Source organism: Sinomonas sp. (genome assembly GCF_036848755.1).
Taxonomy (GTDB): domain Bacteria; phylum Actinomycetota; class Actinomycetes; order Actinomycetales; family Micrococcaceae; genus Sinomonas.
This window is the reverse complement of record NZ_DAIUJO010000003.1, coordinates 1-56,800: the sequence shown is the minus strand read 5'-3', so window position 1 is coordinate 56,800 and position 56,800 is coordinate 1. Positions and strand designations below refer to the sequence as shown.

Annotated in this window: 49 protein-coding genes (1 of these 49 cut by a window edge); 18 read left to right on the top strand and 31 right to left on the bottom strand. The window is 69.2% G+C overall.

Annotated features, from left to right (window positions below):
• Both V7053_RS01010 and V7053_RS01005 read right to left on the bottom strand, forming a co-directional pair.
• A protein-coding gene (locus V7053_RS01010; protein WP_334170397.1) for an MFS transporter crosses the window boundary here: on the bottom strand, positions 1-898 show its 5' portion. 344 nt of this gene lie to the left of the window's left edge; 898 of the gene's 1,242 nt are visible here — the first part of the coding sequence; its start codon is at positions 896-898; its stop codon lies beyond the left edge, outside the window.
• A complete protein-coding gene (locus V7053_RS01005; RefSeq protein ID WP_334170396.1) occupies positions 895-1,581 on the bottom strand; it encodes a sirohydrochlorin chelatase in 687 nt (228 codons plus the stop codon). Before V7053_RS01005 ends, V7053_RS01010 begins: the two co-directional genes overlap by 4 nt.
• Before the next feature lie 58 nt (positions 1,582-1,639).
• On the opposite strand from V7053_RS01005, the gene V7053_RS01000 reads away from it, so the two are divergent.
• Positions 1,640-2,080 carry a hypothetical protein gene (locus V7053_RS01000; RefSeq protein ID WP_334170395.1) on the top strand — a complete coding sequence of 147 codons (441 nt, stop codon included), beginning with the start codon at positions 1,640-1,642 and terminating at the stop codon, positions 2,078-2,080.
• A gap of 317 nt (positions 2,081-2,397) precedes the next feature.
• Here the strand turns inward: V7053_RS01000 and V7053_RS00995 are convergent, their stop codons facing one another.
• From V7053_RS00995 to V7053_RS00980, 4 genes are all read right to left on the bottom strand, one after another.
• Positions 2,398-3,498 carry a polyprenyl synthetase family protein gene (locus V7053_RS00995; protein WP_334170394.1) on the bottom strand — a complete coding sequence of 367 codons (1,101 nt, stop codon included), beginning with the start codon at positions 3,496-3,498 and terminating at the stop codon, positions 2,398-2,400.
• A complete protein-coding gene (locus tag V7053_RS00990) occupies positions 3,485-4,819 on the bottom strand; it encodes a geranylgeranyl reductase family protein (protein WP_334170393.1) in 1,335 nt (444 codons plus the stop codon). Before V7053_RS00990 ends, V7053_RS00995 begins: the two co-directional genes overlap by 14 nt.
• A gap of 7 nt (positions 4,820-4,826) precedes the next feature.
• Positions 4,827-5,591 carry a demethylmenaquinone methyltransferase gene (locus tag V7053_RS00985; protein WP_334170392.1) on the bottom strand — a complete coding sequence of 255 codons (765 nt, stop codon included), beginning with the start codon at positions 5,589-5,591 and terminating at the stop codon, positions 4,827-4,829.
• Between the two features lie 62 nt (positions 5,592-5,653).
• Positions 5,654-6,670 carry an L-idonate 5-dehydrogenase gene (locus tag V7053_RS00980; RefSeq protein WP_334170391.1) on the bottom strand — a complete coding sequence of 339 codons (1,017 nt, stop codon included), beginning with the start codon at positions 6,668-6,670 and terminating at the stop codon, positions 5,654-5,656.
• A gap of 131 nt (positions 6,671-6,801) precedes the next feature.
• Between V7053_RS00980 and V7053_RS00975 the strand changes: the two genes are divergently transcribed.
• The 5 genes from V7053_RS00975 to V7053_RS00955 all read left to right on the top strand — a co-directional run bounded on the left by V7053_RS00975 (position 6,802) and on the right by V7053_RS00955 (position 11,870).
• The gene (locus V7053_RS00975) at positions 6,802-7,560 is read left to right on the top strand and encodes a GntR family transcriptional regulator (RefSeq protein WP_334170390.1); all 759 of its coding nucleotides are present in this window, start codon (positions 6,802-6,804) and stop codon (positions 7,558-7,560) included.
• The gene (locus V7053_RS00970) at positions 7,557-8,879 is read left to right on the top strand and encodes an isochorismate synthase (RefSeq protein WP_334170389.1); all 1,323 of its coding nucleotides are present in this window, start codon (positions 7,557-7,559) and stop codon (positions 8,877-8,879) included. The genes V7053_RS00975 and V7053_RS00970 overlap by 4 nt, the downstream gene beginning before the upstream one ends.
• 212 nt (positions 8,880-9,091) lie before the next feature.
• Positions 9,092-10,033 carry an ABC transporter substrate-binding protein gene (locus tag V7053_RS00965; protein WP_334170388.1) on the top strand — a complete coding sequence of 314 codons (942 nt, stop codon included), beginning with the start codon at positions 9,092-9,094 and terminating at the stop codon, positions 10,031-10,033.
• Between the two features lie 5 nt (positions 10,034-10,038).
• Entirely contained in the window at positions 10,039-11,046 is a 1,008-nt protein-coding gene (locus tag V7053_RS00960) for an amino acid ABC transporter permease (protein ID WP_334170387.1), read from the top strand.
• Complete coding sequence (locus V7053_RS00955; RefSeq protein ID WP_334170386.1) at positions 11,043-11,870, top strand: amino acid ABC transporter ATP-binding protein; 828 nt, start codon at positions 11,043-11,045, stop codon at positions 11,868-11,870. The genes V7053_RS00960 and V7053_RS00955 overlap by 4 nt, the downstream gene beginning before the upstream one ends.
• Positions 11,871-12,037: 167 nt before the next feature.
• On the opposite strand, the gene menD is transcribed toward V7053_RS00955, so the two are convergent.
• Positions 12,038-13,819: a 2-succinyl-5-enolpyruvyl-6-hydroxy-3-cyclohexene-1-carboxylic-acid synthase gene (gene menD / locus V7053_RS00950; RefSeq protein ID WP_443022477.1), complete on the bottom strand. Its 1,782-nt coding sequence runs from the start codon at positions 13,817-13,819 to the stop codon at positions 12,038-12,040.
• Between menD and V7053_RS00945 the strand changes: the two genes are divergently transcribed.
• Positions 13,818-16,535 (top strand): MGH1-like glycoside hydrolase domain-containing protein, encoded by a 2,718-nt coding sequence (locus V7053_RS00945; RefSeq protein ID WP_334170384.1) that lies wholly within the window; start codon positions 13,818-13,820, stop codon positions 16,533-16,535. The two genes, menD and V7053_RS00945, sit on opposite strands and share 2 nt — an antisense overlap.
• Here V7053_RS00945 and V7053_RS00940 read toward each other — a convergent pair.
• Positions 16,511-17,530: an o-succinylbenzoate synthase gene (locus V7053_RS00940; RefSeq protein ID WP_334170383.1), complete on the bottom strand. Its 1,020-nt coding sequence runs from the start codon at positions 17,528-17,530 to the stop codon at positions 16,511-16,513. The two genes, V7053_RS00945 and V7053_RS00940, sit on opposite strands and share 25 nt — an antisense overlap.
• Positions 17,527-18,243: a M50 family metallopeptidase gene (locus V7053_RS00935; protein ID WP_334170382.1), complete on the bottom strand. Its 717-nt coding sequence runs from the start codon at positions 18,241-18,243 to the stop codon at positions 17,527-17,529. The genes V7053_RS00940 and V7053_RS00935 overlap by 4 nt, the downstream gene beginning before the upstream one ends.
• A gap of 85 nt (positions 18,244-18,328) precedes the next feature.
• Between V7053_RS00935 and V7053_RS00930 the strand changes: the two genes are divergently transcribed.
• Entirely contained in the window at positions 18,329-19,252 is a 924-nt protein-coding gene (locus V7053_RS00930) for a phosphatase PAP2 family protein (protein WP_334170381.1), read from the top strand.
• A gap of 235 nt (positions 19,253-19,487) precedes the next feature.
• On the opposite strand, the gene V7053_RS00925 is transcribed toward V7053_RS00930, so the two are convergent.
• From V7053_RS00925 to pdhA, 5 genes are all read right to left on the bottom strand, one after another.
• Entirely contained in the window at positions 19,488-20,837 is a 1,350-nt protein-coding gene (locus V7053_RS00925; RefSeq protein WP_334170380.1) for a MinD/ParA family ATP-binding protein, read from the bottom strand.
• Between the two features lie 33 nt (positions 20,838-20,870).
• Complete coding sequence (locus V7053_RS00920; RefSeq protein ID WP_334170379.1) at positions 20,871-21,701, bottom strand: MBL fold metallo-hydrolase; 831 nt, start codon at positions 21,699-21,701, stop codon at positions 20,871-20,873.
• Between the two features lie 82 nt (positions 21,702-21,783).
• Complete coding sequence (locus V7053_RS00915; protein ID WP_334170378.1) at positions 21,784-23,160, bottom strand: dihydrolipoamide acetyltransferase family protein; 1,377 nt, start codon at positions 23,158-23,160, stop codon at positions 21,784-21,786.
• A complete protein-coding gene (locus tag V7053_RS00910) occupies positions 23,160-24,227 on the bottom strand; it encodes an alpha-ketoacid dehydrogenase subunit beta (protein ID WP_334170377.1) in 1,068 nt (355 codons plus the stop codon). The genes V7053_RS00915 and V7053_RS00910 overlap by 1 nt, the downstream gene beginning before the upstream one ends.
• Positions 24,224-25,396, bottom strand: a complete 1,173-nt coding sequence (gene pdhA, locus V7053_RS00905) for a pyruvate dehydrogenase (acetyl-transferring) E1 component subunit alpha (protein ID WP_334170376.1) — start codon at positions 25,394-25,396, stop codon at positions 24,224-24,226. Before pdhA ends, V7053_RS00910 begins: the two co-directional genes overlap by 4 nt.
• A gap of 161 nt (positions 25,397-25,557) precedes the next feature.
• On the opposite strand from pdhA, the gene V7053_RS00900 reads away from it, so the two are divergent.
• On the top strand, positions 25,558-26,010 hold the full coding sequence (locus V7053_RS00900) for an Lrp/AsnC family transcriptional regulator (protein WP_443022476.1): 453 nt from the start codon (positions 25,558-25,560) through the stop codon (positions 26,008-26,010).
• A gap of 9 nt (positions 26,011-26,019) precedes the next feature.
• Here the strand turns inward: V7053_RS00900 and V7053_RS00895 are convergent, their stop codons facing one another.
• The 8 genes from V7053_RS00895 to paaA all read right to left on the bottom strand — a co-directional run bounded on the left by V7053_RS00895 (position 26,020) and on the right by paaA (position 33,934).
• Complete coding sequence (locus V7053_RS00895) at positions 26,020-27,636, bottom strand: HNH endonuclease (RefSeq protein WP_334170374.1); 1,617 nt, start codon at positions 27,634-27,636, stop codon at positions 26,020-26,022.
• A gap of 167 nt (positions 27,637-27,803) precedes the next feature.
• Complete coding sequence (locus V7053_RS00890; RefSeq protein ID WP_334170373.1) at positions 27,804-29,222, bottom strand: glutamate decarboxylase; 1,419 nt, start codon at positions 29,220-29,222, stop codon at positions 27,804-27,806.
• A gap of 25 nt (positions 29,223-29,247) precedes the next feature.
• Positions 29,248-30,030 carry an enoyl-CoA hydratase/isomerase family protein gene (locus V7053_RS00885; protein ID WP_334170372.1) on the bottom strand — a complete coding sequence of 261 codons (783 nt, stop codon included), beginning with the start codon at positions 30,028-30,030 and terminating at the stop codon, positions 29,248-29,250.
• 19 nt (positions 30,031-30,049) lie between these two features.
• Positions 30,050-31,246 (bottom strand): 1,2-phenylacetyl-CoA epoxidase subunit PaaE, encoded by a 1,197-nt coding sequence (gene paaE, locus V7053_RS00880; RefSeq protein WP_334170371.1) that lies wholly within the window; start codon positions 31,244-31,246, stop codon positions 30,050-30,052.
• Between the two features lie 20 nt (positions 31,247-31,266).
• Positions 31,267-31,758 carry a 1,2-phenylacetyl-CoA epoxidase subunit PaaD gene (paaD, locus tag V7053_RS00875; RefSeq protein WP_334170370.1) on the bottom strand — a complete coding sequence of 164 codons (492 nt, stop codon included), beginning with the start codon at positions 31,756-31,758 and terminating at the stop codon, positions 31,267-31,269.
• A gap of 8 nt (positions 31,759-31,766) precedes the next feature.
• Positions 31,767-32,633, bottom strand: coding sequence for a 1,2-phenylacetyl-CoA epoxidase subunit PaaC (paaC, locus tag V7053_RS00870; protein WP_334170369.1), 867 nt, complete (start codon positions 32,631-32,633; stop codon positions 31,767-31,769).
• On the bottom strand, positions 32,630-32,938 hold the full coding sequence (gene paaB, locus V7053_RS00865; RefSeq protein WP_334170368.1) for a 1,2-phenylacetyl-CoA epoxidase subunit PaaB: 309 nt from the start codon (positions 32,936-32,938) through the stop codon (positions 32,630-32,632). The genes paaC and paaB overlap by 4 nt, the downstream gene beginning before the upstream one ends.
• On the bottom strand, positions 32,939-33,934 hold the full coding sequence (gene paaA / locus V7053_RS00860; RefSeq protein ID WP_334170367.1) for a 1,2-phenylacetyl-CoA epoxidase subunit PaaA: 996 nt from the start codon (positions 33,932-33,934) through the stop codon (positions 32,939-32,941).
• A gap of 137 nt (positions 33,935-34,071) precedes the next feature.
• Between paaA and lepB the strand changes: the two genes are divergently transcribed.
• Both lepB and V7053_RS00850 read left to right on the top strand, forming a co-directional pair.
• Positions 34,072-34,803: a signal peptidase I gene (lepB, locus tag V7053_RS00855; protein ID WP_334170366.1), complete on the top strand. Its 732-nt coding sequence runs from the start codon at positions 34,072-34,074 to the stop codon at positions 34,801-34,803.
• Positions 34,804-34,807: 4 nt separating this feature from the next.
• Positions 34,808-35,503, top strand: coding sequence for an arsenate reductase/protein-tyrosine-phosphatase family protein (locus V7053_RS00850; RefSeq protein WP_334170365.1), 696 nt, complete (start codon positions 34,808-34,810; stop codon positions 35,501-35,503).
• On the opposite strand, the gene V7053_RS00845 is transcribed toward V7053_RS00850, so the two are convergent.
• The 3 genes from V7053_RS00845 to V7053_RS00835 all read right to left on the bottom strand — a co-directional run bounded on the left by V7053_RS00845 (position 35,443) and on the right by V7053_RS00835 (position 38,637).
• Entirely contained in the window at positions 35,443-37,014 is a 1,572-nt protein-coding gene (locus tag V7053_RS00845) for a polysaccharide biosynthesis tyrosine autokinase (protein ID WP_334170364.1), read from the bottom strand. The two genes, V7053_RS00850 and V7053_RS00845, sit on opposite strands and share 61 nt — an antisense overlap.
• 115 nt (positions 37,015-37,129) lie before the next feature.
• Complete coding sequence (locus tag V7053_RS00840; RefSeq protein WP_334170363.1) at positions 37,130-38,347, bottom strand: ATP-binding protein; 1,218 nt, start codon at positions 38,345-38,347, stop codon at positions 37,130-37,132.
• On the bottom strand, positions 38,344-38,637 hold the full coding sequence (locus V7053_RS00835) for a PqqD family protein (protein WP_334170362.1): 294 nt from the start codon (positions 38,635-38,637) through the stop codon (positions 38,344-38,346). Before V7053_RS00835 ends, V7053_RS00840 begins: the two co-directional genes overlap by 4 nt.
• 90 nt (positions 38,638-38,727) lie before the next feature.
• On the opposite strand from V7053_RS00835, the gene V7053_RS00830 reads away from it, so the two are divergent.
• Positions 38,728-39,831 (top strand): LCP family protein, encoded by a 1,104-nt coding sequence (locus V7053_RS00830; protein WP_334170361.1) that lies wholly within the window; start codon positions 38,728-38,730, stop codon positions 39,829-39,831.
• Between the two features lie 100 nt (positions 39,832-39,931).
• Positions 39,932-42,106, top strand: a complete 2,175-nt coding sequence (locus V7053_RS00825; protein WP_334170360.1) for a S9 family peptidase — start codon at positions 39,932-39,934, stop codon at positions 42,104-42,106.
• Positions 42,107-42,109: 3 nt separating this feature from the next.
• Here the strand turns inward: V7053_RS00825 and V7053_RS00820 are convergent, their stop codons facing one another.
• Genes V7053_RS00820 through V7053_RS00810 form a run of 3 tightly spaced genes read right to left on the bottom strand, consistent with a single transcriptional unit; the run spans position 42,110 to position 46,000 of the window.
• Positions 42,110-43,276, bottom strand: coding sequence for an acetate/propionate family kinase (locus V7053_RS00820; protein ID WP_334170359.1), 1,167 nt, complete (start codon positions 43,274-43,276; stop codon positions 42,110-42,112).
• Between the two features lie 23 nt (positions 43,277-43,299).
• Positions 43,300-45,378 (bottom strand): phosphate acetyltransferase, encoded by a 2,079-nt coding sequence (gene pta / locus V7053_RS00815; protein WP_334170358.1) that lies wholly within the window; start codon positions 45,376-45,378, stop codon positions 43,300-43,302.
• Between the two features lie 49 nt (positions 45,379-45,427).
• Complete coding sequence (locus V7053_RS00810) at positions 45,428-46,000, bottom strand: TetR/AcrR family transcriptional regulator (protein ID WP_334170357.1); 573 nt, start codon at positions 45,998-46,000, stop codon at positions 45,428-45,430.
• 105 nt (positions 46,001-46,105) lie between these two features.
• On the opposite strand from V7053_RS00810, the gene V7053_RS00805 reads away from it, so the two are divergent.
• From V7053_RS00805 to V7053_RS00785, 5 genes are all read left to right on the top strand, one after another.
• Entirely contained in the window at positions 46,106-47,512 is a 1,407-nt protein-coding gene (locus V7053_RS00805; protein ID WP_334170356.1) for an MFS transporter, read from the top strand.
• Between the two features lie 122 nt (positions 47,513-47,634).
• The gene (locus V7053_RS00800) at positions 47,635-48,171 is read left to right on the top strand and encodes a hotdog fold thioesterase (RefSeq protein WP_334170355.1); all 537 of its coding nucleotides are present in this window, start codon (positions 47,635-47,637) and stop codon (positions 48,169-48,171) included.
• Between the two features lie 103 nt (positions 48,172-48,274).
• Positions 48,275-49,615 carry a phenylacetate--CoA ligase PaaK gene (gene paaK, locus V7053_RS00795; RefSeq protein ID WP_443022474.1) on the top strand — a complete coding sequence of 447 codons (1,341 nt, stop codon included), beginning with the start codon at positions 48,275-48,277 and terminating at the stop codon, positions 49,613-49,615.
• Positions 49,616-49,637: 22 nt separating this feature from the next.
• Positions 49,638-50,297: a TetR/AcrR family transcriptional regulator gene (locus tag V7053_RS00790; RefSeq protein WP_334170354.1), complete on the top strand. Its 660-nt coding sequence runs from the start codon at positions 49,638-49,640 to the stop codon at positions 50,295-50,297.
• 102 nt (positions 50,298-50,399) lie between these two features.
• Complete coding sequence (locus tag V7053_RS00785; protein ID WP_334170353.1) at positions 50,400-52,097, top strand: phospholipase C; 1,698 nt, start codon at positions 50,400-50,402, stop codon at positions 52,095-52,097.
• A gap of 338 nt (positions 52,098-52,435) precedes the next feature.
• Here the strand turns inward: V7053_RS00785 and V7053_RS00780 are convergent, their stop codons facing one another.
• Genes V7053_RS00780 through V7053_RS00770 form a run of 3 tightly spaced genes read right to left on the bottom strand, consistent with a single transcriptional unit; the run spans position 52,436 to position 56,564 of the window.
• Positions 52,436-53,647 (bottom strand): mannitol-1-phosphate 5-dehydrogenase, encoded by a 1,212-nt coding sequence (locus tag V7053_RS00780; RefSeq protein WP_334170352.1) that lies wholly within the window; start codon positions 53,645-53,647, stop codon positions 52,436-52,438.
• Positions 53,644-55,686, bottom strand: a complete 2,043-nt coding sequence (locus V7053_RS00775; protein ID WP_334170351.1) for a PTS mannitol transporter subunit IICBA — start codon at positions 55,684-55,686, stop codon at positions 53,644-53,646. Before V7053_RS00775 ends, V7053_RS00780 begins: the two co-directional genes overlap by 4 nt.
• Before the next feature lie 17 nt (positions 55,687-55,703).
• Entirely contained in the window at positions 55,704-56,564 is an 861-nt protein-coding gene (locus V7053_RS00770; protein ID WP_334170350.1) for a TetR/AcrR family transcriptional regulator, read from the bottom strand.
• Positions 56,565-56,800 lie beyond the last annotated feature (236 nt).

Sequence of the window (56,800 nt, the reverse complement as noted above, 5' to 3'; positions counted from 1 at the left end):
CGACGCCGAGGACGGCGCCGGCCGCGAGCGCGATGAGGATCCCCGACGGGCGCCGCCCCTGCGCCATCTGGCGCCCCCAGATCACGCGGCTTGTGACACCGACGACGCCCGAGACCCCGGCCGCGGCCCCGGCGAGGACGAGCGGGAAGTCGAGGGCGCGCACGGCGTAGAGCGGGAGGTAGACGTTCGTGGCCTGCATCCCCAGCCCCGAGAAGAACGCGAACGCGGCAAAGAGCCATACCGGAAGGGGCAGCGGCTCCTTGTCGCTCGCGGAGCGGGCTGCCTTCGCGAGCGGTCGAGGTGCCTCGCGGGGGAGCTTGCGCAGGCCATACCAGAGGAGGCCCGCCGCGACGACCGCGGCGAGCGCGAACGCGCCGTGCCACCCGAGCCACAGCGAGACAGCCGGGATGAAGAGGCCTGCGAAGAGCTGGCTCGCCTGAACGCCCGACTGCTTGATGCCTATCCAGCCGGAGCGCTGCGCCTGGGGGACCGCTGTCACGATGAGCCTGTTGGTCGTGGGGTTCGAGATGGCCTGCGCCGGTCCCGCGAGGATGACGGCAACCAGCAGCACCCAGAAGTTCTGCGCGAGCGCGGCGATCACGAGGGCGACGACGGTCCCCGCGAAGATGAGGACGATCTGCTGCCGGCTCGTCGCGCGGTCGCTGAACCGCCCGAGCCACGCGCTGCTGACGGCGGCGCTCGCGAAGACGGCACCGGCCACGAGGCCGAACTGGGATTGGCTGATCCCGAGGTCGCGCAACACGAGGGGGCTCGCCGCGCTCAGCCCGTAGTTGAGCAGGGGGCCGACGCCCATGGCGCAGACGAGGACGAAGAGCAGCGAGGCTGGCGCACGATGCGGAAGCCTTGCGGTGCCCGCCTCTCCGGGTGCTGTGCTCACAGCGCGGCGAGGGCCGCGTCGAAGCGGTCGAGGGCGATCCGAGCGACCTCGGGCGCAGGCAGCAGGGGCGGCGCAACGGCATCGGCGCCCGCCTTCGCGAGCTGGTCATGGAAGTAGCCCGGCGCGAGGAGGTAGCTCGCGACGACGATCCGGCCGACTTCCTCGGCCCGGAGCTCCGCGACGGCATCCGGCACGCTCGGCTCGGCGCTTGCGCCGTAGGCAGGCAGGATCCGGTTCGGGATCAGGTGCCGGAGCATGTCGGCGAGACGCTCGACGTCGTCGGCTGCGGCCGGGTTCGACGAGCCTGCCGCGGCGAGTACGACGGCGTCGTCCGGCCCCAGGTCGGCGTCGGCGAGCCGCGCGGCGAGCACCTCCGCAAGGCGCGGGTCGGGACCGAGGGGCGCGGCCGCCGTCGTCCGTTCGCGCGACCTGACCGCGCGCCCGATGTCCACCTTGACGTGGTAGCCGACGCTGAGGAGGAGCGGCACGACGACGGCGGGCGGCTCCGCGGGGAGGCCTGCGACGACGGCGGGCAGCTCGGGGCCGTGAACGTCGACGTAGGCGTCGAGCACTGTGACGTCCGGTCGGGCCGCGCGGAGTTCCTCGACGACCCCGAGGATCGCCGCTTTCCCGTCGGGATTGCTGGTTCCGTGGGCGCAGGCGACAAGGATCGGCTGGGTCATAGGGGGAGCCTACCGGGGGCAAAGGTCCGAGGTTGGGCCGACTGACTAGGATGAAGACATGAGCGACATGTTCTTGGATAGGTTCCGCGCGCTTGTCCCCAAGTACCTCGGCGATCCGTGGAAGCAGGGCGACGGGATCTCCGAGGACGAACTCGACGAGGCCCTCGAGGAGCACGCCTTCACAATCCCGCTGGCGCTGCGCGAGTTCTACCTCGCCCTCGGCAGCTCCGAGCTCATGGAGGCATACCACTACTTCTGGGATCCGGAGGAACTCGAGATCGACGAAGAGGGCTTCCTTATGTTCCTGGAGGACGAGGACGAGCAGTTCACGTGGGGCTTCCGCTCGGGCGACCTGCGAGTCCCCGACCCCATCGTCTACCGGAAGAACAATGCCCGTGGCGAGTGGGTGTCCGAGGACGGCACCTTCTCCGAGTTCACGTTCGACATGTTCGAGTGGGTCTTCTCGGCCGCCGAGGACGACGAAGAGGAACACGTCTGAGGGGTTGTTCCTGAAGACCTGAAAAAAATTGACGGTCTGGGACTAGACATATGACAGATCTGTCATAAGCTTGTTACTGGATCCACTTCAGCCTCCAGTGGATTCGGGTGCGAACGGAAACGGGCCCTGGGAAGCGGCATCGCCGCCACCCAGGGCCCAACCGTTTAAGGTCGCCTTGAGGCGAGAACGTACTTTCGGCACGAAGGCGCACGTTTGCGCGCGCTCAAACGTACGCCGCCGTGCCAAACGTACGCCGCCGTGCCAAACGTACGCCGCCGTGCCAAACGTACGCCGTCGGGATTGACCCGTGGGGGCCTCTAGGCGTCGCGGTCCACGACCGCGTCCGCGAACGCCGAGAGCGACTGCTTGACGACCCCCTCGGGCAGCGGCGCGAGCGCAGCCTTCGCCGCGTCCGCCCACTCGCGCGCCGCAGCCCACGAGTCGGCGGTCACTGGATGCGCACTGAGCGCCGCCACTGCCTCGGCGAGGGCCTCGTCGCTCGTCAGGTCGCCGTCGATGAGCCGCAGGACGTCGCGGGCGGACTCGTCACCGCCGTCGGCCGCACGCCGGAGGAGGAGCACCGGCAGCGTGGGCACGCCTTCCCTGAGGTCCGTGCCGGCGGACTTGCCGGACGTGACCTTCCCCCCCGTCACGTCGATCACGTCGTCGGCGAGCTGGAAGGCGACGCCCACGTTCTCGCCGTACTTGACCAGCACGTCCTCGTACTCGTCCGGGGCGCCCGCGAAGATCGCGCCCATCTGACCCGAGGCCGCGATGAGCGATCCGGTCTTGTCCGCGAGTACCGAGAGGTAGTGGTCCACGGGATCCTGGTCCTCGCGCGGCCCCACTGTCTCGTGCAACTGCCCGAGGCACAGCCGCTCGAAGGTCCGGGCCTGAATCGACAGGGCCCGGCCGCCGAGCTCCGAGACGAGGATCGAGGCGCGCGCGAAGATGAGGTCGCCGGTGAGGATCGCGACGGTGTTGCCCCACACCTCGTGGGCGGTCGGGGCGCCGCGCCGGTAGGGCGCCGAGTCCATCACGTCGTCGTGATAGAGCGTCGCGAGGTGCGTGAGCTCGACGACGGCAGCGGCCTGCAGGACCTCCGGCCGCGTCCAGTCGCCGAGGTGCGAGCACAGGAGCGTGAGCAGGGGCCGAATCCGCTTTCCTCCGGCTTCGACGAGGTGGCGGCTCGTTGCGTCCGCGAGCGGGTCCGAATTCGCGATGGCCTCGCGCAGCCGCTTCTCGACCCGAGCCATGCTCGTTGTGATAGCGGGGCCGAGGTCAGGGTCGCTCGCTATCGCGGCGAATCCCGCAGGCAGCTGGATCCCGGCGGCGATGGCCGTCGTGGTCGGGGCGGGCTCGGCGCTCTCCTGAGTGCCGTGGCCCGCGTGGGTCCAACTGTGTTCAGAGTTCGTCACGGGTCAAGCCTAACTTCGGGCCGGGCAGATGCAGGTTCGATGTCGCGGGCGTGAGCGTCTCGAGGAGCCGGATGGCGCGGTCCTCAAGGCCTCCCCCTCGCGGTTCGGTGAGGTTCGCGAGGAGACGGACGACGACGCGCATGAGCGCCGGGACCGGCATTCCGGTGCGCAGGGCGAGGCGCATGACGGCGGGCCGGCCGATGAGCGCCGCGAACGTCCGGCCGAGCGTGAAGTGGCTCCCCCACTGGTTGCGCACGTAGTCGGCGTAGGCGCGGAGGCGACGGTCGACGTCGTCCGCCGCCGGCCGCCCCAGACCCGCCGAGCGCTGGGCTGCCGCTGCATCCACGAGGAATTGCGCCGCGTAGCGCCCGGACTCCATGGCGTAGCTGATGCCCTCTCCGTTGAACGGGCTCACCATGCCGCCCGCGTCGCCGAGGAGCGCCATGCCCGGCACCACGTGAGGCGTCCGGTTGAAGCCCATGGGAAGGGCCGCGCCCCGGACCGGGGCCGCCTGGTTCGCCTCGGTGAACCCCCATTCCGGGGGCATCGAAGCGGTCCAGTCGCGGAGCACCTGCCGGTAGTCGAGCCTGCCGAACTCCTTGGACGAGTTGAGGATGCCCAAGCCCACGTTGGACGTGCCGTCGCCGACCCCGAACACCCAACCGTAGCCGGGGAGCGGCTTGCCGTCGCGGCCGGGAAGCTCGAGCCAGCCCTCCATCCAGTCGTCCTCGTGGCGCGGGCTGCGGAAGTAGGTGCGGTAGGCGACGCCGAGCGGCCGGTCGTCGCGCTTGGCGAGACCCCGCGACACGGCGGCCCGGGTGGAATTGCCGTCGGCTGCGAGCACGACGTCGGCCCGGAAGTCCCGAGTCTCCCCCGTCTTCCTGCCGTCCTCGTCGAGGAGCTGCACGCGCGCGCCCACGACCCGCCCGCCGTCGTCCGTCAAGACTTCGGTGACGCTGTGCCCCTCGAGGATCCTGGCGCCGGCCGCCTCGGCGTGGCGTGCAAGGGCCTCGTCGAACCCGAGCCGAGTGCGGATGAGGCCGTAGTCGGGAAACTCGCCGCCCCCGGGCCACGGCAACTCGATCGTTCGTCCGCCGGCAACGAGACGGAGGCCACGGTTGCGCCGCCACCCGTCCTCGGCGGCATGGGGCAGCCCGAGGAGCTGGATTTCGCGGACGGCCCGAGGGGTGAGTCCGTCGCCGCACACCTTCTCGCGGGGGAAACGGGTCTTCTCGAGCACCGTCACCTCGACGCCGGAGCGCGCGAGATAGTGGGCCGCAGTCGAGCCGGCCGGGCCGGCACCGACGATCAGGACCTCCATGCGCCCCTCAGCCCGCCGCGCGCCGCGCGCGCCGGATCTTCTCCACGGGCCCCGACTGCGCCGCGGCCGGCAGCGGCTTAGTGGCGCGATGCACCGCGACGATTCCGCCGGAGAGGTTCCGGTACTCGACGTTCTCCCAGCCGTCCTCCATGATCCAGTCCGCGAGGTGGTCCTGGTCGGGCCACGCGCGGATCGATTCCGCGAGGTAGACGTAGGCGTCCGGGTTCGAGGACGCCTTGCGCGCGATCGGCGGAAGGGCTCGCATGAGGTACTCGAGGTACATGGTGCGCCACAGCGGGTTCACGGGCGAGGAGAACTCGGCGACCACGAGCTTGCCGCCCGGCTTGGTGACGCGCAGCATCTCCTGGAGCGCCCGGTGCGGCTCGCTCACGTTGCGCAGGCCGAACGAGATGGTGACGGCGTCGAACGAATTGTCGGCGAACGGCAGGCGCGTCGCGTCGCCCGCGATGAAGTCGATGTCCGGACGGCGGCGCTTGCCCACGCGCAGCATGCCGAGCGAGAAGTCGCATGCGACGACCTCGATGCCCGCGTCGGCGTACGGCTCCGCGGACGTGCCTGTACCAGCCGCCAGGTCGAGCACGCGCTGACCGGGCTTCGCGCCGACGGCGTCGAAGACGACCTTGCGCCACCTGCGCGTCTGGCCCAGCGAGAGCAGGTCGTTGACGACGTCGTAGCGAGGCGCCACGTCGTCGAACATGCTCGCAACGTCGCCGGGAACCTTCTGAAGCGATGCCCTCTTGCCTGTGCTCACCCGGCCCATTCTGCCAAACTTCCGCCGACCCTCCGGACGCGGCCGCTCAGGACCCCCACCTCTCAGAAGCGAAGGAGCACCTTCGAGGAACCCGTGCCGCGATCCCCCGCGACGCGGAACGCCTCGACGGCCTCCTCCACCGGGTATTCGTGAGTGAGCATGGGCTCGAGGTCGAGGCCGTCGGCGAGGTACTCGAGTGCGGTCGAGATCTCGTCCACGAAACGGAACGACCCGCGGTAGTCGATCTCGCGGAAGACGACTTCGGCGAGCGAGACCTCGAGGAGGCCCGCAGGAAGGTTCCCGACCTGCACCACGATCCCGCCACGCTTCACGGCTCGGAGGACGCTCGTGACGGCGGCGGGCGCGCCCGAGGCCTCGAACACCACATCGGTCTCCGGCAGCGTGCCGCCCTCGGCGAGGTTGACGACGTCGTCCGCTCCCATGCGCCGCGCAATGGCGAGGGAGCCCGCAGCCAGGTCGCTCGCGACGACGCGGGCGGCGCCCGCCTTGCGCGCGGCGGCGACGACGAGGGCGCCGATGGGCCCTGCGCCGTTGACGAGGACGGTCTTGCCTTCGATCGAGCCGGCGCGGCGCACGGCGTGGATGGCGACGCCGAGCGGTTCGGCGACCGCAGCGAGGCGGGTGCTCACGCCATCGGGCACGGCACGAAGCTGGCTCGCGGGAACCACGGTCAGCGCCGAGAAGGCGCCCTCCGTGTGGGGGTAATAGGCGGCCGAGCCGAGGTGGTGCACGTTGCCGCACAGGTTCGGCCGCCCCGAGGTGCAGAACTCGCACTCGCCGCACACGATGGCAGGGTGGACGGCCACCGCCTGGCCTACCTCGAAGCCGGTCACCTCGGAGCCGAGGGCGGCAACGCGGCCCGCCACCTCGTGGCCGAGGACCATCGGGTCCTTGAGGATGCTCAGGCCCGCCGCGCCGTGCTTGACGTAGTGCAGGTCGCTTCCGCAGATCCCGCCGTACTCGATGGCAACCAGAGCCTCGAGGGGTCCCGGCTCGCGGGGCTCGACGGGGTCGAGGCGCAGATCACCGGCTGCATGGACGACGACGGCCAAGCTCATGGGGTTCCTCCTGGGGGATGGGGGCGGCTTCCCCCATTCAATCACTGCCATACCAGATTTGTCGACCGCCCCGCCTGAAGTCGGCTGCGCCCGGGCCTCATCCGCGCCTCGCGCCGCCTAATGTTGGACGCATGGCCCCGTCCCTCCCGGGCGCGCCGCCGTCGTCGGCCGCCCGTCCGCCGTCGAACCGCGAGCTCGCGTACGAGCACATCCGCGAACTTATCGTCCGCGGAGACGAACCGCCCGGCGCGCTGCTCAGCGAGAATGACCTCGCCCTCCGGCTCGACCTCAGCCGCACCCCGGTGCGCGAGGCACTCCTGCTCCTTGCGCAAGAGGGGCTCGTGGACATCCGACCCCAGCGCGGCAGCTACGTCTCGCTCATCGACCCCGACATGGTCCGTCAGGCCCAGTTCGTCCGCGAGGCCATCGAGGTCGCCTCGCTCGAGGCGTGCATCGAGCACTGGACGCCCGAGCAGGGTGCGGAAGTCGAGGAGATCCTCGCCGCGCAGGACGCGTGCACGCGACCGGAGGACTTCTATCCCCTCGACGAGCAGTTCCACCGGACGCTCCTCGCGATCGCCGGCCACGAGTCGGCGTGGACAGCCGTGCAGAGCGCGAAGGGCCACCTCGACCGCGCGCGCTACCTCGGCCTGAGCGGCTACCGGTCCATCGGCGAGTACGTCGCGGACCACCGACGCGTGCACGAGGCCGTCGCCGAGGGCAACCTGGAGCGGGCGCGGGACGAACTGCGCGCCCACCTGCGCTTCGTCCTCGACGACCTCGAGCAGATCCAGGCCGCGCGGCCCGAGCTCTTCCGGCGTCCGGCCGGTCCCGAGCGGCGCCCGGCGCGGCCGGCCCGGAGGCCAGCGCGTACGCTTGACGCATCATGAGCTCCCCTTTGCGCGCCCTCACCATCGATCTGGGCGCTGTCGACCAGCGCGGGGTCGACGCACGTGGCGGCTTCCCCTTCGACGACCTCGCGAGCGCGCTCAACCGGCCCGAGGCCCTCTGCTGGGTCCGGCGCGGCGAGGGCCACCTGGGGTTCGGCGAAGCCGTCCGCTTCACCGCGACGGGCGCCGACCGCTTCATCGAGGCAGAGGCGTGGTGGAAGCAGCTCACCCTCGACGCCGAGGTCGACGACGCGCTCCAGCATCCCGGGACGGGCCCGCTCGCGTTCGGCTCGTTCGCGTTCTCCCAGACGTCCGAGTACGCGTCACGGCTCGTTGTGCCCGAGATCGTCGTCGGGATCAGGGAGGGCCGCGCGTGGGCCACCCAGCTCACCGCGGACGGCAGGCGCCCGTCCGAACGGGACCTGCGGGCCGGCGTCGAACGTTGGACCTCGACCGCCGCGACGGCGGCGTCGAACGGCGCCCACCTCAGGGTGCGGCCGGGACGGCTCGGCGAGCAGCGCTGGATGGGCGCGGTCGCGTCCGGGGTACGGCACATCCGCGCGGGCGAGCTCGAGAAGCTCGTGCTCGCCCGGGACGTGCTGGTAGAGGACGACGGCGGGATCCCCCGCGAGCGCGTCCTCCGGCGGCTTGCGTCGGCCTACCGGGACTGCTGGGTATACGGCGTCGACGGGCTCGTCGGCGCGACACCCGAGATGCTGATCCAGGTCGAGGGCCGCACGGCGCAGGCGCGCGTGCTCGCCGGGACGCTCGACCGTCGCGACGCCGACGGCGCGGGGCCGGGCTACGCGGAACGGGTCCTCGCGGGATCGCCCAAGCAGCGCCACGAACACCAGATCGCCATCGAGTCGCTCACGACCGCTCTCGAACCGTTCTCGGAGGCCCTCAACGCCCACGACGAGCCGTTCATCCTCGAGCTGCCCAACGTGTTCCACTTGGCCTCGGATGTCAAGGCCGAGCTCGCCGAGATCGAGGGGCACGTCCCGACGCCCCTCGCACTCGTCAACGCCCTGCATCCGACCGCTGCCGTCTGCGGGACGCCGACCAAGGTCGCAGGCGACCTGATCCTGGAGCTCGAAGAGCTCGACCGGGGGCCGTACGCGGGCCCGGTCGGATGGCTCGACGGCGCGGGCAACGGCGAGTTCGGCATCGCGCTGCGCGGAGGCGTCTTAGAGGGCACGACGGCGGCCCGGCTCTACGCGGGCTGCGGCATCGTGGAGGGCTCGCTGCCGGAAGCTGAGCTCGCCGAGACGTGGGCGAAGTTCCGCCCGATGCTCGAGGCACTCGGCGTCGAACGCTGACGCCGCCTGGCCGAGTCCGTCCGGGATGGCGGACACCTGCGTCCGGGGTTCCAGAATCTTCCCCCTGAATCGGGCTTGCGCTGGATCGCGTTTCGTTGTCCAATGGGGAAACGAAAGTTGCATGTGACGAACATCTCAATGCTCTCAGGAGCCGGTAGGATGGATGTCGCTCTAGCACCTGTTTGCCAGTACCTCCAAGTAAGGGACGACTTATGACTTTCTCCACGAAGCTTGCCGCCAAGGGCGCCGTGGTCCTTGCGGTCAGCGCGCTCGCACTGACCGCCTGCACCAACGCGTCCGAGACGGGCGGCGGCACGCAGCCCAGCAGCTCGGGTTCGGCCGCTGCCAGCTTCGATCCCAGCACGGTGCAGAAGGACGATTCGCTGGCGTCGCAGGTGCCCGCTGCCATCAAGTCCAAGGGCACCCTCGTCGTCGGTTCCGACACGACCTACGCGCCGGCCGAATTCCTCGGCGGCTCGGACAACCACACGCCGATGGGCTACGACGTCGACTTCGCGAAGGCGATCGCGGCGACGCTCGGGCTCAAGGCGGACGTCCAGACGGCCGACTTCACGGGCATCCTCCCCGCCCTCGGCCCGAAGTACGATCTCGGGATCAGCTCGTTCACGATCACCAACGAGCGCCTCAAGGCGGTCAACTTCGTGAGCTACTTCAACGCGGGCGTCGCATGGGCCGTCCAGAAGGGCAACCCGAAGAACTTCTCGACGAGCGACGTCTGCGGCAAGACCGTCGGCGTCCAGACTGGTACCACCGAGGCTGACGAGGTCAAGGCGCTCAGCGACAAGTGCACCTCGTCGGGCAAGAAGGCGATCGACATCGTCTCCCTCGCCGCGCAGACCGACCTCAACACGCGGCTCGTCAGCGGCGCGCTCGACGCCATGTCCGCAGACTCGCCCGTCATCAGCTACGCGATCCAGCAGACCAACGGCGCGCTCGAGAAGGTCGGCGACACGACCGAGATGGCGCCGGAGGGCATCGCGGTTGCCAAGAGCGACACGGCCCTCGCCGATCTCGTCCAGAAGGTGATGACGAAGCTCATCTCCGATGGCACCTACAAGAAGATCCTCGACACGTGGAACAACGCCGACGGCGCCGTCTCCAAGGCCGAGGTCAACCCGTCCGTCTCCTCGTGACCGTCATGACTGCTCGCCAGGCGGACACCGCCGAGGCCACTCGGGGTGGCGCACCGGAACTGATCAAGGCAGTTCCGGTGCGCCACCCGGGCCGGTGGATCGCAGCCGCCATCATCCTCATCCTCGCCGCGCTGGCCGTCCAGAGCCTCGCCACCAACCCCCGCTTCGCGTGGGGTACTGTCGCTGCCTACATCCGAGACGTCAACGTCGTCCAGGGCGTGGGCTGGACCCTGCTCCTGACCGTCCTGTCGATGCTCCTCGCCATCATCCTGGCAATTGTCCTCGCGTTCATGCGGCAGTCGGACAACCCGATCCTGCGCTGGTCGTCATGGTTCTGGGTCTGGTTCTTCCGCGGCACTCCGGTCTACACCCAGCTGATCTTCTGGGGTCTGGTCACGGTGCTGTACCCCACGATCTCGCTCGGCATCCCGTTCGGACCTGCACTGGCCACCTACATCCTCAGCGACCCGTCGAAGGGCTTCATCCCCGCCGTCCTGGGCCTCGGCCTCAACGAATCCGCATACCTCGCCGAGATCTTCCGAGCGGGCCTGAAGTCCGTAGACAGGGGTCAGATGGAAGCCGCCGAGGCCCTCGGAATGCGTGGGACGAAGGTCATGTGGCGGATCATCCTGCCCCAGGCAATGCGGGTCATCGTGCCGCCGACAGGCAACGAGACGATCGGCATGCTCAAGACGACCTCCCTCGTCCTCGCGGTCCCGTTCACCTATGACCTGACTTTTGTCACGAACGCGTTGGCGAACCGCACCTACCAGCCAATCCCGCTGCTGATCGTGGCGGCCGCCTGGTACCTGCTGGTCACGAGCATCCTCATGGTCGGCCAGCACTACATCGAGAAGTACTACGGCAGGGGCGTGGACAACCTCGTCGCCGCTGCCGCCGTGAACCCGGCTGCGGCCAAGGCCGCGGCCGCACGTACGGATTCGGTCCCGGGCGACGCCATCCCCGGGGGTCCGACCGCGGCCGGCCCCACGATCGAGGAGAGCGGACGATGAGCGCCTCAGCCCAGACGAGCCCGAACAGCCAGCCTCTTTCCGCCCCCTCATCCCTGCAGGGCGCAAAGGATCTGGTCCGGATCGAGAGCGTCCACAAGTACTTCGGGGAGCACCACGTCCTGCGCGGGATCGACATGACCGTCAAGCAGGGCGAGGTCTCGGTGCTCATCGGGCCGTCCGGGTCCGGCAAGTCCACCCTCCTGCGCTGCGTCAACCACCTCGAGACCATCAGTGCGGGGCGGATCTGGGTCAAGGACGAGCTCATCGGCTACCGCGAAAAGGGCGGCAAGCTCCACGAGCTGCACGTGAAGGAGATCGCCGCCCAGCGCCGCAACATCGGCATGGTGTTCCAGCGCTTCAACCTCTTCGGCCACAAGACGGCCCTCGAGAACATCATGGAGGCCCCCGTCCAGGTCAAGGGCCAGGACAAGGCCGTGGCCAGAAGGCGCGCCCTCGAGCTCCTCGACCGCGTCGGCCTCTCCGACCGGGCCAAGCACTACCCGGCCCAGCTCTCCGGCGGCCAGCAGCAGCGCGTCGCGATCGCCCGGGCTCTGGCCATGGATCCAGAGCTGATGCTCTTCGACGAGCCCACCTCCGCCCTCGACCCCGAGCTCGTCGGAGATGTCCTCAACGTCATGAAGGACCTCGCCAAGTCCGGCATGACCATGGTCGTCGTCACCCATGAGATCGGCTTCGCCCGCGAGGTCGGGGACACCCTGACCTTCATGGACGGCGGCGTCGTCGTCGAATCGGGCAACCCCCGCGACGTCATCGCCAACCCGCGGCAGGAGCGAACGAGGAGCTTCCTCAGCAAGGTCCTCTGACCGCCCGACGCATTCCCACGACGCCTTTTCGCGGGGAAGACGCTCTCAGCGCGCCTTCCCCGCGACAAGGCGTCTTCCTGTGAGGGAGCCCGCACTACCCCGCGGGTATTCGTACCCGCAACGCTTCAGGAGCCGGGTATCCGTACCCGCAACGCTTCACACAGCGATTATCTGTACCCGTAACGGTGCTGGGGGGAGACGGATTCGGTGACCGCCGAACGCAGCCGTTCGTGCAGCCCCCGCAGTCCGGAACGGTCCACCCGTGCCTCGATGATCTCCCGGCCGCCCGTGCGCGGCGCGGCAAGCGCGGAAGCGGCCTCCGCCGTCGTCCGCACCGCCGTGTGCCGGATGCCATAGGCCGCCGCGAGCGCTCGCAGGTCCGCCTTGTGCGGCGTGCCGAAGAGGCGTTCGACGGCGGCGGCGGCGCCGGGGCGTGCCTCGTCGCCGCCCACGCGCCCGTGCTCGAGGAGCCCGAAGATTGCCCCGCCGGCATCGTTGAGCACGACGATCCGAAGCGAGGGCTCAGCCTCGCCCACGCCGAGCAGCAGGCCCCCGGCGTCGTGGAGGAACGTGAGATCCCCGAGGAAGAGCGTGGTCTCGAGTCGGTTTCCGAGCCACAGCCCGGTCGCGCTCGAGATGGTTCCGTCGATCCCTGAGAGCCCGCGGTTGGCGAACACTCGGGCGCCGGGCTCGGCGGGCGGGGGCGCCGCGAGATCCACGTCCCGGATGCCGTTCGAGGAGCCGAGCATGAGCTGGCCGCGGGCGTGCTGCCACACGAGCTGCGCAAGCTTCGGACCGGAGAGCGGCGAGCCCGCGAGGAGCCGGTCGATGGCCTCCTGGGCGCTCGCGCCCGCGAGCAGCCACGTGTCCAGCCAGCCTTCCGCGCCGCGACCGGCGAAGTGGGAGAGTTCGTCGAGGTCCTCGACGAGCCGCTCGCGCCGCCGTCCCTCCTCGAACCACGCCGCCGGCCGAGGGTGGTACAGCGCCGTCTCGACGCCCTCCCGGGCCAGCAACGCCGTCACGGGGCGGCTGAGCGTGGGCCGGCCGAACAGCACGACGCGCTCTATCCCGTCGCCGGGGTGCCCATCCAGCAGCACACGGTAGGGCCCGACGGCGTGCGAGCCGAACCTGGCGTTCGACGACGGCTCAGCGAGCAGCGGGAGCCCGTGGGCGGCCGCGAACGCCTCGGCGAGCGGCCCGGCCGCGTGCCCGGCGAGGACCACCGTCCGGCGGGGCGGGAGCCCCCCGAGCGCGGCGACGGCAGGGCGCCGGTACGCGAAGCCCTCGGTCGGCGGCTGCTGCCAGCCCGCCGTCGCCGGCTCCCACTCCCCGGCGGGGACGAGCGGCTCCCGGAAGCACACATTGACCTGGACGGGGCCCGAGGGGACCCCCGGCAGCAGCCCCGACGCGGCACTGAGCGCGGTACGCACGGCCGACGACGGCGACTCCCCCGCCGCGATGGACGTCGCGAAGCGCACGTGCTCGCCGAAGAGGTCGAGCTGCTCGGTCGTCTGGTTCGCCCCCGTGCCATGGAGTTCGGCCGGGCGGTCGGCCGAGAGCACGACGAGCGGGACCTCCGCGTGGTTCGCCTCCATCACCGCGGGCAACAGGTTCCCCACGGCCGTCCCGCTCGTGGTGAGAACCGCCGTCGGACGCCCCGACGAGAGTGCGGCACCGAGCGCAGTGAAGCCGCCCGCCCGCTCGTCGATGCGGATGACAAGCTCGAGCAGTCCCCGGCCCTCGGCCTCGGCGAGCGCGTAGGCGAGGGGGGCGCTGCGGGACCCAGGGCACACGACCACGCGACGGACGCCGCCCGCGAGCAGTCCGGAGACCACTTCGCGGGCGGCCTCGAGAGAGCCGAGAGAAGTCACATGTCCATCGTAGGCTTGCTGCGGTGCTTCGGGTCGGCACCCGAAGACTGTCAGACGCCCGTGGCAGACTGACGCCATGCCGGACACCGCCGAACACCGCCGCCTTTCCGAGTCGCCCGAGGATTCCGATCCTTGGCGACTGTGGGGGCCCTACCTCGCTGGCCGCCAGTGGGGGACGGTCCGCGAGGACTACTCCGCCGATGGCGACGCGTGGGACTTCTTCCCGTTCGACCACGCCCACCGGCGCGCCTACCGCTGGGGCGAGGACGGCATCGCCGGGCTCTGCGACCGCTTCGGGTTCCTCAACCTCGGCATCGCGCTGTGGAACGGGCAGGACGACCGTCTCAAAGAGCGCTACTTCGGGCTCACGAACGGCCAGGGCAACCACGGAGAGGACGTCAAGGAGCACTGGTGGCACCTCGACGCGACACCGACGCATTCCTGGGCGAAGACGCTCTACCGCTACCCGCAGGCCGCGTACCCCTACGACGAGCTCGTGCGCGTCAACGCCTCGCGCTCCCGGGCGGAGCCGGAATACGAGCTCGCGGATACCGGCATCCTCGCCGAGAACCGGTTCTTCGACATCGAGACGGTGCATGCGAAGGCCTCGCCGGACGATATGTGCATCACCGTCACGGCCACCAACCACGGCCCGGATGCCGCGCCGCTCGACCTCGTTGCGCAGCTCTGGTTCCGGAACACGTGGGCCTGGGGGCGGGACAGCCGGCGCCCCCAGATCCGCCGCCTGCGCGCGCCCGAGCTCTCCCCCGGCGGCGTGGTGGCCGTCGAGGCGACGCATGGATTCCTGGGAAGGTATGTGCTCGCCGCCGAGGCGGCCGACAGCACTCCCGGCGTCTCAGCTCCCGAGGTGCTGTTCTGCGACAACGAAAGCAACGACGTCGACCTCTTCGCGGCGCCGTCCAACCCTTCGCCCCACCCGAAGAACGCCATCGACGCCGCGATAGTCCGCGGCGACCGATCGCTGCTCAACCCTGCCGAGGAGGGCACGAAGACGGGCATCCGCTGGCATTTTCCGGCCGTGGCCCCGGGAGCGAGCGTCACGGTGCGGCTGCGCCTCACCGGCGAGGGCCTTCCCCTCGAACCCTTCGGCGTCGGCTTCGACGACGTGCTCGAGGACCGCGAGCGCGAGGCGGACGAGTTCTACGCGTCGGTCATCGGCGAGGGTCGCGGATCCTCGTCGTCGGAGGACGCGCTCGTGGCCCGTCGCGCCTTCGCTGGACTCCTGTGGGGCAAACAGCACTACCGCTACTCGGTCCGCGAGTGGCTTGAGGGCGACCCGGCGTTCCCTGCACCTCCATCGGACCGGCAGTCAGGGTGGGGGCGCAACAGCGGCTGGCGGCAGCTTGCGCTCGCGGACGTCATCTCGATGCCGGACGAGTGGGAATATCCGTGGTTCGCTTCGTGGGACCTCGCATTCCACTGCGTGGCGCTCGCCCATGTTGACCCGGACTTCGCCAAGAACCAGCTCGTCCTGCTGTGCCGCGAATGGGCGATGCACCCCGACGGGCAGCTCCCGGCGTACGAGTGGGCCTTCGGCGACGTCAACCCTCCCGTCCACGCATGGGCCGCCTGGCAGGTCTACTGCATCGACGGCTCGCGGGACAAGCACTTCCTCACGCGGGTGTTCGCAAAGCTGCTCCTGAATTTCTCGTGGTGGGTCAACCGGAAGGACGCCGACGGCTCGAATCTCTTCGAGGGCGGGTTCCTCGGCATGGACAACATCGGGGCCTTCGACCGGTCGAAGGGCCTGCCGCCCGGTCACCGTCTGGAGCAGTCGGACGCGACAAGCTGGATGGGGTTCTACTGCCTCACCATGATGCGCATCGCCCTCGAACTGGCGCGCGATGACCGCGTCTGGGACGACCTCGCCACCAAATTCCTTGAGCATTTCCTCGCCATCGCCCAGGCAATGGACACGTTCGGAAGCGGCGGGGTCTCCCTGTGGGACGAACAGGACGGCTTCTTCTACGACGTCCTGTTGGGCGAGGACGGCCGTCAGGAGCGGCTGCCGATCCGCAGCATGGTCGGACTCCTTCCGCTCCTCGCGGTTGCGGTGACGCCCGAGTGGGCGGTCAAGCTGCTCCCGGACTTCGCCCAGAACCTGCATTGGCTCCAGCGCCACCGCCCGGACCAGACGGGGGCCCTTGTGAAGGCGAGCAACGGCGACGCCCCGGAGGGCGCGGATCCGACGCATCTCACGCTCGCCGTCCTGCACGACGACCGGCTCGAACGGGTGCTAGCCCGGCTCCTCGACGAGGGCGAGTTCCTCTCGCCGTACGGCCTTCGCTCGCTGTCGGCGGCCTATCGCGAGCCCTTCACCGTCGACGTCGCCGGGCAGCCCATGAGCATCACGTATCTCCCTGGCGAGTCCGATTCCGGCCTGTTCGGCGGCAATTCCAATTGGCGCGGACCGGTGTGGTTCCCGGTCAACGTCCTCGTGGCCGATGCCCTCGCGGTCTACGCTGAGGGCGCCGGAGCCGAGCTCGCGGTCGAGTTTCCGAGCGGCTCGGGCGCGAAGCTCCCCCTCTCAGAGGTCGCCCACGAGCTCGAGGAACGGCTTGTGCGGCTCTTCCGGCCAGACGGAAGCGGGCGCCGCCCCAGCACCCCCAGGCATCACCCGTCGGGCCCCCTCTGGGACGCGCACCCCACGTTCAGCGAGTACTTCCACGGAGACACGGGCGCAGGGATCGGGGCGTCGCATCAGACGGGCTGGACCGCCCTCGTGGCGCACCTCATCTGCCAGCGGGCTCAGCTTCCGGCCAGCACCGCGTAGCAGCGGCGCAGGCGGTCGAGCCACCACGCGCGGCGGTCGGCTGCCGCGGCGTGCTCCCTGAGCAGCTCAGGGTCAGGTGTCGCTGCGCCGGTGAACACCGCGCGGACTGGCAGGACGCCGTCGCGGGGCACCAAGGGCGAGCGCACGACGTCATGCGCGAACAGCGCCCCTGTGCCGAGGCCGCACGCGTGCGGGAGCCCGGGGAGCGCCGCGGCCAGCGCGACGCCCGCGGCGAGGCCCACCGATGTGTCGAGCGCCGAGCTCACGACGGCGGGCAGACCGGCCTCGCGCACGATCTCAAGCGCCCGGCGCACGCCACCGAGCGGGGCGACCTTCACGATGATGAGGTCCGCGGCACCGGCACGGGCCACGCGGAGCGGGTCCTCCACTTTGCGGACGCTTTCGTCGGCCGCGATCGGGAGCCGGAGGCCGGACGCGGCGAGGCGGGACCGGACTGCGGCGAGTCCCTCGATCCCGGCTGCCGGCTGCTCGGCGTATTCGAGCCCGAACGGGGCGAGGGCCGTGAGCGCCTCGACGGCCTCGTCGACGGTCCAGGCGGCGTTCGCGTCAACCCGCACGGCGGCATCGGGCAGTGCCTCCCGGACCGCTGCGACGCGGGCGACGTCGTCCTCGAGGGACTGCCCGCGTTCGGCGACCTTGACCTTGACCGCCTGCACCGCGCCGTACTTGGCGAGGATCTCGGGAACGCGTTCGGCACCGACAGCGGGCACCGTCGCGTTGACCGGCACGGTGTCCCGGAGAGGCTCGGGGAAGCCTTCCCAGGCCGCCTCGATGGCCGAGGCGAGCCAGCGGGAGGATTCGACGTCGTCGTACTCGAGGAACGGGGAGAACTCCCCCCAGCCTGCGGGGCCGCGGAGCAGGAGGGCCTCCCGCTCGAGGACGCCGCGGAACTTGACGGTCAGCGGAAGACGGACGACGGCGGCGGTCGCCTCGAGCTCGCCGAGCGGCGGCAGCGGAGAGCGGGCGGCCGTCATGCCGCCACCCTCAGCACAAGCCAGGCCGCCGCGCCGCTCAAGCCGATGACGACGGCGAAGGAGAGCAGCCAGACCGCGGCGGGAACCCCCGTCTTCCGCGAGAGGATGAACGCGTCCGAGCTTGCGAGCTCGCGGCGCCGGCTCGTGTGGACCGAGACGAGGTTCCACCAGTCGCGCACGGCCCCCAGCACGAGGGCGACGCCGGCCCCGAGCGCGAGCTGGCCCTGGAGGTCCGGCGGGACGGCGACGACGAGCGCCCCGACGACGACGATGGCCCCGAGCAGGATGAGCGCGCCCTGCACGTTGCGGATGAAGAGGAACGTGAGCACGAGCACGACGAGGGCGGCCGAGAGCGCCGCCCTCCCCCAGCCCTGCGACGAGGCCCACACCAGGGCGGCGCCGACGACTGCGGGTGCGGGGTAGCCCCAGAATCCGAACCACACGGCCCGGCCCCGCCCCATTCCCTGCGTCGTCCCGCCCTGGTCCATGCGGAGGGTGATCCCGGTGACGCGCATGCCCGTGGCGAGACCGGCAAAGGCGTGTCCGAGCTCGTGCACGATCGTCACGAAGCGACCGAAGAACCTCCAGAGCACGGGCACGACGCACAGCGCGGCCGCCCCGACGAGCAGCCACACGAGCTCGTAGCCGGGCACCGTGAGCGGCGCGGTGCGCGTGAAGCCGTCGACGAAGTCCGTCCACCATTCCTGAACCACCACTCGACCCTATCCGAGCTGCCTGAGAGCTCGGGGCCGAGCGGGCATCAGGCCGTCCACAGGGGCGTGTGCGAGGCTAGGTGGCATGGTTTCCACCCGCGAGAACGCCGGCACGCCCGCTTCCGCACGGCTCACGGCTCCATGCCGCGAGGTCGTCGCAGGCCCGGGGCTCTTCCTCGTGGCGACCATTGCCTCGGTGATGGGCGTCGTGGGAACCTACTGGTTCTTCGTGCGGACGACTACGGGCCAGTACATCGACGAATCCGCCCTCGACGAAGCCGTCGCCGTGTACGGCAAGGCGACCAAGGCGGCCCTCGGCTTTCTCGACGCCCTGCCGACCCTCGCCGTCGTCGTCGGGTTGGGCGGCCTGCTCTACGCGGCGATCGTCAAGCGGCGGTGGCAGGGCGCGCTCATCGCGTTGGCCGGGGCGGGAGCCGCGAACGTCCTGACTCACGTGCTCAAGGCGTACGTCTTCACGCGCCCGTTCCGTGGCATCCAGACGATCATGGAGAATTCGCTTCCCTCTGGCCACACGACGGCGGCGGCCTCCGCCGCGGCTGCCGTCTTCCTCGTATGCTCACCTGCCAAGCGACCCTTCGTCGCCTTCGCCGGCACGACGTTCGCCGTCGCAGCGGGGGGCGCAACCCTCGTCAACCAGTGGCATCGTCCAGCGGACGTCGTCGCTGCGTTCCTCGTCGTCGGGGCGTGCATGGCCCCGGCGGGCTGGCTCGTGCTGAGGACCGGTGGACGGTGGAACACCTGGGACGGATTCGGCAGCACGTGGGCATCGTCGCGGGTATGGCTCACGGTGCCCCTGCTGATGGGGCTCGCCGCGACGGCACTCGGTGTCGTGATGCTTGTCCGCATCGCTCCGGGCTCCGGCGTCGTCAGTACAACGCACTACTTCTGGGCGGGACTCTCGCTCATCGTGATCAGCGGGTACCTCCTCGGCATTGCGGCAACGTGGCTGTTCGCGGTAGCGGTGCCACGCAATCGGCCCCAGTCCTGAGACAATCGGACGCAGTCCTAAAACAATCAGGCCCAGTCCTAAAACAATCAGGCGCAGTTCTCAAACACCCGTTGCACATGGCCGATTGGGCCGCTAGCCTTCTCATATCCAGTCATTGGATAAAACCTTGATCGGATCATCGATCGGATCACCACCGGAGCAACACGGCTGCTATTGGGGGCAGCCGTGCTGTTCCGTGTCTGAGCGGACGACCCTTTTCGAGCCGGGTGGGGCGTCAGCGGTAGCCGTCGACGATTGCGGCGGCGATCTCCTTGTAGGCCCGCCGCGTCTCGGGGCGAACGGCCTCGAGGGACACGAGGTCGCCGTCGGCCACGGCCTTGTCGTGGGGGACGCTGATGAGCATGCGGCACATCCCGGCCAGCGCGGCCTCGATGGCAGCCTTGTCGACGCGGGCCGAGACATCGTCCTTGTCGGTCACGACGACGATCGCCTCCTTCGCCAGATGGTCGAAGCCATGGGCGGAGAGCCAGAGGAGGGTGTCCCGCGCCCGCTTGGCCCCGCTCACTGCGAAGCCGGCGGCAACGACGATGTTGTCTGCGTGTTCGAGGATCCCGCGCATGGCAGGCCGGCTCACGCCTGTGCCGCAATCCGTGAGCGTCACGCCGTAGTGGCGCGACACAAGCGAGTAGACCCGTTCGTAGTCCTCGGCCCGGAGGGAGTCGGAGAGGTCGGGGTCCTGCTCGCCTGCCAGCAGGCGCAGGCTCCGCACCTCGTGCAGATAGGCGTCGAGCGCGACGCGTGAATCGTTGTCGCCGAGCTCGCGGAGGAGCCTCGTGATCGTGAGCTGGCGCTCCGACTCGTAGGCACCCTCGCCGAGGGCACGCTCTATGAGGTCGCCGGCGTCTGGATTCGCGTCGATCGCGCACACGCTGCCCGAGCGGATGCTCGCCAGCGTGAGGCCGACGCCGACCGTCGTCGAGGTCTTGCCGACGCCGCCTTTCATCGAGAGCAGCGCGGTGTTGCGACTGCCGTCAAGGCGACGGCGGATGCGGCGGTTGAGCTGTGCATCCTCGCGCTCGGCGGGCGACGGACCGAGGTTGAGCGTGCCGCCGGTGAGCCGGTATAGCCAACCACGGAAGCCCCCGCGCGGCGGGGCAGCCTGGGAGGGCTTGATGAACCCTGCTGGCTGCTCGGTCGGGGCCAGGGAGGAGGCCGTGGGCAGGGAGTCAGACTCAGCCTGCGCGGGCTCAAGGGGCGCAGGCCCGACGGGCGCAGGCTCAGCCGGCCCGGGCTCGACGGGCGCAGGCTCAGGCTCAGGCTCAGGCTCAACCTGCCCTCGCTCCACCGGCGCAGGCTCGAACGGCACAGGCTCAAACGGCACAGGCTCGAGCGGCGCAGGCTCGAACGGCACAGGCTCGAACGGCGCAGGCTCGAACGGCGCAGACTCGGCCACGGGCGCTCCTGTCCGGGCAAGCAGCGGTTCCGGAGGAGCCTGCTCCGTCCGCGCGGCCTCCTCGGCTTCGCGCAGGCGGCGCAGCTCTCGTCGCGTCAGGGGCACGGGCGGCGCTGAGGTGGCGGAAGCACCGCCGTCGCCTGTGCGCTGCTGTGTTCCGTCGTCGACCATCCCGCCCCTTTCGTACCTGCCCCGCAGGCCACTCTAGTGCAGGCTGCTGGCCGCCCTGAGGCGGCTGATGAACAGTCTGGACTGCTCGGGGCCGTACGGGAGGATCGGGATGGCCTTGGTCGCGTCGTTGGGCGATTCGCGTGTGGCCTGCCGCGCCGAGCGAACGGCGGTGGCCATCGTCTCGGCCATCGTGCGCACGGCAACGTCCGTGCAGAGCCCCCCGTGGCCCGGAACGAGGTGCTCGTAGCGGTGGCGCAGCGCCGAGATGTGCCGCAGCACGTCAGCCCACTCCTCGGGGTAGGCGTCGCCGAACTCGGGATAGGAGCCCTCTTCGACGAGGTCCCCGGTGAAGAGCGTCGTGGAGGTCCCAACGAGAAGGTCGCCATCGGTGTGGCCGCGCCCGAGGTAGAAGAGCGTGACCGACTGGCCGCCGAGGTCCACGAGCACGGGCTGATCGTGCACGATCGCCTGGGGCACGACGATTTCCGTGTGATCGGCGTTCCCCTCCGCCATCTCCGGCTCTCGGCCAGCTACTTCGGCCCTCGCGATTTCGGCCCGGGCCTCCTCGCCGCGGGTCGCCATAGTGAGCGCCGCGTTCTCGTGCGCCCAGAACTCCGTGACCCCCGCGGCCGCGAACACGGCGTTGCCGAAGTAGTGGTCGTAGTGGGCATGCGTATTGACGACGACGAGCGGCAGCCCGGTCTTCTCGCGCACCGCCTCGAAAATCAGCCGTGCTTGCCGCGGCCCCTCCCCCGTGTCCACCACGAGGGCCCGCTCGGTCCCGATGACGAGGCCGATGTTGAGTCGAAGCGGCTCGAGGCTCAGCGAGTACGTCTCGCCGCCGAGGTCGCGCCATGAAGACACTGGAGGCCTTTCATCCATACGCCGTACGTCCTTACTTCTACGCTGGTCTGTCAGGTCGTGCGTCCGATTCTGCCATGGGCGCTCAGAGGTCGGCGAGAATGCCGCCCGGATGTTCGACGGCGTCAGCGACGAACCGCAGGAAGCCTCCGGCCGTTCCGCCATCGCAGACCCGGTGGTCGAAGACGAGCGTCAACTGCACGACTTTCCGCACTTCAAGGCGGCCTTCCACGGCCCAAGGACGGTCGAGAATCCGTCCCACCCCGAGGATCGCGGCCTCGGGATAGTTGATGATGGCGGCGCTCCCGTCGACACCGAAGACGCCGTAGTTGTTGAGTGTGAAGGTACTTCCCGTGAGGTCAGCCGGGGCGGCCTTCCCGTCGCGGGCGAGGGCCGTGAGCCGGCGGAGCTCGGCGTCGAGGTTCCGGGCGCTCATGCGATGCGCCCCGCGGATGCTCGGCACCACGAGTCCGCGCTCGGTCTGGGCGGCGAATCCGAGGTTCACGCCGTCGAACGCGACGATCTCCTGGCTCCCGTCCTCCTTCGTCTCGACCCGGGTATTGAGCTCGGGGTGCCTCTCGAGTCCGGCGAGGGCGAAACGGGCGATGAACGCGAGGAGACTGGGCGCGCGCTCGGGCTCTCGGCGCTTGAGTCCTTCGCGAAGGGCCACGAGCTCGGTGGCATCGACGTCGACCCACACGGTCGCCTCGGGAATCTCGGTGCGGCTGCGCGACATCGCCTGCGCAACCGCCTTCCGCACGCCGCGGACAGGGGTGCGCGACGCGATCCCGAGTCCCGTGACCGAGTCCGTGGCGGCCGGTTGCAGGTCCGGCACGGTTGCCGGCGCGGCCGGGTGCCGCGACTGGGCGGCCAGGTCCACGTCACGACGCAGTATGAGCCCGTCCTGGCCCGAGCCCTTGACCGAGTGGAGGTCGACGCCGAGGTCCCGGGCCAACCGCCGCACGAGCGGCGACCCGACCCGGATAGCTTCCTTCGGCGCATGCGTCGGGGTGCCGTTCAGGGCGGTCAGGATCGGGGCTGGAGCACCCTTTCGGCGCCGCTTCCTCCCGCTCGCCGCCGCCTCCGACGTTCCGTAGCCGATGAGGACGTTCCCGGACCCCGCCCCAGAAGCCCCCGCCCGTTCTTCCGTGCGGTACGCCTCAGCTGCCCGGGCAGTGGCCGCCCGTGCATCAGCCTGAGCAGTGGCCGCCCGTGCATCAGCCTCATCGATGCTGATCAGGGGTCGCCCGACGTCGACGGTCTCCCCCGGCTCCCCATGCAGGACGGCGACGACGCCGGCGTAGGGCGAGGGCACCTCGACCACGGCCTTCGCCGTCTCGACCTCGACGACGGGCTGGTCGACGGCGACCGAGTCTCCTACTGCCACGAGCCAGCGGACGAGCTCGGCCTCGGTCAGCCCTTCCCCCAGGTCGGGAAGCAGGAATTCACGGGTCACGGTCATCAGTCCTCCCACTGGAGATCGTCGAGGGCGTCGAGGATGCGGTCGACGCTCGGCAGGTACCAATGCTCGAGCTTCGGCGGCGGGAACGGGATGTCGAAGCCGGCCACCCGGCGGACCGGCGCGGCGAGCGAGTGAAAGCAGCGCTCCTGGACGCGCGCGACGATCTCGGATGCGACCGAGGCGAAGCTCTGCGCCTCGGCCACAACGACCACGCGCCCGGTCTTGCGGACAGATGCCGCGATCGTCTCATCGTCGAACGGGACGATGGTGCGCAGGTCGAGGACCTCGACCGAGCGGCCCTCGACGGCCGCGGCCTCGGCCGCCGCGAGCGCGGGGGGAAGCGCGGGGCCGTACGCGATGAGGGTCGCGTCCGTGCCGGCGCGGGCGACGACGGCCCGCCCCTCGGCGCGCTGTGTCGCTCCGCCGTCGAACTCCGCTCGCAGGGCCGCGAGGTCGACGGCCTCCTTCGACCAGTAGAGCTTCTTGGGTTCCATGAACACGACCGGATCGTCGCTCGCGATAGCCTCGCGCAGCAGACGGTAGGCGTCCGCGACCGTCGCCGGCGTGAAGACCTTGAGGCCCGGTGTGTGGGCGTAATAGGCCTCGGAGGAGTCGCAGTGGTGCTCGACTCCGCCGATGCCCCCCGCGTACGGCACCCGGATCACCATGGGCAGGCGCACGCGGCCCCGCGTCCGGTTGTGCATCTTCGCGACGTGGCTCGCGATCTGCTCGAAAGCCGGGTACGCGAAAGCATCGAACTGCATCTCGACGATGGGCCGCATGCCGTTCATCGCCATGCCCAGAGCCATGCCGACAATCCCCGATTCTGCGAGGGGCGTGTCAAAGCACCGCTTCTCTCCGAATTCGGACATGAGACCGTCGGTGATCCGGAAGACACCACCCAGCTTGGCGACGTCCTCGCCGAAGACGACGACGGCGTCGTCCTCGCGCATGGCGTCCGCCATCGCCGTGGTGAGCGCCTTCGCGAAGGTCACAGGCTCGGGGCCGTCTTTCCTCTCGGCGTCTGCGGCCGCGCGCGCTGCGGCGGCCTCGGCGACCGTGCTCATCGGAGTTCCTTTCCTGACTGCTCGTCGCGCGTGAGTTCGTCGGCCAGGAAGGCGGCCTGCTCGCGCAGCTGGGGTGTGGGTTCCGTGAAGACGTGGCGGAACAGCTCTTGGGGGTCGAGCTCGGGGTCCGCGCTGAGACCCTCGCGGAGCTGCTGGGCGACATCTTCAGCGTCGCCGGCAAAGGCGGACTCGACGTCGTCGGTCAGCAGACCCGTCGAGCGGAGGTAATGCCGCATGCGGTTGAGGGGGTCCTTGGCAGCCCACGCCTGAACCTCGGCTTCGTTGCGATAGCGCGTCGCGTCGTCGGCATTGGTGTGGGCCTGCATGCGATAGGTGTTGGCTTCGACGAGAAGTGGGCCCGAGCCCGCACGGGCGAGGGTCACAGCGCGGTCGAGGACCGCGAGCAGAGCGACGACGTCGTTTCCGTCGACCCTCTCCCCGGCCATCCCGTACCCCACGGCCTTGTGGGCGAGTGACGGCGCAACGGTCTGGTGAGCGAGCGGCACCGAGATCGCGTATTGGTTGTTCTGCACGAAGAAGACGACTGGGAGACGGAACACGGCCGCAAAGTTGAGGGCCTCGTGGAAGTCCCCTTCGCTCGTCGCCCCGTCGCCGCACATCGCGAGGACCACGGTCTCCTCTCCACGGAGCTTGGCCGCGTGGGCCACGCCGACTGCGTGGAGGAGCTGAGTCGTAAGGGGAGTGCTCTGGATGCCGACGTTCCGCTCGTGCGGGTCATAGCCGCCGTGCCAGTCTCCGCGGAAGAGGGTCATGGCTTCTACGGGGTCGACACCCCGGGTCATGACCGCGACCGCATCCCGGTACGTCGGGAACATCCAATCGCCATCGCGGAGGCACAGAGCCGCCGCGACCTGGCAGGCCTCCTGCCCATGGCTCGACGGGTACACGGCCAGCCGGCCCTGGCGCACGAGCGCCGAGTTCTGGTCGTTGACCCTGCGTCCGACGACGAGGCGACGATACGCCTCGAGCAGCTCGGTATCGCTCGGGACCGGGTATTGGTGGCCGGGACTCGAGCCACGCTCGTCCTCGGGGCGCATCGTCCCGTCCTCCGAGAGAATCTGGATCTGACCGTGCACCGGGAGCATATAGTCCTCGATGCTGATCCCGAAGCGCTTGACGGCCTCTTGGGCCTCCGCGGGAATCGTCATGATGCCTCCTCGCAGCATGTCCTGTCCTGAGCCAGACGTCCTGTTCTGAGCCAAGCTTTGTTGCCACAAGTATCCGCCGAACGGCTTTTCGTATCCACGAGTGTGCGAAATCTTGGAAAGTTGGAGCCAGAATCGGCTAATCTGTAGACGAAACCGGGAGAATGATCCAGATCACAGGAGGTCACGTGGACGATGTGGATCGTGCGATCCTCGCCCAACTCACCGAGGACGCCCGACGTTCGGTCACCACCATCGCCGAGAACGTCCACATCTCGCGGGCCCACGCCTACAACCGAATCGCAAAGCTCCAAGAGCAAGGAATCATCACGAAGTACACGGCACTCGTGGACCCGCTCAAGGCGGGGCTGCGGTCGAGCGCCTACGTGACCCTCAAAGTCCGACAGCACTCATGGCGCGAGCTTCGCGAGCAGCTCAAGGCGATCCCAGAGATCCACCACATCGCCCTCGTAGGCGGCGACTTCGACGTCATCCTCCTCGTGCGCGCCGTCGACAACACGGACCTCCGCCGCGTCGTCTTCGACCAACTCCAGAACATGCCGGGCGTCCTGGACACGCAGACGTTCCTCGTGTTCGAAGACCTCGACACGAGGTGAAGCAAAGGGTCAGCTGACCCGCCACTCCCGGGGCGGCCTCCCTTCCAGGGGCAGCCTCCCTTCCCGCGGCAGGGTCCGTGGGAGCGCACCCGGCAAGGTCGGCGGCGGCGAGAAGTATTCATGACCGGTAGGCGTGACCGTCAGGATGTCACCCCGGGTTCCGTCCGGTTCTTCACTCCCCACCACCGCGTGCTCCCAGCCGAGGGATTCTTTCGCGTGATTGCAGGCCTCGCACAGCCCTTGGCCGTTCTCGACGCTCGTCTCCCCGCCTGACGCGACGGGCACCACGTGGTCGATGTGCCGGATTGGAGCCTCACAGTAGGGACGACGGCAGACTTGGTCCCTGGTCTCGATGAACTGCGCAAGTGCACGGGGGAAGCGGCGGGACTTGGAGTCCATGGCGGCGAGCTCACCGGTTGACGGATCAAGATAGAGCCGACGAAGCCAGACCCCGGCGAGGGAAGCGGCGCTGGGCACGGCGCTCACCGAAGGACGAGCACCCGACTCGACAGCTCTGGGCACGGCGCTCACCGAAGGACGAGCGGCCGATGCAACAGCGCCGATCGACGGCGAAGTGCTCCCACCACCCGACGACGCCGCGACCATCGCGCGAGCCTGGCCGGCCGCAACTGTCCCATAGCCCTGGAGCAACGCCGGCTCTCGGCCACCCTCGAACAGAGAAGAACTCGTCATGACGAGGCCGACACGAAGCGGCACAGCATCGGCGTGGGACTGGCCAGTCACACGCTCGACCAGGGTATCGGCTGCGATCTGCCCCATGGTCCGCCCATCCCCCGCCGCCCGCGCGGCCCCACCTTCCGCCCTGAGGGCCCCTCCGACCGCGATGGCCTGCGCAACCGGGAGGATCGCCGTGAGCTGGGCCATAGCATCTGGAAGGCGTCTGACCGTGACCCTTCGCTCCTGCTCGGCCTTGCGCACACGGGCGAGGCCCGCGCCGTCGTCAATGGCATCCACCGCGGCGCGTACAGCATTCTGGACTCCGCGATCCCCCAAGCCTTCGAATCGCCGCGGATCGCCGGCCAGATCCTCGTCCACGGCAGAGCGCGCGCCAGCCGAGAGGACTTCGACCCCCTCGGCGACGAAAAGCGCCCGCTCCTCGGTGAGGCGACCTGCTGCCAAGGCCTGAAAGGTGTGGGGCATCTCGCCGACGAGCCGCTTCGACATCGCCAGAAGCCTTGCCCCACGGGACGGCGACACCTTCCGCGCGAGTGCTATCTGAGCCGCGGCCGATCGTTCGCGAGTCCTCGCGGCGCTTCGGCCCGTCGCACTCTCGAGGGCAGCGGCGCGCGGATCGATGCCCGCCTCGCACAGCTCGGCGAACGCGACTTGGACTCGCGCCTGCTCCCCCGAGGCGGCCGCCTTCAATCTCTCGAGCGCATCAAGCCGATCGATGAGCTCCGGACCCGGGAGATCCTTCAGGCCGCCACAGAGAGCGAGCCGGGCAAGGAAGGAATTGATCTCATCTGTCGACGGGCCCTCGCGTCGGCCCAGCAGACCATTGAACGCGTCGCGCCAATCCTCGCCGTGAGAACCGCCACGCCCGTCCACCACCGCACCTGTCGCCGCGGCAACCCTCCCCCTCGCAACTGTCCGCGCCCCCATCATGGAACGAGTGTATCGAAGTTGCATTCGAAAGACAAACGAACGATCAAATAAACATTCGAGTGCCCTTGGCTGCTGCCCTCCGGGCTCAGCAACCGCCAGGGCAGCAACCGCCCGAGCAGGAACCGCCCGCCATGGAACGCCAGGGCAGGAGCGCCGGGAATCGAAGGCTAGTGATGGAACGCCGAGGCGTGGCCCGGGTCAGGGAACGGAGCGTCCGCCGAGTCGAGGAACTCGACCGCGTTGCGCAGATCCTCGAGGAAGCTCGCAGCAAGATCCCGCGTGAAGCCGTTGCGTACCACGATGCGCTGCACGGTGAGGCCCTCGAGGCCGGCCGGCATGGGATAGGCAGGGACGAGCCACCCCTCCATCCGAAGGCGGTCGGAGAGGTGGTGCAGGTTCCACTTGTCCGTGTGGCCCTCGCGCAGGCTCCAGGCGAAGACCGGGATGTCGGACCCGTCATTCCACAGCTCGAAGGGTTCCATCGCGCCGATCTCCCGGGCCAGGTATTCGGCGACCTCCCGGCACGCCGCGTGGACGGCGCGGTAGCCCTCGATGCCGAGGCGCAGGAACAGGTAGTACTGCAGGAGCACCTGCGCCCCGGGCCGGGAGAAGTTCAGGGCAAAGGTTGGCATGTCGCCGCCGAGGTAGCTCACGTGGAACACGAGATCCTCGGGCAAGGCTTCGGTATTCCGCCACACAACCCATCCGAGCCCTGGATACACGAGACCGTACTTGTGCCCAGACGTATTGATCGAGACGACCCGGGGCAAGCGGAAGTCCCACGTGAGTTCTGGCTGCAGGAACGGGGCAATCATCGCACCGGACGCGCCGTCCACGTGGATCGGGACGTCGAACCCCTTGGAGGCCTGGATCTCGTCCAGCGCCTCGGAGATCTGCTGCACGGGCTCGTACATGCCCGTGTAGGTCACGCCCATGATCGCGACGACGCCAATGGTGTTCTCGTCGACGTACTGCTCGAGCCCGTGGCCGTCGAGCACCCGGTGCTCCTCCGATATCGGCACGTAGCGCGCCTCGACTTCGAAGTAGTTGCAGAACTTCTCCCAGCACACCTGAACCGCTGAGCTCATGACGAGGTTCGGCCGCTCCGTGGGCTTGTCCGCATCGCGCCGCCCGTGCTGCCAGCGGCGTTTGAGGGCGAGGCCCGCGAGCATGCACGCCTCAGAGGAACCCACCGTCGACGTGCCGATGGTGTCGGTGGGATCCGGCGCGTTCCACAGGTCTGCGAGCATCCGCCAGCAGCGGTGCTCGATCTCCGCCGTCTTGGGGTACTCGTCCCGATCGATCATGTTCTTGTCGACCGTCTCGGCGTAGAGCTTTCCGGCCTCGGGCTCCATCCAGGTGCCCACGAAGGTCGCGAGGTTGAGCCGAGCGTTGCCGTCGAGCATCGCGTCGTCGTGGACGATCTGATAAGCGGTCGAGGGCAGCGATTCGCCCTCGGGGACGGTGAAGCGCGGGAAGACGGACGCCTCGCCAGGCCGGCTGAACAGAGGGTTCAGCTCGACGTTGACCGAGGTCTCGTGGCTGGAGTTGGGGGTATGGTGAGAAGCTCTTCGAGAGGCGGTCACCGGGCCAGACTACCGGCCGGTCCGGCTACCGCCCCGAGAACTCCGGCTTCCGCTTCTCTTGGAAGGCCTTGAAGCCCTCGCGGTAGTCCGCCGACTCGCACAGCGCGGCCTGCGCCTTGTTCTCCGCGTCCATCGAGTCCCACAGCCCCAGACGCCGGTCCCGGATCTGGGCGACGAGCTCCTTCGACGCGATGAACGCGCTCGTGGCGCCCTGCGCGACCCGGTGGACGGTCTGCCGGGTGCGCTCGAGCAGCTCGTCGGCGGGGAAGGCCCGGCTGAACAGGCCTGCGCGCACGGCCTCGGCACCGGTCAGAAGGTCCGCCGTGTAGATGAGGTCGAGGGTGCGGTGCATGCCGAGCCGCTCGGTGAAGTACCAGTGGCCGCCCGAGTCGAGGGTCGCTCCGAGGTTGGCGAACGGCGAGCCGAGCTTCGCGTCTTCGGCGACATAGACGACGTCGGTCGCCAGCAGGAGGCCGAGGCCCACCCCGAGCGTGGCCCCCTGGGCGGCGGCGAAGGTCGGGGCGGGGAACGCTGCCATCTTCTGCATGAGCGGCGTCACGGTACCGCCCAGATATCCGAGCACGTCATCCTCGGCGGGGTCGACGCCGGAGATGTCCCGGCCCGCACAGAACGCGCGCCCCTCCCCGCGGAGGAGCAGGGCCCGCACCTCGCCGCGGGAGGCGGCGGCAGCGGCGTCGTCGTACGCCTCGGAAAGCTCGGCGAGCGCCGCAGGGTCGACGGCGTTGAGCTTCTGGGGAGCGTCGAGGACCACCTCGGCGACGCCGTCAGCAATGGCGAGTGAAATCACGGTCTCCTCAGTTCCTGGATCAGGCGTCGAAGTCCACGGACACGGCGTCGGACGTCGGGCGCGACTGGCAGGTCAGGACGTACCCTCGCTCGAGCTCGTCTGGCTCGAGCGCGTAGTTCTCCGCCATGTCTACCGTGCCCTTGACGAGCTTCGCCCGGCACGTGCCGCACACGCCGCCCGCGCACGCGAACGGGACGTCCGGGCGCACGCGCAGGGCCGCGTTGAGGATCGTCTCGTTCGCCGCGGCAGGGCTCTTGACGACGCCGGAGAGTCCGTCGAGGCGGAACTCGATGTCGAAGTTCCTGCCCGAGTCATCCTCCACGATGGGCCTGCCGATGTTCCCCTCGAGATGGGTCGGAGTGCCCGTCGTGAAGAGTTCGAAGCGGACCTTCTCGGGCTCGACGCCGCGCGCCGACAGCGTGTCCCGCACCAGCTGGACGAGCTCGAAAGGCCCGCAGAGGAACCACTCGTCGACGTCGTCGGCGTGGATCACGGTGTTGAGCAGCGTGGTGAGCTTCTCCGCATCGACCCGGCCGGAGAGCAGGGGCGAGATGCGCTGCTCTCGCGAGAGGACGTGGTGGAGGGCGAAGCGGGCCGGGTACTTGTCCTTGAGGTCGGCGAGCTCCTCGACGAACATGACGTCCATCGCGGCCTTGTTCGCGTAGACCAGGTCGAAACGGACGTTCTCGTTCGCGGCGAGGACGGTCTTCGCGATCGCGATGACCGGCGTGATGCCGGACCCGGCAGCGACCGCGACGAACGTGTGCTCGCGGTCCGTATCGATGCTCGACGGGTCATTGAGGCCCGTCATCCGGTGCTTCGAGATGAAGGCCCCCGCCGGACTCATGACGTCGAGCGTGTCGCCGGCCGCGAGGTGTTCGTTGGCCCACGTCGAGAAGACGCCGCCAAGGTCCTTCTTGATGGCCACCCGGATCTCGCTGCTGCCGTCCTCGAAGCGCTCGGGCGTGGCACAGATCGAGTAGCTCCGGCGGACCTCCTTGGGTTCGCCCTCCGGACCGCCCTCGGGCAGCTGGGCGCGGAGCGCGACGTACTGACCCGGAATGTAGTCGTACTCGTCGGCGAGCGCGGCGGGGACGGCGAACGTCACCTCGATCGCATCGTTCGTCAGACGGCGGACCTGGCTCACCTCGAGCGGGTGGAAGGACGCACGACGGCGGCCGGTCGCCTCGGCGTCCTCGGTCAACTGGTCGGTCATAGGGAACACCTCGAAGTCATCTACAGCACCTTGAAGTAGTCGAAGGGCTCGCGGCAGTCCTGGCACACGTAGAGCGCCTTGCAGGACGTCGAACCGAAGCGGGAGAGCTCGCGCGTGTTGAGCGAGTGGCAGCGCGGACATTTGACGGCGAGCCCAAGGCGAACCGGTCCGGCGTGGACGCTGGCCGCCCCCGTGGGCGGGGCGATGCCGTACTCCTCGAGCTTGGCCTTGCCCTCCGGGGTCATCCAGTCGGTGGTCCACGCCGGGGAGAGGACGAGGTTCACGCGGACCCGCTCGTACCCCGCCTCGTGGAAGACACGCTGCAGGTCGTCGCGGATCGCGTCCATGGCGGGACAGCCCGAGTAGGTCGGGGTGATGGTGAGGCGCACCGTGCCGTCGGCCTCGAGGCGCCCGTCCCGGAGGATCCCGAGGTCCCGGATGCTCAGCACCGGGATCTCGGGGTCATTCACGGTCGCCGCGAGGGCGACGACGTCGTCGTCGGTCGTGATCACGGCAGCCCCTACCAGGTCGCGCCCGGATGCTTGCGCGCGAGCACCTGCATCTCGGCGAGCAGGTAGCCGAGGTGCTCGGTGTGCTCGCCTCGGCGACCCCCGCCGCGGGCGCGGGGCACGGCGGGCAGGCTCAGCGTGGCCTCGTCGAGGACCGCCGCGAGCTCGGCATCGAACTCGGCGCGGAGCGTCGAGGGACGAACCCCGGCCGCGCCGACGCGCTCGACGAGCTCATCGTCGTCGAACAGCTCGTCTACATAGGGCCACATGAGCTCGACCGCGGCCTGCATGCGCCGGTGCGACTCGTCCGTTCCGTCGCCGAGGCGGAGCGTCCACTGAATCGCGTGGTCACGGTGGTAGTCGACCTCCTTGAGCGCCTTCGCCGCGATGGCGGCGATCGTCCGGTCGGTCGACTCGACGAGCCGCGCGTAGAGGAGGCGCTGGTAGACGGCGACGACCAGCTGGCGCGCGATCGTCACCCCGAAGTCGCCGTTGGGCTGCTCGAAGATCCACGCGGAACGGAACTCTTCCTCCTCGCGCCAGTACGCGAGGTCGTCCTCAGTCTTGCCCCACGCGTGGCCTGCGTAGGTGAGGAACGAGCGGGCGTGGCCGAGGAGGTCGAGGGCGATGTTGCCGAGCGCTATGTCCTCCTCGATCTCGGGGCCGCGGGAGATCCAGTGGCCCAGCCGCTGGGCCAGGACGAGCGAGTCGTCTCCGAGGCGCAGCGCGTACCGGGCGGCGTCCTCGCTGGGCCGCTCCGTCTGGAGCGCGATGTCCTCGGGGCGCAGAGCGTTGCCCGGGGTGACCCGCGTGGCCGACGCCGCGGCGTCGCCGAAGCTGTCGAGGGAGTGGTCTGGGGCGGCGTGGGTGGGGGTCACAGGTGCTTCACGCCTTCGCTCTTGGTGTAGTAGGTGGCGTGGCGGTAGTCCTTGCCCTGAGCGGACTCGAAGAAGGAGCCCTTCGCGTCGGGATCGGATGCCGTGATCGCGTCGGAGGGCACGACCCAGATCGAGACGCCCTCGTTCCGCCGCGTATAGAGGTCACGGGCGTTCCGCAGCGCCATCTCAGCGTCGGGCGCGTGCAGGGAACCGGCGTGGACGTGCGAGAGTCCGCGGCTCGAGCGCACGAAGACCTCCCAGAGGGGCCAGATGTTGGCGTGCTGGTTCATCGGCTGCTGGTTCATCTACGCGGCACCCGCCTTCTGCATCTTCTTCATGGCGTAGGCCTTGGCAGCTTCGCGCACCCACGTCCCGTCTTCGTGCGCCTCACGGCGGCGTGCCATGCGCTGGGCATTGCATGGCCCGCGCCCAGCGATGACGTCCTTGAATTCCTGCCAGTCGAGCTCCATGTGGATCCACTTGCCCGTCTCCTCGTCGAAGCGGAGCTCCGGGTCGGGGAGCGTGAGCCCGAGGACCTTGACCTGCTCGGCGATCATGCCGACGAACCGCTGGCGCAGCTCGTCGTTCGAGAACCGCTTGATGTTCCAGGCCATGGACTGCTTCGAGTTGGGCGAGTCGTCGTCCGGCGGCCCGAACATCATGAGGGCCGGCGCGTAGAAGCGGTTGACGGCGTCCTGCGCCATCTTCTTCTGCTCCGGAGTGCCGCGGGAGAGCTCGAGGAGAATCTCGAAGCCCTGCCGCTGGTGGAACGACTCCTCCTTGCAGATCCGCACCATCGCGCGTCCGTAGGGACCGTAGCTCGCCCGGCACAGGGGGACCTGGTTCGCGATCGCGGCGCCGTCGACGAGCCAGCCGATTGCTCCCATATCCGCCCAGCTGCGAGCCGGATAGTTGAAGATCGACGAGTACTTCGCCTTGCCGTCCAGCAGCTGCTGGTTGAGGACGTCCCGCGGCGTGCCGAGCGTCTCGGCAGCCGAGTAGAGGTAGAGACCGTGGCCGGCCTCGTCCTGGACCTTGGCCATCAGGATCGCCTTGCGCTTGAGGCTCGGCGCGCGCGTGATCCAGTTGGCCTCCGGCTGCATCCCGATGATCTCCGAGTGCGCGTGCTGCGAGATCTGCCGGGTGAGCGTCCTGCGGTATGCCTCCGGCATCCAGTCCGTCGGCTCGATGCGGGAGTCCTCGCCGATGATGCGGTCAAAAGATGCCTGGCCCTCGCGGTCCTCTGGGGACATTGCGGCGGACGCCGCCGCGGGCACGGGCTGCAGGGGCGCAGCTGCCATAGCTCCTCCTCAAATAATTACCGACCGTTCGTTCAGAATATGTGGACAGGCCAACGGGCGTCAAGCCGCCCGTGGAGGCCACCGAGACAGCACGCCGTGCCGTCCTCCGTGGCGGGCGTCGCTGCTAATTTCGGCGAATGACTCCCCGCCCGCAGCGCAGAAGCGTGCCCGCTTGGCTGCACTTCGCCGCCCACGCCCTCGTGGCCCTCCTCGTCGTTTCGCTCGTTCAGGCCTACCTCGTGAAGCTGTATCGCGTCCCCACCGCCTCCATGGAACCGACTCTCCTCGGCAGCCCAAGCGGTGGGGACTGGATCCTGGCAGATCGCCTGTCGACGCTGCTCGGCAACTCGCCCCACGTGGGCGACGTCGTCGTCGTGGCCCGGCCTCCCGGATGGGACGGCGGAAAGGCAGACGACGACGTGGGCGGTCGCCGCGACGGTGCGCTTCCGGCTCTGGCCAGGGGTTTCGGCGACCTCACCGGCATCGGCCCATCGAATCAGAGCTATCTCGTCAAGCGGATCGCTGCGCAGGGCGGGCAGACCATAGCGTGCTGCGACGCCGAGGGGCGCCTCGAGCGCAATGGCCATGGGATCGACGAGCCCTACGTCACGCTCAACCTCCCCTTCGTGCCCGGACGGCTCGACTGCACGACGACGCCGCGCTCCGCCCGCTGCTTCAGCGCCTTCACCGTTCCATCGGGCGAACTCGTGCTCCTCGGGGACCATCGCTCGGCGTCCGCCGACTCGACGTTGGCCTGCCGGAGCCAGTCCCCGCCCGAGCCCTGCATGCGGACCGTCCCCGCTTCCGCGGTGGTCGGGCGTGTGACACTCAAGGTCTGGCCAGTCTGGCGGGTAGGGGTGCTAGCGTGATGCGATGAGCGACGGAACCCCCTTCCGCATCCTCGCCGTCTGCACCGGGAACATCTGCCGGTCGCCGCTGGCCGAGCGCCTGCTCCAGTCCGGCCTCGACGAGGCCGCCCCAGGGGTGTTTGCCGTCACGAGCGCGGGCGTCAGAGCGCTTGCGGGCCAGCCGGCCCATCCCAGATCGGCCGAGATCGCCCTCCGGCTCGGCTCGAGCCTCGACGCCTTCGAAGCCCGGCAGCTCACGCAGGGGCACATCACGGAGGCGGACCTCGTGCTGATCCTCGCCGAAGATCACCGCAGCCCAGTCCTCGCCCTCTCCCCCTCCGCCCTCAAACGCACGTTCACCCTGCGCGAGTTCGCTCGCATCGTCGAGATCCTGCCAGGGCCCTCGACCCGCGAAACCGTGCCGGATGCGTGGCGGCGGTACGTGGCCGACGGCAACAGGATCCGCCACGAAGTCCGCCTCGACGATCCTTCCCTCAATGACGTCGCCGATCCGTTCGGGCTGGATGCCCCGGCATACGAGCGCATGGTCGAGGAGCTCCTCCCGCCGGTCAGCGCCCTGATTCGGGCCGCTCTCCCCCGCCGGCGCCGCCGCGGCGCCCCGGGCGAGAGCCGAGCGATGCTGAGGGAGGCGGAACGGCGTCAGCTCGCCGAACGCCTTCCCCTGAATGCCGGGACAGGCTCAGGCGCAGGCGAGACCTGAGCCCCGCCCTCTGAGCCGCTGTTGGCGCTCGTACGCGCACCGTTCCGGCCCCTCCGCCGCTCGGGCCTGCTCGAGTACGCGCCGTAGTAGCCGTAGCTGTACGTGTCCGGTCCCTTGGTGGCGACGCAGTTCAGGATGACCCCGAGGACCCGTCCTCGCACGCGCGCCAAGTTCCCGAGCGCGCGCTGGAGGCCGTCCGTCGTCGTCTTCCGCGCGCGGGCGACGACGAGCGTCCCGTCCGCCGCGCGAGAGAGGACCGCGGCGTCGGTGACCGGCAGGAGCGGCGGAGTGTCGATGAGCACGACGGCCCGTTGGGATAGCTCCTTGAGGAGGTGCTGCATCGCGCGCGAGCCGAGCAGCTCCGACGGGTTCGGCGGGATGCGACCTGCCGCGAGCACCTTGAGCTGCGGCATCGGGCCCCAGTCCTGCAGGACCTCGTCGATCGTGGCTCGGCCCGTGAGGACGTCCGTCACGCCCACGTCCCCCGTCACTCCGAAGACCTGGTGCGCCGTCGGCCGGCGCAGGTCTGCGTCGACGACGATGACGCCCTCACCCGCGGCAGCGATGGTTGCGGCAAGATTGCCAATGACGGTGGACTTGCCTTCGGATGGCAGCGAACTCGTCACGAGGAGCACCCGCGGCGGACTGTCGACGTCGATGAAGTGCAGATTCGTCCGCAGTTCTCGCAGCGCCTCGCCCATCGCGTGCCCGGCACCCGTGCCGTGGACGTCCAGGATGCGGGTCTCGCTGACAAGGCGCCTGTCCCGTGGGAGCGTGCCGATGACCGGCACGCGGAAGCGCCGCTCGATCTCTGCAGCAGCCCTGATCCTGCGGTCCAGCAGATTGCGCACGAGGGCGTAGCCGAGTCCGAGCGCCAGGCCGCCCGCCGCCCCCGCACCGAGGGCGAGCCGGAGGTTCGGCGAGACCGGCGCAGTCGGGACCGTTGCCTTCGCAAGCGGCACCACCTTCGTGGCGGGCTCCGCTCCCGCGCTCGACATCGATTTCTCGATCTCGTAGACCTGCGCTGCGAGCGCCGAGACCCACGCATCCGCGACTTCCTTGGCCTGCTCGGGGTCCGACGAAGTCGCCGTCACCTGCAGCTCCGCAGAATCGACCGGGACCACGACCTTGACGGTGCCCGCGACCGCTTGGGGGGACGCACTGATGCCGAGTGCCTTGACCACGCGCTCGGCGACGAGGAGCGACTCGGCGAGCGAGCGGTAGCTCTTCGCCTTGGACTTCGAGAGGTTGTCCCCCGCGAGGGAGAGGTTCAGGTTATCCGAGCCGCCGGTGACGACCATCCCGTTCGACTGGGCCTCGTAGACCCGAGGCTGCACGAGGTACCAGCCGAACGCCCCCGACGTGGCGACGGCGACGAAGAGCAGGATCCCGAGCCAATACCTGCGGGCGACCAAGAGGTAGTCCGCGAGGGCCATGCCCCGCCCGTCCGCGGCGGGGTCGAACGCGGCTGGGTCGAACACGGCGGTGCCTGACACGGCGGTGCCTGACACGGCGGTGCCTGACACAGCGGGGTCGGACACAGCGGGGTCGGACACAGCCTTGTCTGGCGCGGTCTTGTCGACTGGGAGTGAATTTTGCACAAGGTTCATCTAAACCCCGCCGATCTCAGCTCCGTAGGAGCACCCCGTAGTTACTGAGTTCCTCGACTGCGTGGGAGAGCGCCCCGGCGTAACCGGGCGGGAGGCCGACCTCCGGCGCAATCCGCTCCGCGAGGGCTTCGATCCGGGCCGGCGCGCGCAGCGCACGCCAGATCGCCGGGGCGATGCCGCCGAGCCGGACGACCTGCTGGCCCACCATGACGAGCAGGTCGCTCCCACCATCGGGGATCGCGATCTCGACGGCGTCGACGACGTCGCCCCGCCGCAGGTACCCGCGCGGCAGGATCGCTGGCGGCTGATCCACTGGCGCGAGGGCGCCGTCGTCCGCCCTTCGGTCGGGGACGACGGCGGGTTCCCACCCGCCCGCGACGGCGGCCCGGGCGAGGAGGCCTGGGATGAGGCCCGCGAGCTCGTCGGCCTCGCTGTAGACCGCCCGGACGGCCCCGCCGCACGCGTCGAGCATCCGGCAGAGCTGCTGGAGTGGGGCGCGCAGCTTTCCGATCGACGAGGTGTGCGGCGCGAGGCCCACGATCGCCTCCGCGTGGCCGAGCCGTCGCACCTCCGCCCGCCCCCCAGGTCGGCTTGCGCGTCGCTCGAGCAGGACGACGGCGCCGAGCCTCCCCTCCGAGGGCGCCCTGCGGAGACCGAGCTCGTCCGGGCCGAGCTGGCGTTTGGGTGCGGGCGGCTCCTCGACGATGAGTGAGAGCGGCTTGGCGTACGGGACGACCGCGCCCGACGGCTCGACGCCGACCGTCTCGTCGCTCACGTAGCCCAGCTCGTTGGCGAGTGCCCGGGTCGCGGTCGTCTTGCCCACTCCGGAGGGCCCCACGAGCGCAACGGTGCGGCCCGTGCCCGGATCTGCAAGGCCCGAAGCGTGCAGCATGAGCAGTTCGCCGCTGCGCCGCTCGATCGCTGCGAAGGTCAGGGCGCTCGTGAGCTCCGCGGCAAAGCGCGCAAACGTTCCCCCCGCGACCGGGACGACGCCGGAACCGGTCAGGATGCGCGCACGGAACGGAACAGCGCCGCCGATGCCGTCGCCGCCGATGCCGTCGCCGCCGGGGCTGTCGCCGCCGGTGCAGTCGCCGTCGCCCCTCTCAGCAGACGCTGTGCCCTCGCCGTCCTCGAGGCACCGCGACCAGGCTCGGCGCAGCAAGGCCCGCTGGGCAGGGCTCACGCGGCCCTCGAAGACGACCGTGAGGGAGGCGCCGAGGATCCTGAGCCTCATGGCGCTGACTCCGGCACTGGCGGCTCGACGAGCCCGAGCTCGGCGAGCTGGCAGAGGAACGCAGCGAGCTGCACCTCGAGATCTGGCGGGGCCTCGGTCCCATACTCTTCACGCAGCGCGGCGAGTATGTCCCTGTCACAGCGCACCCCGTCGATGAGCGACCAGATGACCGCCGCCGAACCCCTCAGGACGACGGGCCGATTCGCGCGCAGATTGAGCAGCGCGACCCGTTCGCCTTGCTCGCCGAGGACCTCGGCGACGAGCTCATTCCTGTGCCAGATCGGCATCATTTCCCTTCCATGCGAACCGTCCAACGGCTCCCAGCCAGCCCTCAGGGCAGACTGATCGTATCCACCGCCCGGGCCACAGAAGGAGGCACCGTGACCACCGACGACAGTGAGCCCGCCGTCCAAGCGCCCGATGCTTCCCGCACGTCAGCCTCGGCGGCGAGTCGGTCCCGGCCGCGGAGGAAGAGGAAGCGCACGGCGGCGGCCGTCCTGCTGGGTGCGCTGCTCGTCGTCGTGCTCGCGGCAGTCGCCGCCATCGTGTACCTCGGGAGTCTCTCCCAGAGCTTCGATACGAACACCAAGAAGATCCCCAACGCGTTCCCTGAGGAATCGTCCCGTCCTTCCGAACCCCGTCCGGGGACGGACGGCAAGACCCCAGTGAACATCCTGCTCGTCGGATCCGACAGCCGCGGGGCAACGGGCGCGACCGCAGAGTCCGGTGCCCCGTCCGACCAGCGCTCCGACACGATGATGCTCGTGCACATCCCGGCGGACCGGCAGCAGGTCTACGTCATCTCGATCATGCGCGACCTCTGGGTCCCCATCCCCGGTCACGGCTCCGCCAAGATCAACGCCGGACTCGCGTTCGGGGGCGTGCCGCTCATGGTGCAGACCGTCGAATCCCTGCTCGGGCAGCGCCTCGACCACGTGGTCTTCGTGGACTTCGCGGGGTTCAAGGGGCTCACCGACGCCGTCGGCGGCGTGACCGTGAACGTCCCGAAGGCGTTCACAGCCGGCCAGACCTCCACCATCCACTTCAACGCCGGGCCGCAGACGATGAACGGCGAGCAGGCGCTCGCGTTCGTGCGCGAACGCTACGCGTTCGCCGACGGCGACTACCAGCGGGTGCGGGACCAGCAGACCTTCATGAAGGCCCTCGCCTCGAAGATCGCCACTCCGCAGACGCTCGCGAATCCGGTCACGCTCGCCAACGTGGTCAACGAGTTCTCGCCGTATCTGACGGTTGATTCGGGCTTCACTGCGTCGGCCGTGGCTTCCCTCGGGGTTGAGCTCGTCAAAGTGCGGCCGAAGGACCTCATCACGTTCACGCTTCCGACCAACGGGACGGGCTGGTCGACGGACGGCCAATCGATCGTGCTCGTGAATCAAGCGGCCACGGCGGCGCTCGCCACGGCAATGGCGCAGGGCACTGTCCCCCAGTACGTCGACGCGAACGGTCTCGCAAACGGCAACTGAGCGCAGCGGCGGTCTCAGTGGTCGCGCCCCAAAAATCAGTAGAAATCAGTGGTGCGCAAGCCCGCACTCCGTGGAGAGCACGAATCGCTAGGGTGAACACATGAGTGCTGATGTGCCACCTGTCGCCCGCAAGGTACCTGCCCGCCGGGAGCGCCACGGCGACGTCTTCGTCGATCCGTACGAATGGCTGAGGGACAAGGACAGCCCGGACGTCGTGGGGCACCTCGAAGCGGAGAACGCGTACACCGAGCGCATCACCGAGGATCAGCAGCCCCTCCGCGACGCCATCTTCGACGAGATCAAGCGCCGCACCCAGGAAACGGACCTCTCGGTCCCGAGCCGGCTCGACGACTGGTGGTACTACTCCCGCACCGTCGAGGGCAGCCAGTATCCCGTCTACTGCCGCGTGGAGGCGGAGCTCGACACCTGGACGCCGCCCGCCCTGGTCCCCGGGGTCGCCCTCGAGGGCGAGCAGGTGCTCCTGGACGGGAACGCCGAGGCGGAGGGGCACCCCTTCTTCGCCCTGGGCGGGGCCGCGCTCACTCGCGATGGGCACCTCTACGCGTACGCGGTGGACCACACGGGCGACGAGACGTTCACGCTGCGGATCAAGGACCTGCGCACGGGCGAGCACCTCCCCGAAGTGATCGATAGCGTCTTCTACGGACTCGAGTTCTCGCCCGACGGACGCCGCCTCTTCTACGTCGTGGCAGACGAGTCCTGGCGGCCGTTCCAGGTCCGTGTCCACACGCTCGGCACGCCCGTCGACCGGGACGAGGTGCTGTACGAGGAGGACGACGTGGCGCAGTGGACGTCGATCGACCTCTCGTCCGATCGCCGATGGCTGCTCGTCAGCATCGGCAACTCGGAGTACAGCGAGACTCGGTGCCTCGACCTCATGGACCCCGCAGCCGAGCTCACCGTCCTCGTCCCCCGCGGCGAACGCATTCTGCACAGCGCCGAGGTCTTCGAGCACGGCGGCGCGGCCCACGTCCTGCTCGTGCACAACGGCGGTCCCGAGGGCTCCGGCGAGGGAAGGGGAAAGGGGCAGGCCTTCAACAACATGGTCTCCGTAGCGCCCCTCACCGAGTTCGCGAAGCCGCTGGCCGAGCAGGAGTGGCGCACCGTCGTCGACCACGACGACGCCGTCAAGATCGAAGGCGCCGACGTCACCTCGACCCATCTCCTCCTCTCGCTGCGGCGCAACACGATCGAAACCGTCCGCTTCGCCACGCTCGACGACGTCCTGGGCGGCGGAGCGCCGTCGTTCGCGGAGCCCGCGTTCGGCGAGGAGCTCTACACGGCCGCGGCAAGCTCCTCGGACTACCGCTCACCCGTCGTGCGCGTCCGCTACACCTCGTTCTTCACCCCACCGCGGATCTACGACTACGTCCTGGCGAGCGGCGAACTGCTCCTGCGGAAGGAGACGCCCGTGCTCGGGGGCTACGACCCCAGCGACTACGTCGCCGAGCGCGCGTGGGCCACGGCCGACGACGGGGCTCACGTCCCGCTGTCGATCCTGCGGCACGCGTCGGTGCATCCAGACGGGACGAACCCGGCCCTCGTCTACGGCTACGGCTCCTACGAGGTCAGCATGGATCCTGCGTTCGGGATCGCACGGCTGAGCCTCCTCGACCGTGGCATCGTGTTCGTGATCGCCCACATCCGGGGCGGCGGCGAGCTCGGCCGCCGGTGGTACGAGGACGGCAAGAAGCTGCGCAAGAAGAACACGTTCAGCGACTTCGTCGCCGCGACGGACTGGGTCGTCTCGTCGGGCTGGGCAGATCCGGCCCGGATCGGCTGCATGGGAGGATCTGCGGGCGGCCTGCTGATCGGGGCCGTGCTCAACCTCGCGCCCGAGAAGTACGCCGTGGCCGTCGCGGAGGTCCCGTTCGTGGACGCCCTCACGACGATCCTCAACCCCGAGCTGCCGCTCTCGGCCCTCGAGTGGGAGGAGTGGGGCAACCCGATCGAGGATCCGGAGGTGTACGCATACATGAAGTCGTACACGCCGTACGAGAACGTGCGCCCGGCCCCCTACCCCCGGGTCGCGGCGGTGACCTCCTTCAACGACACGCGAGTGCTGTACGTCGAGCCGGCGAAGTGGGTGCAGGCGCTGCGGGAGGCCTCGACGAGCGGGCAGCCGATCGTGCTCAAGACCGAGATGGTCGCCGGGCACGGCGGCGCCTCGGGACGGTACGAGGAGTGGAAGGACCGCGCATGGGACTACGCGTTCATCGCGGACGGGCTCGGGGCCCGCGAGCCGATCGCCTAGCCTTCAGCGCGGCATCTGGCCGCCCACGGCGGCGGTGACGACGGCCGCCGTGGCCTCGGCAATCGCGCGTTCTTCGTCGGTGGGCACGACGAGGACCGGGATGGCCGACTCGGCCGCCGAGACGGCCCTCGGCTCGGACGAGCGAGCAGCATTCGCGGCCGCGTCCAAGACGACGCCCAGCGCGCCGAGCCGCTCGGCCACGAGCCCCCTGAAGACGGAGGAGTTCTCCCCGATCCCGGCCGTGAACACGATGGCCCTCGCGCCTCCGACAGCGACGTGGTAGGCGCCGACGTACTTGGCGAGCCGGTAGGAAGCGACGTCCAGGGCCCGCCGGGCCTTGGCGTCACCCCGCTCGGCGGACTCGACCAGCGTCCGCATGTCGTTGGAGCCGCCGAGCGCCTTGAGGCCCGACTCACGGTTGAGCAGATCGTCGATCTCGTCCGGGGTCATCCCCAGGCGCCCGAGGAAGACGAGGATCGACGGGTCGACATCCCCCGACCGGGTGCCCATGACGAGCCCCTCGAGCGGCGTGAAGCCCATCGAGGTGTCGATCGAACGACCACCTTGGACGGCCGTGGCCGACGCCCCATTGCCGAGGTGGAGGACGACGCCGTCGAACGCCGCCGGGTCGATGCCCAGGAGCGCAGCGGCGCGCCCTGCCACGTACTGGTGCGATGTCCCGTGGAAGCCATAGCGGCGGATCCCGTGTCGCGTGTAGAGCCAGTCGGGGACGGCGTAGCGCCAGGCCCGTTCGGGAATGGTGCGGTGGTACGCCGTGTCGAACACGGCCACTTGGGGGACGTCCGGCCATTTGTCCGCAATGGCCCGGATTCCCAGGACGTTCGCGGGATTGTGCAGGGGCGCGAGCGGGTTGAGCCGCTCGATCGAGCGCGTGATCTCGTTGTCGATGAGGACCGGATCGCCGAAGCGCTCTCCCCCGTGGACCACGCGGTGCCCCACGGCGTCGATCCGGCGCCCCGCCAAGGCCTCGTGGAGAGCAGCATCGACGAGGTCGAGCGCCGCCTCGTGGTCCGGGACCTCGAGCTCGCCGCCCTCTTCGGGGAATCCGATCCGATCCACCATCCCCTCTGCGAGGACCTCCCCTGCCGCGACATCGCGAAGCTGGTACTTGAGCGACGATGAACCCGAGTTGATGACGAGGACGAGCATGGCGGCTCCCGGAGGGTTTGGATCTAGCGGTGGCTTGACTGTGCCTGGACGGCCGTGATCGCGACCGTGTTGACGATGTCCTCGACCGTGCAGCCGCGCGAGAGGTCGTTGACCGGCTTGCGGAGCCCCTGCAGGACAGGGCCGACGGCGACGGCTCCGGCGGACTGCTGGACGGCCTTGTAGGTGTTGTTGCCGGTGTTGAGGTCGGGGAAGATGAAGACGGTCGCCTGCCCCGCGACGTACGAACCGGGCAGCTTGGCCGCCGCAATCGAGGCGTCGACGGCGGCGTCATACTGGATCGGCCCTTCGACCGCCAGATCAGGCCGACGCGCCCGGACCAGCTCGGTTGCGCGCCGCACCTTGTCGACGGTCGCACCCGCGCCCGAGCCTCCCGTCGAGTAGCTCAGCATCGCAATGCGGGGCTCGACCCCGAACTGGGAGCCCGTCTCGGCCGAGGCGATGGCGATGTCGGCCAGTTCCTCCGCGTCCGGTTCCGGGTTGACGGCGCAGTCGCCGTAGACCAGCACGCGGTCCGGCAGGAGCATGAAGAACACCGAGGAGACAATCTTCACCCCAGCCCGCGTCTTGACGAACTCGAGGGCCGGACGGATGGTGTGGGCTGTCGTGTGGGCGGCGCCCGAGACCATGCCGTCGACGATGCCGAGCTGGACCATCATGGTCCCGAAGTAGCTCACGTCGAGCATGGCTTCGAGGGCCCGCGGCACGTCGACCCCCCGATGCGCCCGCAGGCGGGCGTACTCCTGCGCGAAGCGCTCCCGCAGGGGGCTCGTCGCTGGGTCGATGATCCGGAGGCCGTTGAGCGAGACCCCGTTGGCCCCCGCGATCTCGCGCACCTGTGCGTCGTTTCCGAGGAGGGTCAGATCGCACACGTCGCGCCGGTGCAGGATCTCTGCCGCACGCAGGATGCGGACGTCGGACCCTTCCGGCAGGACGATGTGCCGCCTGTCGGCCCGCGCGCGGCCGATGAGCTCGTGGAGGAAGCGCAGCGGCGTCATCGTCTCGGGGCGGGGCAGGTTGAGCCGCTCGAGGATCTCGTCGTCGTCGACCCTCTTCGCCCAGGCCCCGAGCGCTGAGGCGACCTTGCGGCGCTGCCCCGACCAGATCTCGCTGCGCACCAACGAGACGTCGCGCGCAGCATGGTAGGTGTCGCCCGGATATGAGAAGACGGGGAATGGCGCCGCGGCCAGGAGCGGGAGGACGTGCTCGTCAGGCGAGAGGCCGCCCGTGAGGATCATGGCGGAGGGGACGGGGAATTCCGGCGAGAAGGTCGAGGCGAGGGCACCGACCATGATGTCGGCCCTGTCCCCCGGGACGATGACGAGGTCGCCGGTCGCGAGGGCGCCGATGAAGTTCGCGACGCTCATCGCGGCGACTTTGACGCCCCGCACTTCCCGCTCCATGTCCGCGCTCCCCGCGATCTGGCGGAGCGCGAGCGCCCTCGAGACCTCGCCCGTCGTCGGCCGTGAGATCTCGTCGATCTCCGGCAGGACGTACACCGGTCTGTGGGAGAGGCCTGGCCGGATCGCGGCCGAGATCTCGTCGAGGTGTTCGGCGTCGGCGCGGTTGACCATCATGATCAGAAGGCTGCAGTGTGCCGCGTAGAGCTCCTTGCGGGCGACGTCGACGGCGTCCGCGATCTCCTCGGGGGTCCGGTCGCGCCCGGTCACGACGGCGACCATGGGGCAGCCGAGGTCGTTCGCGAGGCGCGCGTTGAGCGCGAATTCGACGGCCGAGTCCTGGCCCGTGAGGTCTGTGCCCTCGACGATGACGATGTCGCACCGCGAGGCAATCTCCGAGAAGAGGTCCACGCTCCGGGCGCCGATCTCTTCCCGCTGCCCCTCCGCGAGGTACTTCCGGACCTCGCGGGCGGTGAGACCCCCACGGCACACGTCAGGGCTGAGTCCGTAGCGGGACCGGATGAGTGACACCATGGGATCCTCGTCGGGGTCCTCCCCCGCGACAACAGGCTTGAAGAATCCGATTCGGTCAGTGTGGCTGTGGAGGGCCTCCGCAAGGCCCAACGCCACGAGAGACTTGCCCGAGCCTGGCGTCGTGGCGCTCACGTAGATCCCCTTGGACATGGACCCATCCTCGCACCGAAAGCCCGCGTGGCCGCCCGGCTGCGCGGCGTTACCGGCTCGCGAGATTCGCGCCCTCGGGGGCAAGCAGCCCGTCTGCCACGATCGCGAGCATCGAGGCGAGAGCGTCCGGAGAGATCTCGCTGTTGTCCGCCACCGCCGCGACGCCGCCCACGAGCCGGCTGATCTGCATCGGATCGACCCCTGTCCGCACGGCAGACCCCAGCCCCTCGATGATGCGCTGATTGGCGCCGAGGTACGTTTGGCACTTCGTCGCGAACGGCGACCCCGGGTCTCCGAGCGCGGCAGTGATTCGCGCCGCCGCCCCCTTGTGCTCAGTCAGCATCGCCGCAAAGTCCGTCAGCCAGGCCAACAGCCGCTCACGGGACGGGGCCTCGAGGGACAGGGCTCGCTCGACGGCCGCGTTGACCCGGTCAGCCCACGCTTCGAGCACCGCGTCGTAGAGGTCCTCCTTCGTGGGGAAGTGCCGGTAGAGCGTGCCGGTGCCCACCTCCGCCGCCTTCGCGACCTCGTCCATCGAGACGGCGTCGTAGCCCTTCGTGCGGAAGAGGCCCCGAGCGACTTCGACGATCCGATCGCGGTTGCGGCGAGCGTCAGCGCGCACAGGAACCACTACTCCCTCTCAGACGGTTGCAAAACGGAGACACTCTCCGTATATTTCTAATCGGAGCATCTCTCCACTTAGTGTACGCCGAATAGGACACCCCTCATGCCACCCATCACCGCCACTCGCGCACCCAACTCGGCCACGTCCTCCCGCCGCTCCGGCAACACCGGCCTCTGGCTCGTCATGCTCGCCCAGCTCATGCTCGTCCTCGACGCCACGGTCGTGAACGTTGCCCTCCCGCACATCGCGACCGATCTCCATTTCTCCCGTTCCGACCTCAGCTGGGTCCTCAACGGCTACGCCGTCGCGTTCGGCGGCCTCCTGCTTCTCGGCGGCCGGATAGGGGACGTCGTCGGCAGGCGACGCACGTTCCTGATCGGCGTGGCTGCCTTCACCCTGTTCTCCCTCCTGGGCGGCGTGGCCACCTCGCCAGCCCTCCTCGTCGTTGCGCGGGCCCTGCAGGGCCTTGGCGCCGCGTTCGCCGCCCCGAGCGTGCTCGCCCTCATCACGACGAACGCTCCGGACGAGGGCTCTCGCAATCGCGCGCTCGCCCTGTTCTCGGCGATCGCCTCGATGGGCGGTGCGATCGGGCTCATCCTCGGCGGCGTGCTCACGGACACGGTCAACTGGCGATGGACCCTCTTCATCAACGTCCCCATCGGCCTCCTCGTGCTCGTCGCCGTGCCGCGCCTCGTCGGGGAAACGCCCCGCAGGCCCGGTCGATTCGATGTGGTCGGCGCCGTCACCGCCACCGGAGGCGCCGTCGCGATCGTGTGGGCCCTCATCCAGGCGCCCGACTACGGCTGGCTCGGCCCCAGGACGGTCGGGGGCTTCGGGATCGGAGCAGCGCTCATCGGCCTCCTCGCCTTCACCGAGCGCCGCGTTCCCCACCCCCTCCTCCGGCCGCAGCTCCTGCGCAGCCCGAGCCGGGTCGGAGCGCTGGCCGCCATGGCTGCGACCTACGGCGGCATGCTGGCCATGTTCTTCCTCATGGTCCAATACCTCGAGGACCAACTGCACTTCACGCCCCTCGTGACCGGGCTCGCGTTCCTCCCCATGCCCCTGAGCATCTTCGCGATGTCGCGGGTCATCCCTCGGCTCGTCGAGAGGATCGGCGCTGTCCCGCTCGTCATCGTCGGCGCAGCCCTGCGCGTCGTCGCTTTCCTGCCCCTCACCCAGATCAGCTCGACCACGAATTTCGCCGTGGTCGCGGCGGCCCTCGTCACGACGGGGATCTCGGCGGGGATGACGTTCATGCCACTCACGACGCTCGCGCTGCGCGACGTCGAGCCAGAGCATGCGGGGGCCGCGTCCGGGCTCTTCCAGACGATGCAGCAGCTCGGGGGCGCCGTCGGGCTCGCCATCGTTGCGTCGACCTTCGCGGCCTTCGCCGCGCCGGGAGATTTCACGGTCGGCGGCCGCGCCGGCTTCTGGGCAGCGACCATCCTCTCCGCCCTCGCGTTGGCCGCCGTCGTCGGGATCGGGACAAGGCGGCAGAGGACCGCATGAGCAAAGAGCAGCCGCCCGGCGAAGCATGGCTTCGCCGGGCGGCTGCTCTTTGTGTGTCTTGACACATCGTCGCGCATGGGATTACCTAATGAACATTCGGTAAAGAATTGCGAGGTACCCCTATGAGCGACGCTGCTCCTGCCGAGACGGAGACCCAGGCCGAGCTGGACCAACCGGAGACCCCGGTGCGCCCCGAGTCGCCCGGCCACCCGGAATCCTTGGCCCACCCGGAATCCTTGGCCCACCCGATCCTTACCGACGACTACGCGACCGAATGGATGGGCCTCGAAGTGCTCGCCCTCGGCGACGGCAGCGCCACGGTCGCGACCACCCTTCGGCGCGAGATGCTCAACGGATTCGGCATCGCCCATGGCGGAATGATCTTCGCCATCGCGGACTCAGCCTTCGCCCTCGCCTGCAACCCCCACACGCCCGACGAGGGCCAGGCCGGCACGATCACCGTCGCCGCCGGCGTCGGCGTCAAATTCCTCGCTCCCGCCCACGTCGGCGAGCGCATCACGGCCGTCGCGGCCCGCCGCGCCCAAGCCGGGCGCAGCGGGCTCTACGACGTCCAGGTCTTCGCGTCACCAGACGCAGACACCTCCGGCCGCCTCATCGCCGAATTCCGCGGCCGCTCGCGCACGATCCCCCAGCGCTGACGCCACCCCACCAAGCTGCCGCAACCCCCACCAAGCTGCCGCAACCCCCACCAAGCTGCCGCAACCCCCACCCCATCCCCTGGCCACTACGGAGAGAGACACCGTGACCCAGACCGCCGCCCCAGAGTCCCCCCAAACCTCAGCGTTCGGCCCCGCGATCCTCGACGCCGAGGAGACGATGTCGCGCGACCAGATCGAGTCGCTCCAGCTCACACGCCTCCAGGAGACCTTGGACTACGCATACCGCAGGGTTCCGCTCTACAAGCGCAAGTTCGACGAGGCCGGGGTGCACCCGAACGACCTCAAGGAGCTCGCCGACCTGTCCAACTTTCCCTTCACGACCAAGGAAGACCTCCGCAAGGAGTACCCCTTCGGCATGTTCGCCGTCCCGATGGACCAAGTGGCCCGCATCCACGCGAGCTCGGGCACGACCGGCCGCCCGACCGTCGTCGGCTACACCAAGCACGACCTCGACAACTGGGCCACGCTCGTGGCCCGCTGCCTCCGCGCGTCCGGCGTCCGCCCCGGCATGAAGGTGCACAACGCCTACGGCTATGGGCTCTTCACCGGCGGACTCGGCGCCCACGCAGGCGCGGAGAAGCTCGGCGCGACGGTCATCCCGATGTCCGGCGGTCAAACCGAGAAGCAGATCCAGCTCATCGGCGACTTCGCTCCCGACGCGATCCTCTGCACGCCGACCTATCTCCTCACCATCGGCGACTCGATGATCCACAAGGGGCTTGACCCGCGGGCGACCTCGCTCAAGTTCGCAGTGCTCGGGGCCGAGCCCTGGACCCAGGAGATGCGCCGCGAACTCGAGGAGATGTTCGACCTCAAGGCCTGCGACATCTATGGCCTCTCGGAGGTGATGGGCCCGGGCGTCGCCGGCGAGTCGGTCGAGACCCAGGACGGGAGCCACATCTGGGAGGACCACTTCCGCCCCGAGATTGTCGACCCATTCGACCTCACCAAGACCAAGGCCGACGGTGAGACGGGGGAGCTCGTCTTCACGTCCCTCACGAAGCAGGCCTTGCCGATCATCCGCTACCGGACGAAGGACCTCACGACCCTCCAGCCCGGCACGACGCGCCCCGGCCATCGCCGCATGGGCCGCATCTCAGGCCGCAGCGACGACATGATCATCCTCCGCGGCGTGAACCTCTTCCCGTCCCAGATCGAGGAGATCGCGCTGCGGATCCCGGAGCTGAGCCCACACTTCCAGCTCGAAATCACCCGCCCCCACCGCATGGACGAGCTCACCGTGAAGATCGAGCCCCGGGAGGGCACGACGGCGGAGCAGCGCACCTCGGCGGCGGCGGCACTTCGCCAGCAGATCAAGGTCCACATCGGTTCCTCGTGCCGCATCGACGTCGTCGAGCCCGGATCGCTCGAGCGCTCGAACGGAAAGCTGCGCCGCATCTACGATCTCCGCCGTCAGGGCTGAGCCTCGGCCTAGACTCGAACCCATGCCTTCCCCCGCCGCAACCAAGACCCCCGGCCCCGATGCCCCCGGACCGGCGCCGTCCGGGCGCCGGGGGCGGCCCGGCTACGACCAGCAGTCCGTGCTGAACGTCGCCGTCGAGGTCTTCAACCGGCATGGCTACGACGCGACGTCGATGGGGATCCTCGCGGAGAACCTCGGGATCTCGAAGTCAGCCATCTACCACCACGTTCCCTCGAAGGAGGACCTGCTCGCGCTCGCGCTCGAGCAGGCACTCGGCGGCCTCGAGTCCGTGTGGGAGGCCCCCGAGACCAAGGAGGGCACGGCCGAACACCGGCTAGAGTTCGTCGTGCGCTCGACCGTCAGCGTCCTCACCGAGCGGCTGCCGTTCGTGACGCTTCTCCTCCGCCTGCGGGGCAACACCGAGACCGAGCGGCGCGCGCTCGAGCGGCGTCGCGGCTTCGACCGGCAGGTCGCCGAGCTCATCGAGGAGGCACGGGCCGAGGGCACGGTGCGGAGCGACGTCGACCCCCGCACCGTGTCGCGACTCCTCTTCGGCACGATCAACTCCATCGTCGAGTGGTACCGCCCGGGAGGATCGCTCACGCCGGAGAAGCTCGCCGACGACGTGGTCGCGGTCCTGTTCGACGGGCTGAGGGCGGACGGCCGGGTTCAAGAAGGGTGAACTCTTGTTGAACTGATTCAGAACTCGGGCATCACAGGCTTTTCACAGGTCTAGGGTCTTTCCGGGGACCCCTCTTCCAACGACCTGAAGGACCAATTCCAGATGCCGAAGTTCAGCATTCGCTCCGCCGCCGCGGCGAGCGCGCTCGGGCTCGTCGTGGCGTCGGGCGGCGCTATCGCAGCCGCCCTGCCCGCACAGGCCTCGACTACCACTCCCATCAAGCACGTCGTCGTCATCTTCGGCGAGAACGTCTCGTTCGACCACTACTTCGCGACCTACCCCAACGCCGCCAACACGGCTGGCGAGACGCTTCAGGGAAGCGGCGCCCCGGCGTCGTCCTTCACGGCCGCGCCGAACACGCCGAAGAACGTCAACACCCTCGCGAACGCGGGCCTCCTCGCGCCCAACAACCCGAACTCGGTGCAGCCGTTCCGCCTGACCCCCGGCCAGGCGGTAACGTGCGATCAGGACCACGCCTACACCCCTGAGCAGCAGGCCTACAACGGCGGGCTCCTCAACAAGTTCGTCCAGTACACGAGCACGGACACGTGCGGCGCCCCCCGGTACCAGGCGCCGGGCCTCACCATGGGCTACTACGACGGCAACACGGTGACGGGCATGTGGAACTACGCCCAGCACTTCGCTATGAGCGACAACAGCTACGACGACGAGTTCGGCCCCTCGACGCCGGGGGCCCTGAACCTCGTCTCGGGCCAGACCCACGGCGTGACGAGCATCGACGCGCTCACCGGCAAGCAGACCTCGACGCCGGATTCCTACACGGTGAAGTCGCCGAACGCCCAAGGCGTCGGCACCGTCACCGGGGACCCCGACCCGGCCTACGACGACTGCTCCGACAACAGCCGCAACGGTTCGCCGTACGCCCTCGCTGCGATGCAGGGCAAGAACGTCGGCGACCTGCTCAACGCCCAAGGAGTCTCGTGGGGCTGGTTCCAGGGTGGCTTCACGCCGCAGGGCAGCAAGACGATCAGCGGCACGGACTACGCCCAGTGCACCACGAAGCACACGAACGTCGCGGGCGTCTCCTCGACCGACTACAGCCCGCACCACGAGCCGTTCCAGTACTACGCCTCGACGGCCAACCCGCACCACCTCCCGCCGGCGAGCGACGCTGAGATCGGCCACAACGGCCAGGCGAACCACCAGTACGACATGACGGCCTTCGACAAGGTCGTGAACACTGACAACATGCCGGCCGTGTCCTTCCTCAAGGCTCCTTCCTACCAGGACGGGCACGCTTCCAACTCGGATCCGATCGACGAGCAGCAGTTCGTGGTGAACGAGATCAACTCGATCCAGAAGTCCAAGAACTGGGATTCGACGGCGATCGTCCTCGCCTACGACGACTCCGACGGCTGGTACGACCACGTCGCCGCCCAGGTCAAGAACGCCTCGAACGACCCGGCGAACGACGCCGCGTGGTGCCTCGACGCCGCGAAGGCCGGGACCCCCGTGCTCGGCGGCTACCAGGACCGCTGCGGTCCCGGGCAGCGCCTTCCGCTTCTCGTGATCTCGCCGTACGCCAAGCGGAACTTCGTCGACCACACGCAGACCCAGCAGTCGTCGATCCTCCGCTTCATCGAGGACAACTGGAACCTCGGCCGTCTCGGCGACAGCTCGTTCGACCAGCTCGCAGGCTCGCTCGGGAACATGTTCGACTTCACCCACCTCCGCCGCGACGGACTGATCCTCAACCCCGCGAACGGTTCGGTGGTCCAGGCGGCCTACTGCGCCGGCAACAGCGGCCAGCATCTCGGCCAGGGCGGCTCCTGCAGCTAGCCCGATCGGCCTCCCGGCCCCCCGTTGCGCCCCAGGCGCAGCGGGGGCCTCGCTTTTGATGCCCGACGCGTGGCTGTGCCCGGCGGGTTTGCTGTGCCCGGCGGTTGTTGTGCCCGACGGGTGGCTCCTGCACCCGAGATGCCTCAAAGAGAATGTTTCAAATTGGCATCGATGGTTTGTTTCGGCTTTGATTCGCTGTGAGCACCTGCCTAGACTCGAAAACGTGACCTGCATCTCAACGGCGCGATGCAGGTTTAACTAGCTAGAGCAAAGGGCCGCCTCCCCGAACGGGGAGGCGGCCCTTTTGCTTTTGCTCCGCAGGGGACTGCCCGGGGAACTTAGTGCGGCGTCCGCACCGCGCGCGCCTGTTCGACGAGACGGACGACGGCGTCGTGCAGCGGGTGGTCCGCGTCGAGCCCTGAGAGCTCTTCCGCGACCTCCACGTCGCTCGCCTCGCCGGCCAGGACCGCCTGAAGGCGCTGCGCTTCGTCGTCGTCCGCTGCGTCGAAGCGCAGCGCCGCGCCCATTGCCTCGAGCAGGCCATCCGCCGGGAGGCCCCGCTCTGCGAGCTCCGCCGCCGGCCCCACGAAGCGCTCGTGACGGCTGAGCTTGCGAAGCGGCGCTCGGCCGACGCGGTCGACCGTGTCGGGGAGCTCCGCGTTCGCGAACCGGCCCAGGATCTTGCGAATGTACGCCTCCTGCTCGTCGGGGGCGAAGCCGTACTTGGCGACAAGCAGCGACTTCGTCTCGGCGAGCACCGCCTCGACCTTCGTGCGGATGGACGGGTCCGCGATCGCTTCGGCGATCTTCTCCTTCCCGGCGGCACGGCCGAAGTAGGCTGCGGCCGCGTGCCCCGTGTTCACCGTGAAGAGCTTCCGCTCGATGTACGGTCCGAGCGAGTCTACCCACGTGACGCCCGGGATCTCCGGGGCCTCCTCGCCGAACGGGCCGCGCTCGACGGCCCATTCGAAGTAGGGCTCGACCCGGACGTCGAGGCCGCCGCCCGGGGCCTGGGCAGGAACGATCCTGTCCACCGCCGTGTTGGCGAAGAGCGCCCTGCTGTCTACGTCCGCGTCGGAGAGTCCCTCGGATCCAGCCGCCACGCGCACCTCGGCCTCGAGGAGGTCGGTCGCATTGATCGCGTTCTCGCACGCCATGACAGCGAGCCGCGGAGCGTCCGGGAGCCGCGCGGCGATCCCCCGCGCGATCGTGGGGGCCACGAACTTGAGGATGTTCGGGCCCACCGCGGTCGTCACGATCTCGGCGCGCGCGATCCGCTCGACGAGCTCCGCCTCCGCCGTTCCGGAGTTGACGGCCGTGTAGCGGTCCACGACGTGGTCCCGGCCGCCCTCGCCCACCTCGTGCACGGTGTACGAGGGCGTGGCCTGGAGGGCGTCGATGAGCGGCGCCGCGACGTCGGCGAAGACGAGTTCGTAGCCCGCCTCATGGAGCAGGAGGCCCACGAACCCACGGCCTATGTTCCCCGCCCCGAAGTGGACGGCCGAAGGGGCTGCCGACGCCTTCTGCGCCGAAGCGGCCTCGGAACTCATGCATTCACCTTTCCGAAGATGTCGAGCACCTCGTTGACGGTCTGCGCCTTCTCCAGCCGGGCCACCTGCTCGCGGTCACCGAAGACCTTCGCGACCTTCGCGAGGATCCCCAAGTGCTCCTTGTCCTTCCCTGCGATGCCGATGACGAACGTCACTGGCTTCCCCTGCCAGTCGATCGGCTGGTCGTAGCGGACGAAGGTCAGCGCGGAGGACGCGATGTGCCCCTTGGCCTCGTTCGTGCCGTGCGGAATGGCAAGTCCGTTGCCCATGAACGTCGAGACCGACCGCTCACGCTCGTGCATCGACGCGATGTACTCGTCGTCGACCGCTCCCACCGCCTTGAGCAGGCGCCCCGCCTCCTCGATAGCGCCAGCCATGTCCACGCTCGCGCCCGCAAGGACGACCGACTCGGGCTTCAGGACCTGCTTGGTCTCGGTGTGCGCGTGGGGTACCGGCACATGGAATGCGGCGGCCTCCTCCTCCGAGGCGGGCTCGGTCTTGGCTGCCACGCCTTCGAACGGCACGGGCTCGGTCGCGGACTGCTCGTCGAGCAGGGCGACGATCTCGTCGTACTTCGGGCTGCCCATGAAGTTGTCGACGGTCACGAGCTGGGCACTCGGCGTCTTCTCCTCTGCCCTGAGCGCGAGATCCTGGTGGACGACCACCATGTCATAGGTGTCCGTCAGGTTCGCGATCGACTGGTTGGTGACCTTGACGTCCTTGTGCCCTGCGGCCCGGATCTTGTTGCGCAGCACCGACGCACCCATCGCACTCGAACCCATTCCGGCGTCGCACGCGAAGACGATGTTCTTGATCTCGGTGCCCGTCAGGGTAGCCGTCCCGACCCCGCCAGCCGCCCCCGCGGCGCCGCGGCCGAGGAGGGTCGAAGCCATCGACTTGCGGCCCTTCATGCCTTCCATGCTCGCTGTGGCCGCCGCGAGGTCGCCTTCCTCTTCCCTGTTCTTCGCCGCTCTCAGAATGATCGAGGCGATCGCGAACGAGACCGCGCAGGCGAGGACCACCGCGAGGACGACGCCGACGTAGCTGTCCCGCGCGGTCTGTGCGAGGACCGCGATGATCGATCCCGGGGCGGCCGGGGCGACGAGGCCGGAGTGCGTGAGCGCGAGGGTCGCGATGCCCGTCATCCCGCCGCCGATGGTCGCGAGGATGAGCAGCGGGCGCATGAGGATGTACGGGAAGTAGATCTCGTGGATGCCGCCGATGAACTGGATCAGCGCGGCACCCGGAGCGGAGGCCTTGGCCGCGCCCTTGCCGAAGAACATGTAGGCGAGCAGGACCCCGAGGCCCGGGCCCGGGTTCGCCTCGAGCAGGAAGAGGATCGACTTGCCCTGGGCTGCGGACTGCTGGATGCCCAGCGGCGTCAGGACGCCGTGGTTGACAGCGTTGTTGAGGAACAGGACCTTGGCCGGCTCGATGAAGATGGACGTGAGCGGGAGGATCCCGTGGCTGACCATGAACTGCACTGCATTGCCCGCGGCCGCGCTGAAGGTCGTGACCACCGGGTCGATGGCGAAGAAGCCGAAGAGGGCGAGGATGGCACCCCAGATGCCTGCGGAGAAGTTGTTGACCAGCATCTCGAAGCCGGGGCGGATCTTTCCGTCCCAGATCGCGTCGATCTTCTTCATGGTCCAGCCCCCGAGCGGACCCATGATCATGGCACCGATGAACATCGGAATGTTCGTGCCCACGACGACGCCCATCGTGCCGATGGCGCCGAGGACGCCGCCGCGCGTGTCATAGACCATCTTGCCGCCGGTGTAGGCGATGAGCAGCGGAAGGAGGTACGTGATCATCGGGCCCACGAGGCCCGTATAGGTCGTCCCCGTGGCTGGATTCGTGCCGAAGCCGCCGAGCGCACCGACAGGGAGCCAGCCCTGCTGGATGAAGATGGCGGTAATGAGGCCCCAGGCGATGAAGGCACCGATATTCGGCATGATCATGCCCGAGAGGAAGGTGCCGAATTTCTGCACCCCGGCCCGCGTGGCGTGGAGCCTCGAGGGGGCTGCGGTGGTCGACATGGTTCCCTGCTTTCGTGTCAGGAGGCAGCCCGCGGGCCGCCGGGGGTAGTGGGAGGTTGGCCGCCCCCGCGGTTCCTGCCGTTCTCCGGTGTATTGGAGAGCCGGTGGAGCCATTCGAGGAAGAGCCGCATCTCGGTCCCGGAGAGCTGCTCCGGGTGCGAGGACTCGAGCGTGGCGTTGAGGGCGATCGCAGCCGCAACGTAGGACGGCTGGCCCCCAGCGATCGCTCCCCGCTCGGGCTCGTCGACAAACGACGGGTCCGAGACGACAGAGCGGAGGACGGCGTCGCGCGTCTGCGCGGAGAGCGGCAGAGTCGCGATATCGCCTCCCGTGAGAGGTTCGTCCTGCTCGTCCGCCAACAGCATGAGGGTCACCCCGATGTTGGCGGCCAGGACTGCCCGCGCCGCTTGCGCCGGCGGCACGCCGAGCTGGCCCGCGGCAGCCGCCCGCGCCATCTCCCGTTCGAGGAGGTGCTCAGCCTCCTCGACGAGGACTGGACGACGGCCGGGACCCGCGTTGCCGAACATGAGGGTGTACAGCTGGGCGTGGGACAGCCCGAAGTGCACGTGGATGTCCCATAGCCGCTGGACGTCGAGGATCGGGCTGGCCGATCGCTCGATGTTCCCCTCACGCTGGACGAACTCCTCGAAGCCTCTGGCCACGACGGCTTCCATGAGCCCGTCCTTGTCGCCGAAGTGGTGATAGAGCGTGGGCGCTGTCACCCCGGCGACTTCCGTGATCTGACGCGTGGAAACCGGCTTGCCGTCCGACGCCGCAAGCAGTTCCATGGCGGCCGTGATGAGCCGCTCACGGGGGGAGGCCTTCGCAGGCTCCCCGTCCTGGGCGTCGCCGGCGACGCCCACTTCCGTCTCACGCATGACCGCTAGCGTAACCGATATAGCAACGCTATACAAGAGATAATAGTGATCTGGATCACAGCCGAAGAGGCTGTGGTGAGAATCACGAAACCTGCTTGTATAGCAACGCTATAGCGACTAAGGTAACGCGGAGCTAACCGCCATCGGGCCTATGCCCAGACCGAGAGGATCCCCAATGAACCAGCAGTTTCACGGTGTGGGTGTGGCTCCGGGGCGGGTGCTGGGGCCGGTGCGGC

What these genes read in the sequence shown, in the direction of transcription:
- V7053_RS00770 (WP_334170350.1), bottom strand. Translation starts at nt 56,564, where the DNA reads ATGCGTGAGACGGAAGTGGGCGTCGCCGGCGACGCCCAGGACGGGGAG.
- pta (WP_334170358.1), bottom strand. Translation starts at nt 45,378, where the DNA reads ATGTCCAAGGGGATCTACGTGAGCGCCACGACGCCAGGCTCGGGCAAG.
- V7053_RS00825 (WP_334170360.1), top strand. Translation starts at nt 39,932, where the DNA reads ATGAGTGCTGATGTGCCACCTGTCGCCCGCAAGGTACCTGCCCGCCGG.
- V7053_RS00780 (WP_334170352.1), bottom strand. Translation starts at nt 53,647, where the DNA reads ATGAGTTCCGAGGCCGCTTCGGCGCAGAAGGCGTCGGCAGCCCCTTCG.
- V7053_RS00980 (WP_334170391.1), bottom strand. Translation starts at nt 6,670, where the DNA reads ATGAGCTTGGCCGTCGTCGTCCATGCAGCCGGTGATCTGCGCCTCGAC.
- V7053_RS00790 (WP_334170354.1), top strand. Translation starts at nt 49,638, where the DNA reads ATGCCTTCCCCCGCCGCAACCAAGACCCCCGGCCCCGATGCCCCCGGA.
- V7053_RS00945 (WP_334170384.1), top strand. Translation starts at nt 13,818, where the DNA reads ATGCCGGACACCGCCGAACACCGCCGCCTTTCCGAGTCGCCCGAGGAT.
- V7053_RS01000 (WP_334170395.1), top strand. Translation starts at nt 1,640, where the DNA reads ATGAGCGACATGTTCTTGGATAGGTTCCGCGCGCTTGTCCCCAAGTAC.
- V7053_RS00775 (WP_334170351.1), bottom strand. Translation starts at nt 55,686, where the DNA reads ATGTCGACCACCGCAGCCCCCTCGAGGCTCCACGCCACGCGGGCCGGG.
- V7053_RS00925 (WP_334170380.1), bottom strand. Translation starts at nt 20,837, where the DNA reads ATGGTCGACGACGGAACACAGCAGCGCACAGGCGACGGCGGTGCTTCC.
- menD (WP_443022477.1), bottom strand. Translation starts at nt 13,819, where the DNA reads ATGGCGTCAGTCTGCCACGGGCGTCTGACAGTCTTCGGGTGCCGACCC.
- V7053_RS00930 (WP_334170381.1), top strand. Translation starts at nt 18,329, where the DNA reads ATGGTTTCCACCCGCGAGAACGCCGGCACGCCCGCTTCCGCACGGCTC.
- V7053_RS00955 (WP_334170386.1), top strand. Translation starts at nt 11,043, where the DNA reads ATGAGCGCCTCAGCCCAGACGAGCCCGAACAGCCAGCCTCTTTCCGCC.
- V7053_RS00910 (WP_334170377.1), bottom strand. Translation starts at nt 24,227, where the DNA reads ATGAGCACGGTCGCCGAGGCCGCCGCAGCGCGCGCGGCCGCAGACGCC.
- V7053_RS00895 (WP_334170374.1), bottom strand. Translation starts at nt 27,636, where the DNA reads ATGATGGGGGCGCGGACAGTTGCGAGGGGGAGGGTTGCCGCGGCGACA.
- V7053_RS00965 (WP_334170388.1), top strand. Translation starts at nt 9,092, where the DNA reads ATGACTTTCTCCACGAAGCTTGCCGCCAAGGGCGCCGTGGTCCTTGCG.
- paaB (WP_334170368.1), bottom strand. Translation starts at nt 32,938, where the DNA reads ATGAACCAGCAGCCGATGAACCAGCACGCCAACATCTGGCCCCTCTGG.
- V7053_RS00800 (WP_334170355.1), top strand. Translation starts at nt 47,635, where the DNA reads ATGAGCGACGCTGCTCCTGCCGAGACGGAGACCCAGGCCGAGCTGGAC.
- lepB (WP_334170366.1), top strand. Translation starts at nt 34,072, where the DNA reads ATGACTCCCCGCCCGCAGCGCAGAAGCGTGCCCGCTTGGCTGCACTTC.
- V7053_RS00990 (WP_334170393.1), bottom strand. Translation starts at nt 4,819, where the DNA reads ATGGAGGTCCTGATCGTCGGTGCCGGCCCGGCCGGCTCGACTGCGGCC.
- V7053_RS00900 (WP_443022476.1), top strand. Translation starts at nt 25,558, where the DNA reads ATGATCCAGATCACAGGAGGTCACGTGGACGATGTGGATCGTGCGATC.
- V7053_RS00785 (WP_334170353.1), top strand. Translation starts at nt 50,400, where the DNA reads ATGCCGAAGTTCAGCATTCGCTCCGCCGCCGCGGCGAGCGCGCTCGGG.
- paaE (WP_334170371.1), bottom strand. Translation starts at nt 31,246, where the DNA reads ATGACCGACCAGTTGACCGAGGACGCCGAGGCGACCGGCCGCCGTCGT.
- V7053_RS00840 (WP_334170363.1), bottom strand. Translation starts at nt 38,347, where the DNA reads ATGAGGCTCAGGATCCTCGGCGCCTCCCTCACGGTCGTCTTCGAGGGC.
- V7053_RS00940 (WP_334170383.1), bottom strand. Translation starts at nt 17,530, where the DNA reads ATGACGGCCGCCCGCTCTCCGCTGCCGCCGCTCGGCGAGCTCGAGGCG.
- V7053_RS00820 (WP_334170359.1), bottom strand. Translation starts at nt 43,276, where the DNA reads ATGCTCGTCCTCGTCATCAACTCGGGTTCATCGTCGCTCAAGTACCAG.
- V7053_RS00915 (WP_334170378.1), bottom strand. Translation starts at nt 23,160, where the DNA reads ATGACCGTGACCCGTGAATTCCTGCTTCCCGACCTGGGGGAAGGGCTG.
- V7053_RS00975 (WP_334170390.1), top strand. Translation starts at nt 6,802, where the DNA reads ATGGCCCCGTCCCTCCCGGGCGCGCCGCCGTCGTCGGCCGCCCGTCCG.
- V7053_RS00835 (WP_334170362.1), bottom strand. Translation starts at nt 38,637, where the DNA reads ATGATGCCGATCTGGCACAGGAATGAGCTCGTCGCCGAGGTCCTCGGC.
- V7053_RS00960 (WP_334170387.1), top strand. Translation starts at nt 10,039, where the DNA reads ATGACTGCTCGCCAGGCGGACACCGCCGAGGCCACTCGGGGTGGCGCA.
- V7053_RS01005 (WP_334170396.1), bottom strand. Translation starts at nt 1,581, where the DNA reads ATGACCCAGCCGATCCTTGTCGCCTGCGCCCACGGAACCAGCAATCCC.
- pdhA (WP_334170376.1), bottom strand. Translation starts at nt 25,396, where the DNA reads ATGACGATTCCCGCGGAGGCCCAAGAGGCCGTCAAGCGCTTCGGGATC.
- paaA (WP_334170367.1), bottom strand. Translation starts at nt 33,934, where the DNA reads ATGGCAGCTGCGCCCCTGCAGCCCGTGCCCGCGGCGGCGTCCGCCGCA.
- V7053_RS00805 (WP_334170356.1), top strand. Translation starts at nt 46,106, where the DNA reads ATGCCACCCATCACCGCCACTCGCGCACCCAACTCGGCCACGTCCTCC.
- V7053_RS00970 (WP_334170389.1), top strand. Translation starts at nt 7,557, where the DNA reads ATGAGCTCCCCTTTGCGCGCCCTCACCATCGATCTGGGCGCTGTCGAC.
- V7053_RS00850 (WP_334170365.1), top strand. Translation starts at nt 34,808, where the DNA reads ATGAGCGACGGAACCCCCTTCCGCATCCTCGCCGTCTGCACCGGGAAC.